Raw genomic sequence first — 57,535 nt, forward strand, 5'->3', positions numbered from 1 at the left:
GCATCCGTGCGGAGCTGGAAGCGGGCCGCGAGGATCTCCTTCTCGCGCGCGAGGCGGGTGACGCCGGGTCCGAGGCCGAGCTGACCGCCGAGTGGCAGGGACGTCTACGCCGATTTCTGCTCGCCCAGCCCGAGGCCGCCGACGCACTGCGCCGTGTCCTGGACGAACTGAACCCGTCGCCTTCGGGAGAGCCCGCCGCGCAGCAGATCCATTTGCGGGCCCAGGCGTCGGGCAGCGCACGCGTCTACCAGGCCGGACGCGATCAGCACATCACCGAACGATGAGCCCCTCGGAGTCGATGGAGGGGCGCGCCTCGGGCCAGGCCCGGATCTTCCAGACCGGTGGCAGCCAGTACATCGAGGAGCACATCCACCACTACGCCCCGGGCTCGGCCCCGCTGTTCGGGCGCCAGACGGTGGGCCCGGCCGCGCCGCAGCGCCTCGCTCCCGACTCCGTCCGCCTGCCGCTGGTCGGTCGCGCGCCCGGGATTCTGCGGGACCGCACCGAGGTCATGGGCCTTCTGCGGGCCGCCGTGGCCGGACCCGGCGGCGACATCCAGGTCCTGCACGGCATGGGTGGCTGCGGTAAAACAGCCGTCGCGCGCGCTCTGTTCACCGAGGCCGTACGGGATCACGGCCGAGTCGGTCTGTGGGTCAACGCCTCCGAGCACGTGTCCCTGCGCGCCGGCATGCTGGCCGTGGCGGGCGACCGGGGCGCCACCAGTGGCGAACTGGCTGCCGCGGCCAGCGGTCAGCGCGCCTCGGCCGACCTGGTCTGGCACTATCTGGACCACTCCGCGACGCAGTGGCTGCTGGTGTTGGACAACGCCGACGACCCAGCTGTGCTGGAAGAGGGTGCGTGGTTGCGCACGAGCCCGCTGGGGACGGTGCTGGTGACCAGCCGTCACGCGACCTCCGCGCTGTGGCGGAGCCCCGGGGTGAGCAGCCACCGGCTCGGCGTACTCCCTTTGCAGGACGCGGCGTTGGTCCTGCGGGATCTGGCCCCGGATGTGGCTGCGCCGGAGTCCGCGCGAAAGGTTGCGCAGCGCTTGGGCTGCCTGCCCCTTGCGTTGACCCTGGCCGGGTCCCATTTGGCGAACCAGCTACTGGAGTCGTGGTCGATGGACGAGTACGACCGGAGACTGAACGAGGAGTCGACAGCTTTGGTCGACCTGGGAGCGGCCGGCGGCGAACACTCTCGTCACCTGGTGGGTCGCACGTGGCAACTGTCCCTGGACGCCTTGGCGGAAGGCGGTCTGCCGGAGTCGACCAGTCTGCTGCGACTGCTCTCGTTCTGGGCGGCGGACCCCGTACCGCTGTCGCTCCTGATGCCTGCGGCACAGGGCGGCGTCAGCCTTGAGCACCTCGACCCGCCGCTTCCCGCCGCGAAGGTGGAACCGGCCCTGCGCGCGCTCCTGGACCACTCCCTGGTCGACCTGGTCGAAGCGGACGGGCACCGTTGCGTGAGCGCCCACGGCGTTCTGCTGGACAGCGTCGCGGCGCGTGTGTCCGCCGCGGAACGTGGCCGTCTGGCTGAAGCGGCGCGCCGGCTACTGCAGGCGGCGTTGCCGGGGGAAGGCGCCGCGGTGCCCGAACTTCGCTCCGTGTCCCGGGTACTGGCACCGCACGTGGCCGGTCTGTTGCAGCAGTCCCGCCGCCACGGGCTGGTGACCGATGAATCCGTGCGGCTCGCCGCGCGTGTCGCGCGGCTGGTGTACGAGGCAGGTGACTGGACCGCCGCGCTGGCGCTGGCATCCACCGCCGCCGAGGTGGCTACGGAGCACCTGGGAGCCGAACACCCCGCGGCCATCGAGGCGAGGTCGGGCCAGGGACCCATCCTGTTCAGGCTCGGCAGGTACGCCGAAGCCGCCGACCTCCTGCGGCCGGTCCACCAGGACGCGTCGCGCACGCTCGGTCCCCACGACACGCGCACGCTGGACGCGGCCTACGAACTGCAGCGGGTTCTGCACCGCCTGGGCGATCTGGCGCAGGCCCGCACGCTGTTGGAAGCGGTCCTGGACGGCCGTCGCCAAGTGCTGGGCGACGGCCACGTCGCCACCCTCAAGACCCGCTGCGAGATGCTGGAACTGCGCTTCTCGCAGAACGAGTTCGATACTTACGCGATCGCGGCCGGCCAACTGGTCGAGGACTGCGAACGGCACCTCGGCGCCTCGCACCTTGTGACCATCTGGGCGCGCGACGCACGTGCGCGAGGGGCTCTGCACTTCGGCCGGGGCGCCGAGGCCGAGGACCTCTTCCGCCAGGTGCTCGCCGGGCAGCGGGCCGGCTACGGAGACGACCATCCGCTGGTCCTCGGGGTACTCATCCAGCTCAGCCGCGCCCAGCACGCGCAGGGCAAGCGGCAGGAGGCCGCCGAGAGCGCGCGTGAGGTGGCCGAGCAGCGGGCCGGGCTCTTGGGGGAAGACCACCCCGAGACCGTCGCGGCGCGCGCCTGGTCCGCCGAGATCCAGGCGGCACCGCCTGCGACGGGGTGACTGCCCGGCGACACGAGCCGCGTCCGACGCAGCCGCGGGCCGATGGACCGGACGGCTCCGTGCACGACGCGTCGCCGTCGGAGAACCACCGCGGTCAGCGTGGCCGCTGACCGGATCGATGAATCAGGCGATAACTCTCCCCCGGCCCCCGCTGAGTTGATAGCACTGACGGTGCAAGGAGCCTCAGCACGGGAGTTGAACCATGGCAGCGGACAAACAACGGGAGCGACGGGTGGGCGAGTTGCCCCGGGAGGCCGGTGAACTGGTCGGTCGCCACTCGGAGTTGGCACAGGTCACGCAGGCGCTCGGGGCGCATCGGGTGGTGACGCTCGTAGGGGTCGGCGGTGTGGGCAAGACACGGTTGGCGCAGAGCGTCGCCGCCCAGCTGCAGCCGGGGCTCAGCGACGGAGCGTGGTGGGTCGCGCTGTCGGGCCTGCGCGACGGAGAGGTGCTGCCCCACGCCATCGCCGAGGCGCTGCCCATGGCGCACCAGACGGCCATGCCGGTGATCGATGCTCTGGCGCGCTATCTCGCCGAGCGCAACCTGCTCCTGGTCCTGGACACGTGCGAGCACCTCACGCAGGAACTACGGCCACTTGTGGAGCGGTTGGTCGGAGCCTCGCCGGGGCTGCGGATCCTGGCCACGAGCCGGCGTCCGCTGGGATTGGCGGCGGAAGAGGTCCTGACCGTGGAGCCGCTGCCGGTCCCCGGTCTGGTAAAGGGGCCGGGAACAGAGCCGAACGCCGACGCCTTGGTGCTGCTGGCCGAACGGGCGGCCGACGCGATGCCCGGGTTCACGGTCACCGAGGCCGGCCGGCCCGATCTGGAGCGTCTGTGCCGCCAGTTGGAAGGCCTGCCTCTGGCGATCGAGCTGGCGGCGGCCCGGTTGCGGGAAGTCTCGCCGGGCGAGCTGGCCGACCGGCTGTCGGACCGCGTGTCCGACCGGTTCTCGGTGCTCGACGAGGCCAAGGCCGAAGCCGAGGCCGCCATCGGGCACGCGGATCCCCTCTGGCACCGGGCGCTGCGCACCACGATCGGCTGGAGCCATCAACTGTGCACTCCGGCCGAGCGGCTGCTGTGGGCGCGACTGTCGGTGTTCGTGGGGAGCTTCGACGCGGAGGGCGCCCTGCAGGTCTGCGGCGACGACCGCCTGGATCGCGAGGAGATTCCTCAGCTGCTGGCCGGACTCACGGAGAAGTCGATCATCACGTGGGTGCCGACGGCCGCCGGTGAGCGCTACCGGATGCTGGACACGATCCGCGAGTACGGCGAGGACTGGCTGCGGAGTCTGGGTGAGGGGCGCGAGTTCCGCCGCCGCCACCGCACCTGGTATCTGCGGCTCGCCCGGGAGGGCGATGCGGCCTGGATGGGGCCTGACCAGTACATCTGGTACGAACGGATGCACGCGGAACTCGACAATCTCCGGCTCGCCCTGGAGTCCTGCCTCGGTTCTGCCGACAGCCGGATCGGCCTGGGAATGGCCGGAGACCTGTGGTTCCTCTGGTACGCGTGCGGACTTGCCCGGGAGGGCCGGCATTATCTCGACCGCGCCCTGGGAGCGTTCTTGGGACCCAGCCCGCTACGGCTGAAAGCTCTCTACGCCCAAGCTCTGGTGCTGACCGAGTTGGGCGACCTGCCCGCGCTGGAGGAGCGCTCCGCCGAGTGCACCGCCCTGGCGGCTCGGTTCGGTGAGGCCGAGGACAGCCTCGCGAAGTCCGCGGCCGTGGTGACGGCGGCGCTGCGCGGCGACGCGGTCACGGTGCTGAAGCTGACCGATGAACTGCACGCCCGGCACAGCCAGTCGCCCGAGGCCATGCTCAGTGTGCCCGGCCTGGGTTCCCTCTCCGTCGGCAGCCATGCGCGCATCGCCATGGGCATGGCCGAGGATGCCCTGGCCGGCCTGGACGAAATGCGGCGGGTGTGCGACGTCTCGGGTGAGACGTGGATGCGCGCGTGGGGCGATTCCATCCGCGCTCAGGCGGAGCTTGCCCTGGGCCGCATCGAGGCCGCTGAGCACTCCGCCCGGGCGTCGCTCACGGTCAAGCACCGGATGCACGACAGCTTCGGCTCCGGCATGTGCCTGGAGTCGATCGCCCAGTGCGCGATCGCCGACGGCCAGGCCGGGCGGGCGGCCCGGCTGCTCGGCCTGGCACACCAACTGTGGGACACCCTCGGGCGGCCCCAAGTCGGCATCCCCAGCTGGGTGGCAGCCCACGAGGACTGCGTCAGCCGCACGCGTACGGCGCTCGGCGAGCCGGCCTACGACCGTGCCTTTCAGGCCGGTTACCGGACCGACCTCGACGCCGGTATCGCCGAGGCCCTGAACGGCGTGGTGTCCGCGTGAGCGGCGTTCCGCACCCGGGGGTCCGGCGCTTGCCGGTCGCGCGTGCACGGTCCCGAACGGGAACTGTCTAGGCGTGGCAGAGGGCATCGTCCAGCAAGGCGGTCACGGCTGCCTTGGCCGGGCGGCCGGTGCCCCAGGCCACCGACAGGGTGACGGCACGCCCGCCGGGGGTGGCGAAGGTCCAGGTGGAACTGCCCAGCGCGTCGCCGTCGTGTCCGTATGCGGTCGCGCCGCAGGTCAGCGCCATGGTCTGTAGTCCGAGGCCCGTCTGCGAGGGGTCGGAGGGCGTCGCCATCTCCCGCAGCAGCCTCGGCGGCAGCAGTCGGCCGCCGAGCAGGGCGGTGGTGAAGGTGTTGAGGTCGGCGGCGCTGGAGATCAGCTCGCCGGCCGCGTTCATCACCGACGGGTTCATCTCGGTGATGTCGACCACCCCGCCCGCGCCGTCCGGGATGTAATGGTGCGCGTGGCTGCCTGGGATGCGCGGGTTCGTGCCCGGCAGCCACGTGTCCCGCATGTCGAGCGGCTGGAGTATCCGCCGCGAAATCTCATCGGCGTAGGAATGCCTGGTGACGCGCTCGACGAGCAGGCCGAGCACCAGGTAGTCGGTGCTGGAGTAGTGGTACGAGGTGCCCGGCGAGAAGACCGCGGGTTGCTCGGTGGCGCGGTGAACCAACTCGGTGGTGGTCCACGTCCGGTAGCGGATCGGCAGGAAGGCGGTCGGCGGCTTGAGCGGCAGCGTGTCGGTGACGTCGTACAGGCCGCTGGTGTGGTTCAGCAGTTCGCGTACCGTGATGCGGTCGCCGTCCGGCACCAGCCCGGGCAGCCACCGGTCGACCGTGTCGTCGAGCGCCAGCCGGCGCTCGTCGACCAGTTGGAGCACCGTGGTGGCCACGAACGTCTTGGTGACGCTGCCGGCCCGGAAGTGTCCCGTCGGGTCGACGGGTTTGCGCGTCCCCGCGACCGCGGTCCCGCTCGTCGCCCGTACGCTCCGTCCGGTTCGACCGGCGTCTCTCACCTCGACCAGCGCGCTCGTCGGGCCGCCCGCCACGACCGCGTCCAGGTCCTGCCGCAGCACCGACGCCTCTTTCTGGTGCGACCGGCCGCTCCCGGCCGCTGCCACGGCCGTCGCGGACGACACGGGCAACGCGACGACGAGGGCGGCGACAACCGCGGCCGCGCACCTCACCTTGTTGCGGTTCTTCATCAAGGGCTCCCTCTCATAGGTCCGTGCCAAGCAACCTATGAGCGCCGCCCGCCGCCGAACATGCGGCAAGTCCCCCTCCTGTCACGGGGGTTCACCCCACCCGTACGGGTCCTCCCGTACGGGAACGGCTCAAGGATCCAGGGAATTCTTGCGGTAGTCACCGGGAGGCATCCCCTGAATCCTTTTGAAGGCGACGCTGAAGGCGCTTTCGGATCCGTATCCCACGGAGCGGGCGATGGAGGCGAGTGTTCCGCCGCTTTCGCGCAGTTGCTGAGATGCGAGCTCGATGCGCCATCGCGTGAGGTACTCCAATGGCCCCTGGCCGACCGCGACTTGGAAACGGGCGGCCATCGTGGACCGGGACACCGATGCGGTGTCGGCGAGTTCGGCCACGGTCCATGAACGTGCCGGATCGCGGTGCAGGGAGGTCAGCGCCGTCGCGACGACGGGATCCGCGAGGCCGGCCAGCCACCCGGATACCGCATGCGGGGCGCGCTCCAGGTGCCTACGCAGTACATGGACGAGCATGACGACGGCGAGATGCTCCGCCACCAGAGTGGAGGCCATCGGACGGTGCGTCAGCTCCTGGTCGATGGCGGTCAGCGCCCACTGCACCGTCTGCGCGTGCGGGGTGTCGGCGGGCAGGTGGACAATCGGCGGAAGCCTGTCGAGCAACAGTTCCTGTGCGCGGGCACTGAAGGAGAACCCGCCGCCGATGAGGAACACGTCGTCGCCCTGGCCCGCTCTGGCGATGCCGCCGTCGGCTTCGGCGAACACGGCGCCGCCATCGACAGGAACGGCTTCCGGATCACTGCGCAGCGTGAAGGAGCGCGAGCGCGTCAAGAGGTAGCAGTCGCCCTCCGCCAGATCGATCGCCTCGTCGATCCCGTCGACCTCCAATTGGCAGGAGCCGCGCCGAACGGCGTTGAACTTCACGACGCGTGGGGCGTCGAATCGCACGGCCCAGCGGCCTCCCGCGGCCAGGCTCGCGGAGAGATGGCTGCGGGTCCGCAGCAGGTTCAGCACATCCTCAAGAGGATCCACACTCGCCTCCGATTGGATGATGGCTAAAGAAACATGGACTCTTAGTTATAGATCGTCCAGCCTGCACATCCTAGCGTGGACACATGACAACAAACCCCACGGCCGACAGGCACGCGCGAAACGACACCGCCCTCCTGAGCACTCCCTTCACCTCTCACGCCCGTGCGCGGGAAGTGATCGAAGGTGTGGATCTCGCCGGTCGGCGCGCCGTCGTCACCGGCGGCGCCTCGGGCCTCGGCGCCGAGACCGTCCGGGCACTGGCCGCCGCCGGCGCGGAGGTGACGATCGCGACGCGCCGCCCGCGATCGGCCGAGCGGCTCGTGCAGGAGCTGTCCATCACGGGCCGAGCGGGACGGGTGCGCGCGGAAGCTCTCGACCTGTCCGACCTGGCCTCCGTCGACGCCTTCGCCCGAGCGTGGCGCGGGCCTCTTGACCTCCTCATCGCGAACGCCGGGATCATGGCCCTTCCCACGCGCTCCCTCACCCCGCAGGGCTGGGAGATGCAGCTTGCCACCAACTATCTCGGCCACTTCGCTCTGGCCACCGGTCTGCACGCGGCTATGCGGGACGCAGGCTCTGCCCGCATCGTGGTCGTCAGTTCCGGCGCCCACTTGGGCGCGCCCCTCGACTTCGAAGATCCACATTTCGAGCGGCGCCCGTACGACCCCTGGGTGGCGTACGGGCAGTCGAAGTCCGCCGACGTCCTCTTCACGGTGGGTGCGCGCCGCTGGGCGGCGGACGGGATCACGGCCAACGCGCTCAACCCCGGTTACATCCTCACCGGTCTGCAGCGGCACCTCGACGCCGACACCATGCGCGCGTTCGGCGTGATGGACGACCAGGGCAACGTGAAACCGCTGCCGTATTACAAGACGCCGGAGCAGGGGGCCGCCACCTCCGTACTGCTGGCAGCCTCTCCCCTCTTGCGGGGAGTCACCGGTCGCTATTTCGAAGACAACCAGGAGGCCCGGACCGTCCAAGGCAGAGAGGACGAGCCCGGTGGCGTAGCCGCCCACGCACGTGACTCGCAGGCAGCGGACCGGCTCTGGGAGTACGGCACCGACGCCCTCCGCACTGCTAGGTAGGCCGAGCCTCGCGCCCTCGTGGATCTTCCTTGACGGGCACGGGACCCGTTACAGGGCACGGCACGGAACTCCGTGCCGTGCCTGTCTCACGGGCGGCGGCTCAGTCGGCAATCGATCCGAGCGCGATCATGGCCTTTCAGCGCAGGCCGGCGAAGAGATCGTTCTCGGGGACGGCCGCGCCGGTGGCGTCCTTGACACGCAGGAAGGTCTCCACGCCCATCCACTCGCCGAACCTCTCCTTGCCCATCTTGAGGAAGAAGATGTTCTCGCCCTGGCTGGCGTGCGCGGCCAGCGCGTCGAACTTCTGACCGCTGAACGCGGTGGTGTCCACCCACGTGGTGATCTCGTCGTCAGGGAGTCCGATCTCGGCCATCGCGGCGGCTTCGGCCGGGTCCGGCTCCGGCAGGTCCTCATTGAACTCGCGCATGGTCTCCCCGAACCGCTGCATCATCGAGCGGGGCATCGTCGTCCAGTACACCTTCGGTGTCAGCCCGGTCATCTCCAGCGCCGCCATCGTGATGCGGTGGGCCTGGATGTGGTCGGGATGGCCGTAGAAGCCGTTCTCGTCGTAAGTGACGACCACATCGGGCCGGTAGTGCCGCATGAGTTCCGCGAGCCGGGCGGCGCCTTCCTCAACGGGGGTCTGCCAGAAGGATCCGGGGGCGTCGTTGCTGGACCAGCCCATCATCCCGGAGTCGGCATAGTCCAGGGTCTCCAGGTCGCTGATCTTCAGGACGTCACAGCTCTCCTGAAGTTCTTGACGGCGCATCAAGGCGACGGCCGCCGGATCGTGCCCGGGATCTCCCGGCTTGACACCCCCCGGCCCGTCACCGCAACCGCCGTCGGTACAGGTCACGAGCACCGTACGGATGCCTTCCGCCGCATACTGCGCGAGGATCCCTCCGGTTCCGGTGGCCTCGTCGTCGGGGTGTGCGTGCACTGCCATGAGCGTCAAGGGACGGTCGGTCATGAAAAAGTCCTCCTGCAGAATTACGTATCGATACGAATGCGCGGTGGGCGCACCGCGATCCCGAGGGCCCCGCCCCTGGTGACCGGACGACCTCGCGGTCTCCGTGTCCCCCGTATGACGCCGGCGCCTCGGTGGATGCAACAGCACCGGCCGGACCGGCTGTTCCCGGCACGGGCACTCGGCCTTCCAGGCGTGCGGGTGGAACTCCCGTGTCGTTCCGCGGCCTCGCCGGCGGAGGCACTGCGGGAGACGGACGGACGTGGGCTCCCGGCGCACCTGGCAAGTGGGGTATGTCCTGGTCCTGCCCTGGTCCTGCCCTGGTCCTCAGTTCCGTGTCCAGGTACGGATCTGCGCAGCGGCGCTGCGGACGTCGAGGGCGTCGCGGTCGATGCGCTCGGCGAGGTCGGCGGCGGTCTTGGCGCTGACGTTGACGAACAGACCCGACGCGCTCAGATAGGCGGCGGCGACGACCGCCGCGAACAGCTTGTTACGCGCCTCCAGGGCGGGCACGCGCACCAGCTGGTGCATAAGGGCTGCCGCCCGGTGGTGCGGGTCGGTGTAGACGTAGACGTCCAGCACCTTGTCGGCGTGCCGGGCGACGGCGGCCTGAAGGCTGCCGAAGTCGGTCACTTCCGGGTCGTCCGGGAGGGTTCGGTGGGCCAGGTCGAGGAGCCAGGCCCGGTCGATGTGGACGATCACGCGGCGCGGCTGCCCCTCTGGGTGGGGGCGGCGCCGTGGCCGTCGGTCCCGAAGCGGTCGTCGAAGTGGTCGGCCCATTCGCCGACGAAGTGGTCGGCGGCGACGAGGAAGCGGTGGCGCAGGTCGTTGGCCTCGTCGGCGAGGAGCTGGCGGGCGTACTCGTTGACTTCCATGCCTGCGGCGGCCGCGCGTTCTTCGATACCGGTGTACACCGCTTCGTCGACCCGAACATTGATCTGCTTCTTCGACATGACGCCACTGTAGCGTCTCGTACGGGGTGCTACAGGGGTCCGTCGGGATGCGTCGGCGTTCGCTCGGCAAGCAGCCCGTACGCGTGCAGGATTTCTGGACCACGGGCGTGCGAGCAGACCGGTTTCCACCCGCGTGCTTACGCCTCCGGGGCCGGTTCTGGACCCGATTCGGGTACCGATGCGGTGCGCGCGGACAGGATGCCTTCGACGCCGTGCAGGAACGTCTCGGAGATCAGCGCCGGGTCGAAAAGGCAGCCTGCCGCCATGGCCCCGTCCCGGAGCATGACGAAGTGCCGTCCTGCCTCGTCTGCGGGCGTGCAGCAGGCCTGCGCCAGCAATTGCGTGACGGTCTCCAGGAACCATTGCCGATGCGCCAGCACGGCCTGGTGGACCGGGTGCGCCGGGTCGGGATACTCGGCTACCGCGTTCAGGAAGGCGCACCCGCGGAACCCGGAGTACTGGATGCTCCCGGCGATGGACCGGGCGACGGCGCGAACCGTGTCAGCCGCCGGCCCGCCCTCTGCCCGGGCGGCCGCGACCTGCGCCCGGATGCCGTGGTCGGCCTGCTGGAGGTAAGCAAGGATCAGTTCCTCCTTCCCCTTGAAGTGCCGGTACAGAGTGGCTCGGGTGACCTGCGCTTCCGCGATGATCCGGTCCACGCCCACGGAGTGGATGCCCTCCGTGTAGAAGATCCGGGTCGCTGTGTCGACAAGTCGGGACCGGGCCTGGGATGTACTCCCGCCTTCTGTACGCGCGCTCATGGCGCCACCGTATCAGCCCATGAGGGAGAACGTTCGGTCTTGACAGCGGGGTGGCGTCGCCCTTGAATGGAGCACGAGACCGAACGTTCTCCCTCATCGTGGCTCATGCAGGCTCGGTCAGTCACGAACGGTCAGCCACGACAGGACCGCCCAGAACACGGCGCCCGAACGCCACTCCGCTCGCACCAAGCCGCTTTCACCGAGAGGACCACTCATGGACACCACCGTCGCTGCCCCGGCCCCCACCGCAAGCGCCTCCACAGCGCTGCGTCACCTGTATCTCGTGCGCTTCGCGTTCGCCACCGTCTGGGCCGTCCTGCTGTTCACATCCGCCGACACCCTGGGCACCCTCAGCGCGACACTGCTGGTGATCTATCCCTTGTTCGACATGGCGTGCGCGATCGTCGACGCCAGGGCCGCCAAAGCGAACGGCGGACCGGTGCGCGGGCTCTACGCGAACATCGCGCTCAGCGCCCTCACCACTGCAGGCCTCGCCGCCGCAGCAGCCTCCGGCATCCCGGCCGTCCTGCGCGTCTGGGGCGCCTGGGCCATCACCGCAGGTCTCGTCCAGCTGATCGTCGGCGTCCTGCGACGCGGTATGGGAGGCCAGTGGCCGATGATCGCCAGCGGCGCCATCTCCACGCTCGCCGGAGCCTCCTTCGTCGCACAGGCCGGCAAGGACAACGCCTCACTGAGCACCCTGGCCGGTTACGCGTTCCTCGGCGGCGTCTTCTTCCTCGTCTCCGCCCTCCGCCTGAGCCGAGCCACCCAGCGTTGACCAGGTGGAGGGCCCGGTCTCGCTCGGCCGCGGGCACCGCGCTCTGATCAACCAGACGGTCAGGGTGGTCGACCGGATTCCGGTCGACCACCCTGACCGTCTGCCGACTTCTTGTGCCCGAGGGCACTCCACCACGGGCACAACGCTCCTTGCGGAAGCCGACCCCGTTTCGGCTCAGCTCAGAGGACCGGCTCGGCGCGGGGGTGGCACCTTCGGCAGCACCTGCCACAGGGGGCGCGAACCGGCCGCCCAAGCGCCCAGCGTCTGGCGGTCCACCAGCGCGATGGACAACTGCCGTGCGAGCGGCGGGCACTTCGACGAGAACCGCCCGTTGGTCACCAGCACCACCACGTCCGCCTTGTGCAGCGGGCGCGCCGTCCCGTTCAGCCGCTGCAGATCGGGGGTTCCCACCGCTGAGCCGGCGGCCCCGCTCCGCCGGTGCTTGCACTGGATCACCCAACGCCGCCCCAGCGGATCGGTCGCCAGGACATCGACGCCGTTGTCGCCCGCACCGCCGACCTGCTGCGCGTCCGCGCACCCGTCCCGGCGCATCAAGTCCCGTACCGCGTACTCGAAGTCGCGGTGATGCAGCCCGTCCAACTGCGACAGGGCGTAACGCAGCCCCTGCCGCTGGGCGTCCGCCCATCGGACCCGCTGCTGACGCTGACAGAGCACACCGCCGCCTGCCGCGACGGCCGCCACGATGAGCAGCAGCAGGACCCACCAGTGCGCTGCCAGCCAGTTGACCAGCGCGGCGAGCAGCCAGAACAGGGCCGCCACTCCTAGGAGCACGGTGACGAGCTGGGGCTGCTGCCGTTTGGTCGGACGTCGTCGGCGCCTCCGGGCGGGCACTCTCCTCGTCACGGTTCACCGCCGCGCGGCGAGAACCTGATCGGACAGGACAGCCGTGGATGCCGGGCGCGGCTGCTGCTCCGTCCCGACCCCCGCACCGATGCCCGCACGGAAGTACGTATCGATCCACACCGCAGACCTCCCCCTCCAGTACAGCTTCCCCGCCGAACTGACATGGTGGCAGTCAGCACTGACACCCGGTCAGGAAAGCCGCGGCTCCGGTGACCACGTAAGCGGAGTACGAGTACGGACAAGGGCAGATGGGAGTCGATGACGGACGGGCGTCACGCAGGCGGGTCGTGTCGTGGTCAAAGCCCTCACTCGGCGGCCGAGTCCTTCTTCCGCAGCTCCCACCGCCAGAGCGCGTCGGCTCGGTGGTCACCCCTGAATCGGTCGCCGAGAGGTCCCACCCGCTCGTACGCCTCGGCAGTACGCGGATCGTCGCGCAGAGCGAGGCCGTAAGCAGCTTCCAGGCGCAGGAGTTGGTCATCCGCATCGAGTAGCCCTGCCAGTGCGTCGGCGGTGGCGGGCGTACGGTCCCAGGACTCGGCCAGCACCGCCACAGCCTCATGGCGCGGGGCGGCATCCGGCTCCTCGATCAGCGGGAGCAGCGCACGAGTGATCTCTGGGAGGAGGTCGTCGTCCCGTTTGCTCGCCGTGCATGCCTGGAGTCGCACCTGGGCGTCCGGGTCGTGCATGAGGGAGCGCAGAGCGGCCCTCGCCTCATGGGTGCGGGCAACGCCGTCCGCGGTCAGGGCGTAGGGCACCTCGCGGCGTACGCGCGGGTCGGGATGGCAGGCGTGCAGGAGGCCGATGGCTTCCTGGCCCGTGTGGTCGCGGTGGGTGTAGGCGTCGAGCAGCTTCGCGAGCATGCCGCCGTCCGTTTCCTCGGCTGCCCAGGCGGCCAGGAATTCGCTCTCCTTCTGCTCGAACTCGGGGCTGGTATCGCAGAGGAGCCCCCGCTTCCATAGAAAATCCGCCACGAACCGGCGATGCGCCGGATCAGGGTTGTGGCGATGAGCCACCACCGCCGACCATGTCTCGGCGCTGCGGCGCTGCACGAGGGTGAAGCAGGCCGTCTGCCAGTCCACATGGTCCGCGTCGTGCCGGCCAACAGCACGGGCCATCAGTTCCTCGACGGGGGTCAGGATGCGGAACGCCCATTCCATCGACGTCAAAATGGCGCCGTGCCCTGCTCGTACGCTCGGACCGTTATCGAAGGAGACCTGCTCGACCCAGTCGACCCAGTCGTATGCACCGTCAAGGGTTCGGACCGTCGTGGCCGGACCGTGCGCGCCCGTCCTGCGCCGCAGTTCCTCGACCGCGCCCGTCTCGTACCAGGTCCGGGCCAAGGCAAGCAGCCGTTCGCGTGCGGGCTTTGAAAGTCGCAGGCGGGGTTCCCTGCCCAGCACCGCCGTGAAGGTCGTCGGGGAGCCGCCGTCTACGGCGCGCCACAGCGGTGTCGTCCCGTCCGGCAGCATCCGGTCCGGGTCCGCGCCGCCTTCTACCAGCGCCTCGGCCACCCTCGCGTCGTACGCCGCCACGGCCTCGCAAAGTACCGGCAGCCCGTCCGCGTCCACCACGTCCGGATCCGCGCCCTGATCCAACAGGTCCCGGACCGCGTCAGCGTCCCCCGCCCGCACCGCCGACCTGAGCCGGCTGTCGAGTTCTGCGCCGCCCATGCCTCTCCCCCGGTCAGTCCCCGTCAGTTCCAGATCAACCGGCCGTCGCACACGCGCCCCGCAGCGCCCCGCGCAGGGGAGTTGATCTCCGCCATCAGGTCGGCCGTCACATGGAACAGGGCGGACATCGACATGTGAACGCCGAACGACGGAGCGTCTCCGTCTCCGAACGAACCGATCCGACCCGTGCGCGCGTCGAGGAACTTGCCGTAGCAGGCATCGCTGTCCGAGAAGAGAGGAATCCATTGCTCGTGCCAGAAGGGGAAGCCCGGGTCATCGGACGGATCGTCGCGCTCGATCTCCATCTTGAAGTGATGGACACCCTCCAGGGCCGCAAGCCCCAGCATGCCTCCGCGGCCCGGCACGATCCCCTCGACCAAAACGTCAGGGTCCTCGCTCATTCCGCTCAGCAGGAACCACGCGTTCAACTCCTGCGGGAACACGATGCCCATGCGTTCCCGGGCCGCGTCGATCTCTCCCGGAGCGGTGGGAGGAAGCACCGACGCCGCAGTCACCGGCGCGTTCGCCTCCAGCCGGCTCACCACACGCTGCCACGCCTGCCTCAATTCCCCCGCGGTCACCTGTCTGCTCCCTCACATCTCACCGGCTTACGGCTCACCGTGAGGCCCGGGCGCATGCCTGGGCGCCCGAGCCGCTGCTGCATAGCCTTACAGCACCAAGTAGGGGGGGGCGGCATGTATTTCCGGTTCACCGAGGCTGAGTTCATCACGCTTGGCATCACGGTCGGCTTCGTCTCGTTTTCTCGCGGGCTGCGGCCGACGGGCCCCCATCCGGGCGTTGAGGGGGGGACCCGAGACCGGACGAAGCCTCGTCGGCACCGGCCGTAGTTGCGGCAGTAGCCGTCACTGCTCGGAAGAGCAGTCGGAATCAGGGTTGCGCGCGATGGCGATCACGTTGTCGAGCCGGTCGCGCACAGCGAGCAGGTCGGTGATCCGCTGGTCGACGCGGACGCGCTCGGCCACCAACTGGTCCAGGAGAGCCGGGGGCACTTCACCGGAGTCCACGCACGGCAGCACCTCGCGGACTCTTCTGCTCGGGAGGCCCGCGGCGTACAGCCGCTGGATCAGCCAGACGCGGCGGACGGCGGTGTCGGGATAGTGCCGCTGACCGCCGGGGCTTCGGTCGGCCTGGAGCAGATCTTGTTCCTCGTAGTAGCGCAGCGCCCGGACGCTCACTCCCGCTTTTTCGGCGACCTCACCGATGCGCACCTGTCCTCCCTCGTCCGGGCGGCCTGCCCGACTTGCAGCTGACGTCAATGTCAGGTTCTAGCGTAGGGGGTGTCGGCGCTCGCCGGACATTCACAGCACTCACCTCACGAGCGGCCGGTTCAGGCCGCGTCTGAAAGGCAGAACGTTATGCGCGCAGTCCATTACCACGAGTACGGCGGTGTGGAGACCCTCGTGGTCGAGCAGGTGCCGGAGCCGCACCCCGGGCCAGGCGAGATCCGTGTCCGCGTCGCGGCGGCCGGCGTCAATCCCGTCGACTGGAAGGTGCGCGCCGGTACGGTGCGCGAGCTGCTTCCCCTGGACCTGCCCGCGATTCCCGGGCGTGACGCCGTCGGCGTGGTCGACGAGATCGGTGAGGGCGTGCAGGGGGTGCGCGTCGGCGACCGTGTCTTCGGGCTGGGCGGCGTCACCGGTGCGACAGCGGAGCTGGCCGTGCTCTCGGCCTGGGCCCCCGCGCCCTCCACATGGACCGACGAGGAGGCCGCCGGTGCCGGTCTGGCATCCGTGACCGCGATGGGCGGGCTGAAGGCGCTCGGTCCCCTGCGGGGGCGCACCCTTCTCGTCGAGGGCGCCGCCGGAGGCGTGGGCAGTGCCGCGGTCGAGATCGCGGTGGCTCGAGGCGCCACCGTGATCGGGACGGCCAGTGAGCGCAACCACGAGTTCGTCACCTCGCTCGGAGCCGTTCCCACCACCTACGGCACCGGTCTCGCGGAGCGTCTCGCCACCCTGGCTCCGAACGGTGTCGACATCGCGCTCGACACCGCGGCCTCCGGGTCCCTGGCCGACCTCGTCGCGATCGTGGGCGACCCTGCGCGCGTGTCGACGATCGCCGACCACACCAACGCGCAACACCTGAATGTGCGTGTGGTCAACGCGGAGAACGACTCCACGCTCCTCGCCGAAGCAGGCGAACTCGGCCTGCAAGGCCGCTACACACCGCGCATCGAGCGGGCCTACCCCCTCGAACAGATCGCGGCAGCGCACGCGTACGCCGAGCGCGGACACACGCAGGGGAAGATCGTGATCCGCATCTGAGCTTGTCCCACCGTTCGGGGCACCTAGGACATCGTTTCATCAGTAGGCGTCGAAGGACTTCGTCAGGTCTGCCGACCTCGTTGCGGCCGGCAGGCCTAGCATGACGGCTGCAACTTGGCAGCCTCCGCGCCGCACTCGCAGTCACGGACGCTCTTCCCCAGACTCTCCGCGAATGCGAATGCGAATGCGAATGCGAATGCGAACGCAGCCACGTCGGTCCCGGCCCCCACACCCCCGTCACCCGGAGGCGCACCGCCGAGATCGACACCCCGACACGGAACGCCAGGAAGTCTTCGACAAGGCTCTCGAAGACTTCCTGGCTACCTTGTGACGGCGCCAGCGCTCTCAGCCTCAACCTTGGGTGACCCTCAGGTCGTCGAAGTGTGAGGCGGTGTAGGAGTCGAGGCCCAGACCCACCTGGCCGTGGGTGTTGGTGCTGTCGGTGACCCGGGCGACCACGGTGTTGTCCACGCGGGCGGTGACCGTGTCGCCCTTGAAGCCGAGTGAGAGCCTGTGCCAGGTGTCCGCACCGGGGCCGGACAGGCTGCCGCTTGCCAGGACACGGGTCGACTTGTCGGGCCCGATGACCTTCAGCGACCACGTACCGTCGGCCGACAGGTCGAGGTAGTAGCCCTGCCATACGTTGTTGCGCCCGGAGCCGACATTGTTGAGCTGGTTCACGACGCGGCCGAGGAGCGATGCCGTCCCGGCGCCTTCGGTGTCGTCGATGAAGGTCTTGGCGGACACGGTGTAGTCGGTCCACCTGCTGTCGCCGACCAGGGTGAGCGGACTCGCGACCCTCGACCACTTGGTGGGCGGGGTCGTGATGGTCTGGCGCAGACACATGCCGGCGGCCCGAGGCGCGGCCGGGCAGCGGGCGGCCTGGAACGCGCCCTCCATGTCGGAGAGGTACCGGGGCGTGGCGCCCGCCCGGTAGCGGTCGAAGTCGTCACGGTAAGGGAGCGCCATCGTCCGGGAGGCCGGCGCCTTCGCGGCCGCCCGGCTCTTGCCGCCGGGCATGGTGGTCAGCGTGGTGACGGTGCCCGGCTCCAGGGTCACCTGGTGGCGGCCCGCCGCGTCCGGTCGGACGTCGGCGCCGCGCACGAACCAGTCGGCGGGGTCGGTCGACTCCAGCGTGGTCGACCAGCGGTGCAGCGCGCCGCGCGGAAGCCCGCCGGCGGGAGTGATGCCGACCGTCTGCGGCCCGGTCGCGCCGGTGGTCTCGAACACCGTCGTGTACTGGGGTTTCCGCCCCGGCGACCGCAGGGTCACGTAGGTGCCGCCGCCGTCGAGGTAGCCGCTCGCGGAGTCGACGTACCGCCAGCCGGGGCGGGTGAACTGCGCGGTCTGGGCGAGCGTCCACAAGGTCGGGCCCAGGTCGTAGTGGCCGGTCCACGGCTCGTTGGCCTGGAGCAGCCCGCTGCCCTGCATCTGCACGGTCGGGTACCAGGCGTACACGGCGGGCCAGTTGATGAAGGCGGTGATGCGGGAGTCCACGTATTCGTGGTTCATCTCCGCGGCGAGCCGGGTGGCTCCCGTGAGGTAGTTGTTCCAGCCGGACTCGCTCGCGAAAAGTGGTTTGTCCAGGTCGAGGGCGTCCTGTGAGCTGGAGCAGTGGACGGCCGAGCACGGATAGTGGATGCCGACGACGTCGGTGGCGGCGTCGAAGGCGGGGTCGTCCTTCATGTCGGTGGCCACGTCCCACCCGGCGCTGTCTGCCGCCACCACCTTGACGTCGCCGTAGCCGTGGGTGACCAGGGCCTTCTTGAGCTTGCCGTACCAGACGGCGTCCCAGCCCTTCTCGTTCCAGCCGCCGAGGTAGTCGATGTCCAGTCCGTGCCGGTCGGCGCAGCCCAGCCACTTTGTCAGGTAGGCAACGTTGTCGTCGGACCAGAAGCCGCCCTCGAACCAGCCGGGCGCGCCCCATTCGAGGCCGTAGAAGCGGATCTGCGGATTGCGCTTCTGCGCCTCTTCCATCAGCCACCACTCGTAGCCGCGGTCGCAGTTCACCTCGGTCCGGGTGCGCATGTGGCTGGGTTCGGCGCCGTTGCTGGAGTTGGTGTCGGCGCCGATCTCCACTTTCAGGATCTGCAGCGAGGCGCCGACCCCGGGCTTGAAGAGGTAGTCGAGGATCTGGGTGCGCTGCGGCTCGGGGTAGTCGACGAGCAGCCGTGAGGTGCCGCCGCCACCGCTGATGGCGCCGACCCCGTCGAAGACGCGGCCGGTGCCGGCGCCGTCCACGGTGATCTCCTGGCCGGCGGTCGCCGTGCCGGCGTGCGCGGCGGACGGTGCGACGGCGGCGAGGCAGGACATGAGCAGGGCGCACAGGGCCCGTATCCACCGTTGGTCTCGTCTACGGGTCCGGGCGTACGGCCCGTTCGTGCGGCTCTGCATACGACTCTCCCTACGGCTCTTCTTGGTGGGGCGGTTGCGGTGGGCGGGTGTCACAGCTCTACGCGGCTGCGGCCGGCGGGCACTTTCCGGCTTCGGGAGCGGCCGTCCGGGGCGAGCACCTCGACGCGGGCCGGTCCGTCGGCCGTGACGTCGAAGGTGGCTCCCGGGCCGCGGAGCACGAAGTCGCGGACCGCGACTCGGGCGCCGGTGGCCCGGAAGACGGTCCGGCCGTCACGGACCAGGGTGGTGCGGTGCGGACCGGCCGAGACGGCGTACGTGTGACCCCGTAGGACAACGTTGTCGACGGTGTTGGTGCCGGGCAGCGCGAGGGAACCGAACATCAGCGCCGACGGGTCGCCGTCCCAGGGGTTGTCGGAGAGGAGCTCGTGCAGCCCCTGCACGGCCATCGCGTTCGACCAGGAGTAGGTGCGCCAGGCGGTGTCGACGGCGGAGGCCATGACCGACTGCCCGGGGTCGGGGTCGAAGGACTCGGGGAACCAGCCCTCCTTGTCCCAGGCTTCGAGGTACATCGCGGTGGAGCGGGCGGCGAACCGCCCCGCGGCGTCGTCGAACCCGTACCGCTTGACGCCGTCGTACACGGTGAAGTTCATGGGCGGCCAGGCGGCTCCGAGCCACTGCTCGGGCGAGGAGTTCTCGCCGTACCGCTCGAAGTACTTGAAGTGCTCGGAGTCGGGGTGCACGGGGCCGCCGCTGCAGTACGCCGGGTCGTTGCGGGCGACGCTGGGGATGACGTGGTCGCCCCAGAACTCCTCCGGGTTCAGCAGGTGTTCCTCCACCAGCACCCGGGCGCGTTCCCGTGTGGCGAGGCCGGCGAAGAGCGGGTAGAAGACGGTGGGCGTGACGGTCTCGTTCCAGGTGCCGTCGAGGTATCGGCTCAGGTACAGGCCCTTGCCGGGGTGCCACAGCCGGTCGTTGAGCAGCCGCTTGAGCGTCGCGTGCCGCGCGGCGAAGCGCTCCGCGTCGCGGCGGTGGCCCAGTACCCGGGCCATCTTCGCGAGCGTCTCGGCGAGCAGCGCGTAGTACGAGTTGAGCGCCACGTCGGTGAGGTCGGTGTTGTCCCGCGCGTCGCCGCTTCCGCCCTGCTTGGCGATGCGGTGGTAGGCGGCGTAGACCGGGCTGTCGTCCAGTCCGAGGTGGTTGCCACGGCCGCCGATGCGGTCCCCGAAGTAGGGGCTCTCCAGCAGGCCGTCCTTGTCGGTGTCCCACTCAGGCAGCAGGTCGTGGAAGGTGACGAGCGCGGGGTACGCCTTCTCCAGCACGGTGCGGTCACCGAGCTTGGTGTACAGCCGCCAGACGGCGTACGCGTGCATGGGCCCGGAGTTCTGCTGGTCGTAGCGCGGTCCGCGCAGCGGGACCTGGTTCGGCGGGGCGGGTGCGTCGAAGACGTCCGTCTCGTGCTGGACGGCGAGCGGGTGGCTGACGAGGGCGGCCTCGACGCAGTCGAAGGCCGAGTCCCAGCCGGTGAACAGCCCGCCTCCGCCGCCCCATCCCCACATGACGTAGTTGCGCCGGTTGTCCTTGTCGTAGTTGGTGTTGAGGGACAGCGCGTCGCGTACGGCGTCCGCGGCCCGCCCGACCGGACCGGACCCCGTGAGGTGGTGGCCGCGCACCCGCGCCTCGGCGGCGGCGAGGGCGCGCTCGATGTCGTGCGCCTCGGGTGTCCCGACCGGCTGCGGTTTCGACCCGACGCGGGCGGTGAACGTGATCGTCTGTCCCTTGCCGAGCCGGTGGACGAGCCCGGCGACCGCGTCGCCCGGTGCCCCGGTGCCGCCGGTCACGGCCGCCGTCAGGTCGGCGACGGAGGCGTAGCAGCGGGCGTCGGCGGCGGATTCGGTGGGTTCGGTGGGCGAGAGCCGGAAGTGGCCGGTCCGTCCGGCGTCGAGCAGCCCGGGCGCACTGGCGGTCACGTCCCGGCCGTCCAGGGAGACGGCCGCCTTCTCGCCCCAGGGAGTGCCGACCTCCAGGACGACGGTCGTGTCGTCGTCGAGGGCGGTGACGGCGCCGACAAGGCCGGTGCCGTCGGCGGTACGGGCGTAGCGGACCCGTATGGTGCGCTTCTGCTCCTGCGTCTGCGCGTACTTCTGCTGGAGCTGCGGGAGTTTCGCGGTGGCGTCGGTGACCGCGCTCGGCGACCACTGGTCCGGGTGGGCGATCACCTCGCGCAGCGCCTGGAGGTGGGCGGGCATGACCGTGCGGTCGTCGGTGCTGACGCGCACCTCCTTGTAGCCGCCGTCGGGTGTCATGGGCCCGATGCGCCAGAGGTAATTGGTCATCTTCTCCCGGATGAGCTTGCCCTGGGCGGTGAGGAGGCCGACGCGGAGCGCGAACCGGGCCTCGCCTTCGCCGACGAACAGGGCGCCGGTCCAGTCCTGCTCGCGCACACCGGGCATGGCGAACGGCCGCTTCAGCGTGGGATACGGGAGGGTTGTCGTCGTCTCCTGCTCGGACGCCGCGGCCGCGACGGGTGCGGAGACAGCCGTTCCGGTGAGGGCGAGTGCCGCCGAGCCGGTGAGGCCGGTCGCGCCGACGCCGGCGAGGAAGGTGCGTCTGTGCAGAGGGTGGTCCGTCACGTAGTGGGCCCTTCTTCACGGAGCGATGGGATCGTCGTGCGGGCTCGATGACCGTGCGCATGCGCGTCGTCCGAACTTCACTTCCTCGCATCCACCCCATTCGCCGTTCGACATGTCGAACGGCAATCGGTATATCGGTCATGCGGCCAGATGCGAGTATGGACGACCCGGACGGACTGTCAAGGCTTGTGGATCAAACCCGTTCGCTTCGCCGGAGACGTCGGCCGAGGCCCGTCCCTCGGTTTCGGCTCGGAGCAGTTATGTCAGGCAGGTGCTCATCTGCCGTGAACGCGGCTGTGGCTGACGGGGCGCCACAAGGCGCGGCGCCTGCGCCGGGCGGGTCTGCGGCGGGTCCCAGCCCTGGCGTGGGTGCGGGCGGCTCCGAGCGGATTCCGGCCGAATCGGCGGCGTCATCGCCGGGTGCCGTTCAGGCCGGCGCGAGACTCCGGGCGGCCGAGTCCGGGCCGCCCGTCAGACCGCGGAGGGCTACGGCCGGCCGGCCGAATCGGCGGTCGCCTCTTGCGATCGCAGCATCTGCGCCATGGCCTCCAGGCTCTGCGCCGCGGCCGCGCCACCACCGCACGTCAACGAGGCGACAAGGCCACCGAGCAGGCCGGCCCGGTCGGCCACGATCCGGACCTGGCCGACTTCGACGATGAGGCCCAACAGGTTCAGCCGCAGTCCTTGCGGGATGTCGAGCACGACACAATCCGGAGCAGGCGTTGTCATTCTGGAGCTCCTTCTGGAAGAGCCGGGGTGCCCCTCCCGTACCCCTCGCGGACAGTCCGTACCCGTCTGCGCGACCGCGCCTGATGCCGGCTTCACCAAAGGCGTCGCCACTCTGACGCCCCGTCAGTCCGGTTGAGGCGGTCCTTGCTGCTCGAAGCGGGAGAGCCGGCGAATCCGAACGCCACACGGCAGGCCCGCATACGCCGAACACGTGACTGGTGGGCGCCCGTTGGGCCTGCCAGTCCATCGGCCGCCCTACGTATCCCGCACCCCCGAGGCGCCGCATCGCACCCGGCACCCTGCTGCCCGTGCAACCAACCGGCGTCAGCTCAGGCGACCTTGGCCTCAGCCGAAGCAGTTGAGCGAGATTCGGCCATATTCAGCGATGGAAGAACCAACTCCCTTTCTGTACACGTGTGTTCAGGGAGCAGGAAGGTACGTTGTTCTTGACGTCATGCGGGTCACCACGTGCGATGCGGCGGAGCGCGCGGCCCGCCAAAGGGACGGGGTCCGATGCTTTCGTGGGCCGAGAGTGCGCTGTACGGCGCAGGCGGCGGGCTGGTCGTCGAGGCCGTGGTCACGTTCGGGCGGCTGCATACGTGGCAGCAGGCGCGGCATGCGGCGAGGGTGGCCACCGAACCGTTGCCACAGCTCGGCACATACATTGATCCGCCCGCGGACTCGCTTGCCGCGCTCTTCCGTATCGTGCTGGGCGGCGTGGCCGCCTGGCTGCTCCACGACGAGCTGGCAGGGGTGTTCGCGGCCGTCGCGGTGGGAGCTTCGGCACCTGCCGTCCTCGCCCAGATGGGGAACGCCGCCACCGTCGCAGAGGCGCTCCAGACAGGTGCTGCTCCCGCCACCCCCGCCCCTCCCCCCGTTCCGACACAACCCGGGCCACCGGGACTCGACCAGGCTCGCGGGGAGACCTCCCCGTGAGCCGCGCATCGCTCGCCCGGCGCTCCTGGGTCTCCTTCACCGGCGGACACCGCACCGGTCCCCCGCCGACAATGGAACGCGGACGTGCCGGATACTCCTTGTGGGAGCGCGTCTGGGCATCGTTCATCGGCGTCGTCCTTCCCTCACGTCCCGCCCGTGTTCCCGTCTCCGCCCCGCGACAGGCGCCCGCGCACCGGCCGCAGGCAAACCCTGCCGCACCGGGCTGGTTCACGCTGCCGTCGCTTCCCGTGGCCGGCGCGCTGGCCGCCTCCGGGAGCGACGCGGTGGTTCTGGAAGCCGCCTCTCCCGACGGCCGGGCGACCTTCCTGCTGCGCCGCCCCGTGAGCGTCACGTCCGCGTACAGGCTCGAGCTGGTGGTGCGCGGCGCCGACGACGAGGGCCGGCCGCTGCTGGCCACCGTCACCTACGTGCAGCCGGATGGACACCAGCGCACTCTCCTCGTGCCCGTGGTGCCAGGCCGGTTCGGGCCGGCGGCCTCGTACGTCCGTCTCCGTGGTTTCGGACCGGGCTCGACGTGGGCCGCCACCGGCCCGTCCCCTGTGCCTGGACTGGTCGACTGGGCGCCTGTCACCGTCGCGGAATCCGTCGGCGCGGCGCTCAACGAGACGACCCGGGACGCCTGGCGCCGCGTAGGGGAATGCGTCAGTGAAGGAGTGCGCGACATCATCGACGGTGCGCTGCGATGACGCCCGAGGCTGCGGCATCCGGTGCCGGGCGGCACCGCGCCGCGCTCGACGCCGCCCTCCAGGAGCAGAGCCCTCAGGGCGCGGTGCACGAGCTGCTCGGCGAGCGGCAGTTGTGGTGGAAGTGCTGCAGCGAGGCGGTCCGTACGGACCCCTCCTGGCTGCGTTCTGGACGCGCCGGGGACGTGGCTGCCTGGATCGCCGCGACGGTCCCGGACCGGGCGTCCGACTCCATGACGCCCGCCCTCCCTGCATACCTGCTGGCCCTCGCCCTGAGTGCACCGGAGGGCGGGGCGGCGGAGCATGACGAAGCGCTGGCGCGCGTGCGGAACGCGTGGGCGGGCAGCGGCCTGCTGTCCGCTGTCGCCGCGCCCGGTCCCGCGCAGCCGTCCGGCCGGGGCCTCGACGGACTTCCGGCAGATGTCGTCGAGCGGCTCAACGCCGTCCTGGAACGCGTGCCGCAGCTGCCGGGCAGCGAGGATGAGCGGTCGCCCGCACCGAACGGCACGCTGACGGTCGACGCGCTGCTGATGGCAGGTTGCGAGCCGCGCAGACGGCCGCTGGTACAGGTGCCAGTGGTGTTCGGCGAGACGGACCGGCCCGACGACGAGGAACCCGGCGCCACCGGCGTGTTGGAGCTCCGGGAGTTCCCTGCCGGGCCCCCTGGCCTGTACCCCGATCCACGCTTCATGACCGGACTGCGCAGCTCCGACGGCCAGTTCGCCACCGCCCTCGGCCGGGCGTGGGCCACAGCCGGGCCCGGCAGAGGCTCGCGCTGTGTGCTGTGGCGCCTCCTCTTCACGGACCGCCCCACTCCTCCCGCGCGAATCGAAGGTCCCTCCCTCGGCGCCGCCTTCGCTCTGGGCCTGCGGGAACTCTTGCGGTATCCCCGGACCCGACGTCCCAGCGTGGCCTGGCTGCGCGGCGTCTTTTACGGTCTGCGCCCACGCACCGCGGTGACCGGGGCGCTGGGCAACGGTGAGCGGCTCACCGGTGTCAGCGGCATGGAGAGCAAGCTTCTGGCCGCACGCCGCAAAGGGCTGCGCCTGGTCGCCCCTGCCGAGAACCGGACCGGCGCCGCCCACGCCCCCGAGCCCGCGGACGTGAAGTTCGCCGAGACGCTTCGTCAGGCCGACCGCTACGCCCGGCGCTTCCGCACCGCCCGGCTGCTCACCGCGCTGGCTCTGGTCGCCGCGGCGTTGACGTCCGGGGTGGTGGCGGAACACCGGGCGTCCGAGGCAAGGACCCGGCTGACCACCGCACACCGGCTGGCCGATGTGTCGGAGAACCTGTTGCATAGCGATGTCGGACTCGCCGGGCTGTTCGCCGAGCGCGCGTACCGGCAGCACGCCGACCCGCTGACCCGACGGGCCCTGTTCCGCGCAGTCACCGCGAGCCCTCATCTGGCCGCAAGCGTGCGGGCCACCGGGACGATCTCCTCGGTGGCGGCCTCCGGCGACGGGGAGCGCGCCTTCGCCGGCAGTCGGGGCGGGGACGTCGACCTGTGGTCTCTGGACGGCGGGCGGTTCGCCGGCCATCACCTGCGACTGGGCCGCCTGTCCGGCCCGGTGGAGACGGTCACGTCCGACTCCGACGGTGAGATCGTCGCGGCGACCGACCGCCGCACGGCCAAGGTTTGGGCCTACGGAAAGACCTCCGCCGCGCCCCGTCTGCCCACCGGGCAGCGGCCCACAGCGCTCGCGGTCTCCCCGTCGGGACGCTTCGTCGCGGTCACCACGACGACATCTGAGTTCGAGGTGCCCTGCACGCTCTCGGTCCTGGACCGGGACTCGGGGCGGACGAGACACCTGGAACTCGACGACATGACGTCGGATCCGTCCGCCCTCGCCTTCGACGGGGATGCGGAGCTGGTGGTCATCGAATACGCCTACGGCACGTGGAACCGGATCTCCATGAAGCGGCTCGCCCGGACCGCCGGCAGCGGAGTCGGCTTCGGCGTCCACAACTCGGCCGCCGCGCTCGCCCCGGACGGCAGCCACTTCACCTACAGCAACAAGGGGTCGCCGCTGCCGATCTGGCCGTCCGAGGGCAAGCCCGACATCGACAAGCCGAAACTGACCGCGGAGACAGAACCCGGCTCACCGGCGGCCCTGGCCGTCAGCCGCGGCGGTACCCACGTGGCCACGGCGATCGGTTCCACCCTCCGTGTGAGCCGGACGCACGCGCCGGGCGGGAAGGCCGCCGGACCACTCGCCCTTCCCGGCGCGGGGCCGGTCGCGCAGGGCGCCCTCGCCTTCGTCGGCTCCGGCGGCAACCGGCTCGTCTCCGCGTCCCGCGACGTCCTCACCCTGTGGGACCTGGAGCAGCACACCCGCATCGCACGAGCCGCCGAGGTCGCGATCCCGGGCTCCTGCCTCGGCTGTTCGGCTCCGCGGGTGTCCGTGTCACCGGACGGACGCGACGCCGCGGTCCTCGACAGCGAGGGAACCAGGCTGTCCACCCTGCGACTCGGCCTCCCCGGCGCGCAACAGCGGCAGATGCCCACCGTGGTACGGCTCCCCGGCTTCGCGGAGCTGCTGTGGCGGCCGGACAGCGAGCGTCTGATCGTGGTGGCGCCGGACGGCAGCGCGCAGATCCTCGCCCGGGGACGGGTGTGGCGGCCCGTCGCCTCCTGGCCCGCCGTACCGAACCCGCTCAGACTCTCCGACCCGCCCGCGCTGCTGCGCTACCTGCCCGGGAACCGGACGGTGGCCGAGGTGCACTCCTCCGGCACGGTCCGCTTCAGGGACGCGAAGTCCGGCAAGGTACTACGGGAAGTGCCGGGCCCGAGATCCATGGCACCGACCGCGAGTTCCCGCGCCGTACTCAGCAGAAGCTACGTGGCGCTGGACGCACGGGGCTCGCACGCGGCGATGCTCGACTGGCCGTCCCTCGATGACAGCGACCCGCTCATCCGCGTCATCGACACCGAGTCGGGCCGTATCCGCACGATCCGTGCGGCCGGCGCCCGGGGCATCACCTATGCCGACGACCGCCTGTTCGTCCAACGCGCCAACGGCGCCCTGGAGTTGTGGGCCGCGTCCGGCGACCGGCGTCTCGGCACGGTCGAGGGCGCGCCCGATCCCGCCGTCGGCCCGGTCACCGGCGGGGAACTCGTCGCCGGGACCACATCCGACGACCACACCGTCCGCCTCCTCGACCTGGACTCGGAAAGCGCCCTCGGGACGCTCCCGCTGCCCGAGGGCAACAAGGCGTCGTCGACGGGCCTCGCCCTCGCGGCGGACGGCACGAAGCTCATCACCGCGACCGAGGCCGACTACTCGGAGACCGACGACCCCGAACCCGACGGCCCGGCCACCGACGACATGGGTCAACTCATCGAATGGAGGCTCGATCCCCGTGTCTGGATCCGCACCGTCTGCTCGTCGGCCGGCAGGGAACTCCGGCCGCAGGACTGGGAGCAGCACATGGGCACGAAGGCGCCCCCGACGCTGCGCTGCGGGAAGTGAGGCGCGAAAGTTCGCCGCGGCGCTCGCGCTGATGACGGCGCTCACGTCGGCCGGGTGCGGGCCGGACACCGGCGACGGCACGGACGCCCGCAGCCCCGGTCCCTCCCCCTCTGCCCCTACGGTGATCCGCCTGCCGGGCAACGCCTCCCCCAGCGACATGATCCTCACCGACGAAGGGACGCTGTGGGTCGCCGAGGCGGACCTCGCCGCGATCGCGGAGATCGACCCGTCGGGGAAGGTCACCCAGCACCCCCTGCCCCGCGGCGCCGGGTACCCGCCCTCCCCTGACGACCTCCAGGAGTCGCCGGACGGCGGGATCTGGTACACCGCAGGCGACCAGATCGGACGCCTCGGCCCGTCCGGCGAATTCACCTGGTGGAGCGAGGGAGCCGACGCTCCCGGCAACGGCCCGGGTGCCGGCGACAACGGCCCCGGCTTCCCCGACGCCCTGGCCCTCGGCCCCGACGACACCATCTGGTTCGACAACTCCGAGCGCGGCTCGAAGGTGTTCAGCCGCGCCGACGCGAAGCGGGGGCTGGAACGCATCACGCGGCTGCCAACCCAGTTCGACGTCGCGGGTATGGCCCTCGGACCGGACGGTGCGGTGTGGTTCTCCCAGCAGCAGGAGTACGACGCGGAGCAGCGCGAGGGCATCGGCCGGCTCACCGCCGAGGGGGACTACAGGAAGTGGCCGCTGCCCGAGAACTCGGCCCCGCGCACCATCGTCGCCGGGCCCGACCACGCCCTCTGGTTCACCGACCGGCGCGGCATCGGACGTATCGACACCGACGGCGGCCTCTCCCACTTCCCGGTACGCGCCTCGAAGTACCCGAGCGACATCGTCCTCGGGCCCGACAAGGCCCTCTGGTTCACGACGGACCGCCGCGTCGGACGCCTCACCACGACGGGGCGTATCACCCTCTGGCCCGTACGGGGTGCGAAGGAGCTGGTCGGCATCGCGCCCATCCCGCACGGCGGCTTCTGGCTGGCGGACCGCGAGACCGACACAGTCCGCCGTTTCACACGGCCCCGCTGAATAACCCCTCCACGGCGGCCTCAACGGCTGTCACCCGCGCTGCCGCGCGCCTGGTCTGTGGGGCGCGCTGCGATCACGGCGGTGACCCGGGTTCGGACGTGTGTGTACGGCGGGGTTGGAGCGGCGCAACAGTTCGACGGCCTCGGGCGGCAGAGACGGCTCGGACATACAAGCTCCTCAGGTCCTCGGACGGACGGTTTGGGTTCGGTTCGGGTGCGGGTCGTCCGAGCCGGTGTATCAGACGGCGGCGACATGGGCTCCTCGGATGTGCCCGGCAGAACCAAGGCACGCCCGGCATCACGGCGGGAACGTGGCACGTCCCCACAGTCGTTCACGTCGGGAAGCGTCGGGAGTTCCCGGCCGTCTGGTCGCCGCCACACGTCGAGGTTCTTCTGTCGGGGTCAGTCCTGCGGAGTGAGCAGGACGACCGGAATTTCGCGGTCGGTCTTCTGTGCGTACTCGGCGTACAACGGGAAGATGCCTACCATCCGGGGCCACAGGAGCTCGCGTTCGGCCGGGGACGCGACCCTGGCGCGAGCGGTGAACCGACGGCCGCCGACCTGCACTCCGACACTCGGGTCCGCCTGAAGGTTTTTGAACCACGCCGGGTCCGCGTCGGCACCCCCTTTGGAAGCGACGACGACGAAGTCCTCGCCTGCGGTGCCGTAGATCAGGCACGTGCGGCGCGCGATGCCGGTCCTGCGTCCGGTCGTGGCGAGCACGAGCGTGTAGACGCCGTTCGACTCGTGTCCCTCGGTGCCGCCCGAGGCCAGATACGTACGGGTCTGTTCGGCGACCCAGTCCCATTGCGAGTCGGTGGCGCGGTCGAGGTCATCGGCGACAGCCATGACGGAAGGTCCCTTCTGGAACGGAAGTTCGGAATGGAGGTCTGGAACGGAAGTCTGATACGGAACGTGCTGACTGTCGATCTGCTTCGGTCGAGTGCCTACGGGTGCCTATGAGTACCTACGAGTACCTCGATCAGCCCGAGCCGTCGGGGTCGCTCGTACCCCTGGGACGGAGCCGGGACACTGTTCTCGACACAAGTACGCGTGCGATGTCGCTCAAGGCAGCCGCCATGGGGCTCGAAGTCCATACATTGAGCCGCTTCCGTCGGAGTGAAGAACTCGCTGAGCCCCCGCCCCTCGTGCCTCGACCCGTCCTGGTTCCGTTGAGACGAACAAGATCAAAGGGGCAGAAACATGCCCATGAGGCGCACCCAAACAATCCTGGGCGCTGCCGCGCTCCTCATGCTGACCGTTCCGGCGAACGCGCACGCCGCCGCGGTCGCCTGCGGCGGTGGTGTGTCGACCGGCCGGGTGGCCGTCAACGGCTGCATCAGCGCCCAGCCTCGTAGGCGACGTTCACCGCCCTCGGCGCCGTGTTGCGCGCCTTGATATACGCCGTGACCTCGTACTTCCGGGTCGTTCACGGAGGTCACTGGGTGAGGTTGGACAGCGGTCGCACCTACGTCCCGGCGGGTGAAACCCTCGGGCCGACGGAGGTAGGAAGCTCGACCCGGGTGTGCGGGCCCGTGAAGGTCGAGATCCGCCTCCACGCCCGGGCCGACGGTGCGGCATGGAGCGGCTGGTCCACCGCCGGCACGGCGCAGTGCCCGACCTGAGCGGCTGAACCTGCGGTCGCTTGGAGAGCAGTGCATCTGCGCTCCGACAATGCAGGGAACCTATCTGGGAAGTGTCTACGCACTATTCGCAGGAGGCGATGGCCGTGTCACCGGAGTCCGAGGGCGCCTTGTACCCAGTTCTTCGTCACGCCGTCCCGGGCGGAACGGCCATCACTCCAGCTCTTGCGCGAGAGAAAGCCGAACGGATGTACCTTCGGGCGCGAGCGGCGGCAGAGCGCGCCAAAGTTATGCGTGACCGTGCGGAGACATCCTGCCTGGATGCGCGGCGCATGCGCGTGAACACCCAGCGCGGGCTGGAGACCGCCCGCGCTCAGCTGCGCACAAAACAAGGCGCTCCCTAGCGCGCCGGTCCCGCGGGACGCCCCGGAAACCGGACGGGCTGGAGGGATCCGGTTGCTCGCGTAGGAAGGCGAGTTCTTCGGACCATGTCCCCGGCGTCGGGCTGTCGGGCCTGAGTCCTGATCGTCGGTCCATTGCTCGAAGGCGTACGTTCGTCGCAGCCCCGGCATGACATGTGTCATCCCCAAACGGAGATGTGCGGCCCTGCCCTGTCGCCTGCCCGCTCCGTAGACTCCACAACATGTTCAAATCACGCAAAGCCGGACGCGACGACGCCTGGGAAGGCACCGTCGTCGACAAGTCGCGGGGCATGCTCGATGGCTCGAACATGTACCACTTCGTCAAGTTCCGCCGTGCAGACGGCGAAACCGTGCAGGTCCGCATCGGCCGTCGGCTCTGGAAGTCGATCGCGGTCGGTGACCGGATCGTCAAACAGTCCGGGTCCGATCCGGCCAAAGGGTAGCCCTCCAGGCGCGAGCGAGCCCGAAAGGGCGGGGCGGGGCCGGCGCGGTGGCTTTCGCTCCGTCTCCAGCCCGTATCCTGCTCAGGCGTATACGCGCACGGAGTTCGTCGAGGTGAGGCTCGTCCACAGGCCCGTGCCGCAGTTATTGATGCCGAGGTTCCACGCCACGCTTCCCGTGCCGTTGTACCCCGTGAGTCCCTGCACCCCCGCCCCGCCCGTCTGGCAGTTCTTCACCGTGTAGTCGCCGACGAGGTTGGCCACGTTGTACGTGCCGTAGCGGTAAAAGGTGTACACCATGGGGTGGTTGGAGCTGCCGTCGAAGATGTCGCCCTTGTAGATGCAGACGTAGCCTGAACTGCACGCGGCCGTCTGCACCTTCGAGGCGGCCAGGGGCGCGGTAGTCGCCGCGAGCGGTGCCGCGGACGCGGCGAGGGTCACGGGCATGGCCAGCCCGAGAGCGGCGAAGAGTACGGTCAGGCCACGGCGCCCGGGGGCCGAGCGACGAGATCGAAGAGGAATCCGGTTGATGTTCACGCGCTCTCTCCCGTTTGTCGCAGCAAGGAAGCGACCCGTTCCGCAGCAGGACGGGCCCTCACGCATCCGGACGTCACCGGCACTGCGGAACGTGCGGCTTCCACTGGGACGGTGACCCGGTGGTCACGTACCAGTCGTTGATGTATCCGCTGTCGCTGTCGAGGTCCAGCGCGAACCAGTAGCGGTCGCCGTGACCGTCCGCGTCACCGTCGCCCGTGGTCCAGCAGGCCAGCATCATGGTGTCGCCATTGGCGTAGCGGTGCCCGGTCGTGCCCGAACCGTAGGACGGCCCGTTGTGGGATGCCAGGTAGGACCCGGCCGAGATGCCGGTCACCGACGCACACCACACCGTGTGGCCGTCGTGGTCGCAGGCCCAGCCGGCTGCGGACGCCGGCGAGGCGGTGGCGCACACCGCGGCTGCGGTCAGCGCGAACGTGCCTGCTGCCACGGCGGCGCGGCGGCACCACCGTCCGGTGGTACGGATGCGGCTCGTCATGGTGTTCTCCCCGTTTTTCCCTGTGGTCGTACGGCCCGGTCCCGCGCGGAGTCCGTTCGCACTTTGCGTGTGCCCGCGGGTCCGTTCCGGCCGAGGCCGGTAGCCGTACATGACAATAGAGGAGCGAACAAAAGGCCGCCAAGAGCTGTTTGAGCAGGGGCAGTTGGTGGTAAAGGGGCCGCACGTTCCTGATGTTCGACGACACCTCCCGGGCATTCTGGGCCGGGCCGCAGCACGTGGCCATCCCACACCCTTCACTGACGGGTGTGTCGCCGGCGTGTCTCCAGGTTCTACGCATTCACCGGTCAGCCCACCAGACAGCAGTCCCCGCACTTCCCGCCACCCGGGATTCGGTAGTACAGGCAGCAACTACGCCGCCGGAACGTCAGATCCGGGCCGGTGATCCAGCCGCTGCCACGCAGCCTTCCTGTTTCCAGCAAGTCCGTGGTGAGGTCGGTGAGTTCCGCGCGCAGGTCCGGCCGACGCCTGAGCAGCATCGCCGCCGACCCGACGAGCGCGGACGCGGTGTTCCCGGCCAGCAGTCCCGGTGCGATCTTGACGGTGAGTTGGCTTTCCAGTTTCTCCAGTGGGCCGTTGACCTCCGCGTACACGGCCTCCGCAAGGGACGGCAAGCGGCCGGTGAGCCTGCCCTTCGGATCTGCCAGGCGGAGAGCCGGGCCGCCTTCGACCCATTCCGCCGTGCTCATCTCGGGCACGATCCCGTGCAGGAGCGTGCAGGCCAACACCGGTGACCACAGCCGGGCGGCGAGTCCCAGGTGCGCGACGGAGACGCCGACGCGGGTTTCGTCCGTGGCGCAGCGATCATTGACCGCCCGCGCGAGAACGGTGAATTCCGAGAAGGTGAGCCGCCCCCTCCCGGCTCTCCGAGCATCAGGCCTCTCCGCCGCGTCCAGAACGAAGAACCCGTCGAGCCCCGCAACATCGCGAAGCGCCTCGGCGACGTCGCCGACCGAGAGTTCGCGCGGCACCTCACACACGACAAATCCCTTCCGTGCTCTGCTGGTTCACTCGGCTGGTCCACACGGCCGGAGCAGAGGCTCACGGAGTCTTGAGGCGGCCTGGCGGCTTGAAGAGGTAAAGGTCCAGGATCTCCGGGTGGGGCGCGACTCCAGGTCCGCCGGCGCTTATCCAGTCGGCAATGTCCTCGGTGGCGTCACGATCATTGACAAGGCCGAGCCATACCGGTCGGGCACCCGCCGCCCGGCCGGCCCTTGAGGGCTGTACGACGATGACGTTGGCCTGGTCACAGACGTCCAGGCACTCGGAGACACGCACCGGAGCCACCGCCCGCAACCGCGCGGTCTGCGCCGCGTGATCCCCACTCACCTTGACACTGCCGCAACAACAGTCGCGGCACACCACCACCCTGCACGGAACCTCGCGGTCCCGCCCAGCCTCCATGTCGCGGGCCGGCCTCTCGGGCATGCCGCACTCCTCCCTCTCGCCGGGGAAGTCCGCCCCGGGGTCCATCGAGGAGGCGACAGCGTGAGTCTCCTGGCTCTCGGGTCAGTGCTCGTCCCGGCCTTCCCACCCGCCTGGGCAGTGGCATGTCGGGATCCGCTCGCCGATCACAGTGGCGGTACCGCACCGGATTCACACCGGATTCCTCGAACCGCCGTCGCCTATGTCGTCCGCAATCATGCCATCCGGCCCGCTACCCGGTCTCGTACGGTCTCGCTGATCTGCGCGAACCGGTTGGCGCACAGGTCCGGCCGAGGCTCTGCCCCGGCCATCGCGGGAGCCGCACGACGGTGCCGGAGTCCGGCCGCGTCCAGACCCTCGACTACGCGCCCCGCACCCCGCCCCGCTCGGTCCCGGCCTGCCCGACAGACCGGCCACGCCCGCTCACGGCAACTCCCCCGCCCGCTTCGCCCGGGTCCACTCCAGCAGCCTGTCCACGGGCCAGGTCGTGACCACGCGCTCGGCGGGCACAGCGCACTCCTCTGCCCGCGCGCAGCCGATCACCTGCCAGTCCAACTGGCCCGGCGCGTGCGCGTCGGTGTCCACCGAGAACAGGGCCCCCGCCGCCACGGCACGGCGCAGCAGACGGCGCGGCGGGTCGAGGCGCTCCGGGCGGCTGTTGATCTCCACCGCGGTGCCCGCGGCCGCGCACGCCTCGAACACCGCGTCGGCGTCGAACCGCGACTCGGGCCGGCCTCGCCCGGTCACCAGCCGGCCGGTGCAGTGCCCCAGGACGTCGGCCCGCGGATTGCTGACCGCGGCGACCATCCGCCGGGTCATCGCATCGGCGTCCATACGCAGTTTGGAGTGCACCGAGACGACCACGACATCGAGCTGGTCGAGCAGGTCGGGTTCCTGGTCCAGGGAGCCGTCGTCGAGGATGTCGCACTCGATGCCGGTGAGCAGCCGAAACGGTGCCCAGCGGGCGTTCAGGTCGGCCACCGCCGCGAGTTGCTCCCGCAGCCTCTCGGGGGACAGCCCGCGGGCCACCGTCAGCCGTGGGGAGTGGTCTGTCAGGACGGCCCACTCATGCCCGACCTCTTGGGCCGCCCGGCCCATCTCCTCGATCGGGCTGCCGCCGTCCGACCAGTCGGAATGCAGGTGGCAGTCACCGCGTAGCAGCGCCCGCAGTCCGGTGCCCGCCTCGCCCGCCACGAGCGGCGTGGTGCGCGCCTCTGTCTCGAGGCGTTCCAGATACGTGGGTACGTCGCCCGCCCAGGCCTCACGGATCACCGCGGCGGTCTTGGGGCCGATCCCCTTGAGCGCTTCCAGGGAACCGTTGGTCACACGCTCGGTGATCTCGGACCCTGTCAGTCCGGTGAGCACCGCGGCGGCCGTCCGAAAAGCACGCACCCGGTAGGTCGGCGCGCCATCGCGCTCCAGCAGGAACGCGATCCGCTCCAACGCCCGCACCGGCTCCCTCGCCGGCTCACTGCGCGCCATGCTCGCCGTCATCGGGCTGCTCCAACAGGTCACGGGTCGGTCGATCGGCTCAGGTCGGCTCAGCTCGACGAGCGAAACGCACCGGCCCGTCCCTTACAGGATGAACGGAGCGGCCACGTTCAGCACCCGGACCGGGGAAGGACATGCGACGCCCGCACCATCGGGCTCGTGTCCCGGAGGGGTATCCGGCGCCGAGGCTGCCATCGGCTCGACGGTGACTGTCACGGACGTCGGGTGTCCGGGCACCGGGTCAGCCTTGAGAGGTCCACAGAGGGCGGGTGCCGAATCCGGCTGCGTCCAGGGCCAGTTCGGCGTACATCGCGTTGGCCCAGGAGAACCACGGGCGGGTGAAGCGGCCGGGGTCGTCCTTGTGGAAGGACTCGTGCATGGCTCCGGTCCCTGCGGTGGTGTCGGTCAGCGTGCGCAGTGCGGTGAGCCGTTCCTCGACGTCATTGCTGGTGAGGGCCTGTACGGCGATGGCGATCGGCCAGACGTGTTCCGCGGGGGTGTGCGGGCTGCCGACTCCTGCGGCCGCGGAACCGCTGTAGAAGGTCGGGTTGGACGGGGAGAGGACGAAGCTCCGAGTCGCCAGGTACTGCGGGTCGGTGGTGGAAATGTTCGCGACCAGAGGCAGCGAGAGCAGGCTGGGCATGTTGGCGTCGTCCATGAGGAGCGCGTTGCCGCGCCCGTCCACTTCGTAGGCGTAGATCGAGCCGAAACCGGGGTGCTGGACCGTTCCGTGCTGCGAAGCCGCTACGCGTAGTTCCGCCGCCAGTTCCGTGGCGTCCTGGGCCAGCGCCGCGTCCCGGAGGTGGCGGGCCAGCTCGGCGGCGCCGTCCAGGGCGGCGGCCGCACACAGGTTCGCGGGCACGTTGTACCCGTAGGTGCAGGCGTCGTCGCTCGGCCTGAAGCCGCTCCAGGTCATCCCGGTCCGGGCGACAGGTGTTCCACGTCCCGCGTTGGGCAGTGTGTCGCTCTCGGGGCCGGTGAGCCGGAGGAAGCGGTAGTCCGAGGAACGTTCGTGGTCCTGCTCTGTGCGCCATGTCGAGATGGCCGTGCGGGCCGTGTCCGCTGCCCGGGCGAGGTGGTCGGTCCGTCCCGTGGCCCGCCAGAAGCGGTGGGCCAGCAGGAGGGGGAAGGCGAGGGAGTCGACCTCATACTTCGCTTCCCACACCCATGGGTCCTCGCACAGGTCGTCCGGATCGTGTGCCCGGCCGGAGGGCTCGGCGTTGAAGGCGTTGGCGTACGGATTCTGTCCGATCTGCTGGAACTGGCGCCGCAGCACGGCGAGCACGAGGTCCTGCAGTGCTGTGTCGTGCCGCATCAGGGCCAGGTAGGGCATCAACTGTGTCGTCGAGTCACGCAGCCACATGGCGGGAATGTCGCCCGTCACCACGAACGCGGTGCCGTCGGGCATCGGGCGGATGGTGCGGGCCAGGGTGTCGTCCAGACAGCGCACGAGCGTCTGCCCGAAGCGTGCGTCGCCGAGCCGGTCCAGGTTCTGGACCGCCTGTTCGACGATCGGGTTCGCCTCAACGCTGGTGGGAAACTGCATCGTCAGCCTTTCTTCAGCCGGCCGGCCGGGCGCGACAGCGTGGCCGAGGATACGGGTCCGGATGGTGACGCGGCGCGGGGCGGGTGGATCGCCACGCTCAAGGCCGAGGCGGCCGTGCCCTGGCACGGGCCCGGCCCAGGTATGTGCCGTCGGCACCTCGTCCCCTACTCTCGTGCTCGAAGACGCCCTGTGATGCCTTGCGATGCGATGTCCTTCCGCATCCGCTTCAGGGGGTAAGGGAGGCAGTGGTGTTCGGACGGGGCACGCGGTTGCTCGCGGCCGCCATGACCGCGGTCTGCGTCGTGCTCATCGGCCCCAGCGCACCGCGCGGCGAGCCCATCGCCCAGCCCCTGCCGGCCGACGCCGCCGAGGGCGTCGTACCGAACCGTGTCCTGACGTGGAACATCTGCAATCCCTGCGGCCGCAGCGGGTACGACTTGGGCCGGGCCGCGGAGATCGCCACGTATGCGCCCCAGGTCTTCGGGCTGCAAGAGGCCTGCGTACGTGACGTCGAGAAGATCCGGGACTACCTGAAGAACTTCTACGGGCTGGTCTACCGCGTCGAGTACGGGACGGTCCTCCGGAACTGGAGCCGCTGCGGGGGATTGCCGTGGAGCCCGGGAGCTTACGGTCAGGCGCTCCTCTCGGCGGCACCGATGACAGACCGCGTGAACGTGGAGTACCCGGACGGCGGATCCGAAGACCGCGGGTACATGGCAGTCACCACCGAAGTGGACGGCCGGCCCGTCCGCGTCTTCAACACCCACCTCGCCGAACGCCGGCAACCCACCGTCCGGGCGGACCAGATCCGCGTACTCGCCGCGGAAGTCGCCCGGCACGACCGGGCGATCGTTCTCGGCGATCTCAACGCGGTGCCGGATGCCCCCGAACTCAACAGAATCTGGGAAGTGGCCACGGACACAGCCCCCGGGTGCCGCCCATCGCCCGCCGGCGGCACCTGCGAGCCGACCACCGACTGGCAGAGCAAGTTCGACTACGTCTTCCTGCGAGGCATCACCCCACTCGCACACCACGTGCACCCGAGCCCGTACTCCGACCACCACCTCCTGCACACCGACCTGGACCCGACCTAGCCTCGTGCCACCGCTCCTGGGCCGTCTCTCCCAGACATGTGTCCCGTCTACGGTGGTCGGCGCGGGTGGCCTCTCAACGGCCGACGGAGCGAGGGGGCCACGTTGCCGGTGCTCATGAACCTCCATACGCGGCAAACGGCGATCAACGCTCATCGCACATCGGACGAAGGCTCCCGTGGAGAGCGCGGCGCCGGGACACTCCCGTACATGAGTGATGCATCGCTGTGGGTCGGGCCGGCAGGCACCCTGGGCGGAGCGCTGATCACTGCGGCCGGTGGTATCGCCGTGGCGAACCGACAACGTCGGAGTACGCGGGAGGCGCCAAGAGCCCCTCGATGGATAGGCACATCACGGCAAGGCCCGCGCGAGAACCCCGCGCGGGCCTCGAGGTGCCCCGCGGTCACCGCCGTGTGGTGTTCGTCGTTTCGCGGCTCCCGCTTTTCGCCAGGCCGCGGCTGATCAGGTAGCCGATGGTCAACAGCGTGACGAACAGCCATGCCCTGTCGGCGGGGAACCGATCCACCCCGTCAGAGCCGTCGCCGACCACCAGGGAAGCGACCAGTACCGCTACCACCGACGCGACGTAGGCGAACATTTCCGAGGTCTTGAACGAGAGTTTCGTCTCGGACTGGGTTTGACGTGCTGTGTAGGTGTCCCGGGCTTGGCCCGTCTCCGTTTCCGGATACCGGGGGGACGAAGCTGCGGTCATCTTGCCTCTGCCTCCTGAATGGGGGATGCCTCATGACGTACAGGCAGCCGAGCGCGTACCCGAGGCGTCGGCACCAGAACGCGCTGCCGCATATGCTTGTTCGCCGCCCCCCACTCCTCGGCCAGGCACCCAAGAGGCGGCAGAGCAGCGTGTGCTCGGGAGTACCGCACCAGGTGACCGGTGTCGTCGCGGAGTACCCATGAGGGCAGTCGCCACCGCGCGACTCCGGCCGGAACTATGCGACCTCGGGTCCTGACGATCTACGCCCGCGCCATGAGCCTCCGGCGGTCCGTACCGCGGCGCCTCGTCTCCTCCCACCGCAACAGGCGCCACGTGGTGCACCAACGGACCTCGGTCGGCGCGGTGTTGACCGCCTCAGACCAGGCACAGCCTCGCGGAGTCAGCGATGGGAATGGCCACGTCCCGCACCACCTCCCGCACGAGCGCCAGGGCAGTCTCGTCGTCCGCGCAGACCGGCACGGCCAGCGGCCTCCCGTCGAAGGCGGGTGGGTCCATGCGCCACACGCCCTCGTGGCAGAGATTGAACGCCTTGGCCACATGGGCGCGAGGTGCCGCCGCGGCCAGCCGCTGCGCGGCGGAGGTGCCTCCTTCGGTGAGCAACCGGAAAGCCGGCCCGACCGGGTCGGAGCAGTCGAGCGGCACCTTCCCGTCGGGGCCGCGCGCAGTTCCCGTGCCACCTCCGCACCCGCCCCATAGGGCACCGCAGCCAGCACCACCTGCCCGGACTCGGCCGCCGAACGCAGACCGGCAGCCGTCGCACCGCGTCCTATGCGCTCCGCGAGCCGCTTCGCCGCGTGGACGTTCCGTCCTCCGATGGTCACTTCATGCCCGGCCCGCACCCAGTGGGTGGCGAGCGCATCTGCCATGTTGCCCGTTCCCAGTACGCCGATTCTCATCACGCGTTCCCCTCGCTGCCCGGTTCGACCGTTCGCACCGACGCCAGGGGGCGCGTCGGGCACCATTCGGTACGTGACGACCCCGGGGAACGCCGGTCGACTCCGGGATACCGACAAAGCGATGATCCGTCGCAGCATTCTGCTGCTCCTGGAGCATGTGTCCGACGCTCTTGGATCATGTCGAGGGTCGTCGTCTCTCCTCCCGGCATCCCCCTGCGCAGTCCACTGGATGCGGCGACGTCAACACATGGGCACACATGGAGGGTCTTTGGCGCGTTTCCGATACCAACTCGCCCTCCAGTGACGAAACCTGCGCACGCACCATGGACAACAGGGCGCCGTCCTCGCTAAGTTCGCCGACCGTTGACAACGATGTCGGGCTTTCGAGGAGCGGTGGTCATCGATGGTGTCACGACGGAATCTTTTGCAGGCGGGTGGCGCCGTGCTCGCCGCCGGGAGCCTCGGCCTCTCCCTGCCGGGTCGGGCGGATGCCGCGAGGCCCGGTGAGACGGCCCGCCTGCTGCCGTCCTTCGGCCGCCCCACCCGGCTCGACGTCGCCGATGTCAGCGCCCTGGACGGCCACGACCAACTCCTCCTGACAACGCTTCAAGGAGTGGTGAACCGGCGCGACCCGCGCCTGTACTTCAACTTCGACACCAGCAAGATCGACCTGCGTTGGCTCCCCGGCACCGGCGCACGCGTCACCCATCACACCGATGCCCTCGACCTCGTGGGCAAGTACCGCGACGAGGTGCGCGGCGCCGTCCTGATCGACCCCGACGTCCCGGACTCGGTGAACATCGCCACCACGCTCGCCGGGCTGAAGAACGCCGTCGCCGCCACCGCCGAGCAGGCCCGCGAGCACCACCTGCGGACGGTGACCGATCTGCGGGGCCGCTTCGACCCGGACGACGTTCTGGCCACCTACCGCTGGCAGCTCGACCAGCTCTTCCCGCACTGCGGGCACGCCCTGCTGGCCGGGCTGCCGCCCACCCGCACGGTGCGCGTCGAGGGCGTGCGGTGGCGTGAGGTCGCCCGGGAGGCCGAGCGGATCCGTGACACCTCCAACCGCGAGGTGCGCACCCTGGACCTCAGTCCGGAAGCCGCCGCGGCCAACGATGTGTACCTCCGCTTCCAGGACTCTTTCGGCGACGACGGGTGGGGCGCGTCCGTCGCGTCCGTGACGGTGAGGGCCGACGGCAAGGAGATCGCCTCCTTCACACCCGGTACGGCCGATGAGAAGCCGTACCTGTTCGACGGCCTCAATTCCTCCGTCGGCGGCCAGTCCAACCGGTTCAGCGACGGCAGCGGCTACTTCGTCTACCGCTTCACCGCTCCCGACGGCACCCGGCAGCTCACGGTCGACGTCGACCTGTGGAACCAGTACCTGGTCACCGCCACCACGACTGCGCCGACCCGCGTCGAGCCGTTCCCCTACTTCCGCGACTACGTCACGGCGAACAGGGCCATGGTGCTCTGGCTGCCCCCGGCGGGCGAGACCGGCAAGCTGCTCGACGAGGTCTTCAGCGGCATGCGGCCCACCACCCCGTACACCGGCTGGTTCTCCAACGACGTGGCCGGTGAGTGGGGCGGCGTCGACCGGGCGTCGCAGCACGGGATCGAGGTCGTCCCGGCCGACTTCTACATGAACGCCACCGTGCACGCCGGGGCCCCCGCGAAGATCTCCAGCACGGTCCGCCCACGGCCCGAGGCCGACCTGCGCAACCGCGTCTACGTCACACTCACCGTCGGTGAGGGCGACAACGTCCAGTACTGCCAGCGGCGGATGCGCGACATCTGGGACGACCCCAAGCGCGGCAGCGTGCCCGTCAACTGGACGGTCAGCCCGCTGCTCGCCGACATCGGTCCGGCGCTCCTCGCCCACTACCAGCAGACCGCCACGGCCAACGACCTGCTCATCTCCGGTCCGTCCGGGGCCGGATACACATATCCGGGTTCATGGCCGGAGAAGGACCTGGACGCGTACACCGAGCTCAGCGGACGCTTCCTGCGCCGCACCGGCCTGGACCTCGTCTACGCCTACAACCCGCGCAACGCCGACAATGACGGGTGGATCCCGTTCGACGAGCGGGTCGTGGCGTCGTACCGGAAGAACACACCGCTGCGCGGGATCATCCAGTCGTGGGAGACCGGCGACCTGGAAATCCGGCCGGCCGGCATCCCGGTGATCGGCAATTTCTACCCGCAGGGCAAGGGCGCGGAGTTCCGCGACGGGCTGCTGAAGCACATCGAGGGGCGCGACGAGTCCAAGCCGATGTTCATCGCGGCCGCCATCAACGCCTGGAACTGGACCCCGAGCGACATCGCGGACCTCGCCGAACTGCTGGACGCCCCGTTCGAGATGGTCCGGGGCGACACGTTCTTCGAGCTGCTGAACCGGGCCCAGGAGTGACGTGGCTCCGCGCATGCCAGGTGAACAGGGCCACGTCACTCCAGGTCCGTGGTTACGAGGAGGGAACCGCGCCGGTGGCGTAGTAGGGCTTGCAGACCGTTCCGTCGTAGTCCGTGGCGATCTCCAGCAGGCTCTGGCCGTTCGCCGAAGGCAGCAGCGCCGAGCTGTAGTTGGGGCAGTAGTTGACGGTCGTCGAGGACACCGCGACGGGGGCGGGGATCTCCCGCCAGGCGCCCGCCCCGCCGGCGTCGTTGACCCATACGGTGCGGCCGCTGCCCGCGGCCACGGAGTCGTCCGCGTTGTGCATGACCTGGCCCACCAGGTAGAGGCGGCCCGTGGCGGAGCCGCTCAGTGGCGCCCAGGCGACGGTGGGGGCGTGCTTGAAGTACTTGCCGTCAGCGGTCTCCGGACGGAACCCCAGGTGGGCGGGGTCCCCCCAGTTCCAGCCGTCCGCCGAGGTGCGATAGTGCACGACACAGACGTACTGGCCTGCCGCGGCGCAGATCTCGTACGTCATGAAGTACGTCCCGTTGGCCAGGCGCCGTACGACGGCCATGCCCGGCCGGTCCGACGCCAGATTGCTGGCGATGGTGGCGTGATGCCCGGACCAGCCGATCCCGTCCGTGGTCCGGGCGGCCATGAGCTTCTGGCTGTGCGCGGAATCGGTCTCGTCGGAGTAGTGGGCTACAAGTTCACCTGCGGCGTCGATGGAGAACTCCGGTTCCCACAGCCCCTTGTCGTTGCTCGCGGTCGCCACGGTGGAGAGGTAGCTCCATGTGCGCCCGATATCCGTGCTCTTGAAGACGCGCAGGGCCATACGGCGTCCTGCCTCGTCCTGGCCGACCGAGGCCGCCCACAGCAGCGTGCCCGCCGGGAGAGCACCGATCTGTCGCGGGAGTTCGAACAGGGTGGAGCAGCACAGTCCTTGGCCCCCCGCGGCCTCGGGGTCGGCGACCGTGCCGACCTGGCGGAAGGTGCTGCCGCCGTCCGTGCTCTCGTGGATCGCGCCCAGGCCGTTGTTCCCGGAGAAGGAGACGACGGAGGCCAGGACACGGCCGTTGGCCGACCCGTTGTGTTCGAGGCGTATGACGCGTGGATACAGGCCGGTGTCGTTGCGTAGTGGGGTACCGGTTGCCGCGTGGGCGGTGCCGGACTGCACGCCACCCAACAGAGAGAAGAGCAGCCCGAGGACCACCACCGCGAACAGGGCCGCTCTGCGCGGGGGGATCGGTCGTAGTTGCTGCGTAGGGGACTGCGGGTGCATGAAGCCTCCTCAGAAACCGGCGCGGCCACCTGACGCCACGCCGTCCGGGCGGATGCGATGCGGTCCATCTGAGAGCGCGGTGGGGGGACGGCTGCCATCGTTTGTGGGGACGCGAGGGATCAGTGACACGGATGGGGCGTACGAAACGATTTACATCGTTGTACTCAAGGGGTGAGAGGGCGTCAAGTGTGCGCGCGCTCATGCGCGTTCCGGTGGAGGGCGAGAGGTGGGCGGGCGATGCCGGTCACGCCGGCCCGCGTCGGGCAGGATCACAGATGCCGTGGCCGCTCCCGCGCGGTGGGCGGCCCCGCGCACTCGTGACGGTCAGCGCCCCACCCCCAACGAGGGCCTGTGCACGGCGAGTTGGGAGACACCAGTACCTACACGGCCGCGCAGGACGGGCGCGGCCGCCTACCGGCCCGTCACCGGGGCGGGCCGCTCGCACGTACTGGTCACCGGGAGGGAGCGGCCCTGGTCCGCGGCGTCCATGAGGGTGAGCATGATGTCCAGTACGTGCGCGGCGAGTTCACCGGACGCGCGGTGCGGACGTCCGGCCGCCAAGGCCTCGGCCAGGTCGGCGAGACCCACTCCCCGGCCCGCGTCCGGGAAACCGGCCGACACGGGCAGCGTCTCCCAGCCCGCGCCGCGGTTGATCTCCACGGCGCCGTCGAAGCCGTTCGGATCGGGTACGGACAACGACGCGTCGGTGCCGTGCACCTCGATGCGCGGCAGGCGCGCGGCAAGGACGTCGAAGCTCATGACCAGGGTGGACAGGGCTCCGTGCGCGTGCTCGAGAATGCCGGTGACATGGGTGTCGATCTCGACCGGAAAGGTGTGTCCGGCGCGTGGGCCGCTGCCGACGGTGCGCTCCGCGCGCGGCCGGGAGGAGGCTCCGGTCACCTTGGTCACGGGGCCGAGCAGATGGACCAGGGCCGAGAGGTAGTAGGGGCCCATGTCGAGGAGCGGGCCGCCGCCGGGCCGGTAGTAGAACTCCGGGTCCGGGTGCCACGTCTCGTGGCCCGCGGTCGTCATGAAGGCCGTCGCCGCGACCGGCCGGCCGAGCAGTCCGTCGTCGACCGCCTTTCGCGCGGTCTGCGTACCGGTGCCGAGGACGGTGTCGGGGGCGCAGCCGACCCGGAGTCCCGCCGCACGCGCGGCCGCCAGCACGGCTTCGGCCTCCTTGCGATTCGCCGCCAGTGGCTTCTCTCCGTATACGTGTTTGCCCGCGCCGAGCGCCGAGACAGCCACGTCCGCGTGCGCGGCCGGGATCGTGAGGTTGAGGACGGCGTCCACGTCGTCCCGGGCCACGAGGTCGGACACGGTCGACGCGACGGCCACCTCTCCCCCGGCCTGCCCCGCGACGGCCCGCGCCCGGTTCCCGTCGAGGTCGGTCACGGCGGTCAGTCGTACGGACTTCAGCCGGTCCAGAGTCGACAGGTAGGCGCCGCTGATCCTGCCCGCCCCCACGATGCCGATGTTCAAGGGCTTCAGCGGCTCGCCCACAGGAGGCCCCTTTCGGTCAACGTCCGGACCTCGGGCACGTCGAAGTCGTCGGGCTTGTGCCCGATGGTCGACACGAAGACCCGTCCCGCACCCCAGATCCTGGTCCACACGGCGGGCATGACCGCGGGCCGGTCGTGCGGCTCGTCGGCCGGGAAGGTGGTGGTGGCCAGGACGTCGATGTGCGGGTCGGTGAGGACCCAGTACTGCTCGCTGTGCACCGCGAAGTCGTCGAGGCCCTCGATGATCGGGTGGGCGGCGTGCTCGGGCGACAACTGGTAGCTGTGGTCGTGGAAGCCCGGCGGGTGCATCACGAACTTGCCGCCGGTCAGCAGGTGGTAGCCGTGGTCGTGGAAGCAGTCGACGATGCCACCGTGCCAGCCGGCCAGGCCGGTGCCCGCGCGCACCGCGGCCGCGAGGTTGTCGCCCTGTTCCCGGGTGATCGTGCCCATCGTCCAGCACTGCACGATGAGGTCGGTGGCCGCGAGCCGCTCGACGTCCTCGTACACCGCGAGGTCCTCGGAGGTCTCGACGGCGAACCCCTGATCCTTGAGGAAGGGCACGAATCCGTCGCTGATCGCCACGGGCTGGTGCCCGTCCCAACCCCCACGGACGATGAGTGCCCGCCGGTTACCACTATGCAAGGTCATCACGCGCTCCCATCGGCGCCGCGCGGAGACACGCGACGGTCGGCGGTCAGAGGGAAGTGGGTCAACAGGCCTTTTTTGAGCGGGTGTTGCGCTAGCCATACGGGCTGCGGAGCTGGGACGTTGCGAACCTACGAACCAGCAACTCTATTTGTCAACACCGTGGATTAATTCCGGTGGACGCCCGTTTCCAGGAATCCTTCGCACGATCGGGCTCGCGGTCTGGAGCGGGCGGCGGTGAACCGCTGCGGGTGTTCCCTTGCCCCTTTCCTGTCAGCGATGGGGTCAGCGATGAAGGGGTGCGCGGTTGAGCAGGCTCTTGGACGCCTTCGAGACCTCCGTCTCCCCGAACTACCGCCTGTTCGGGGTCGTTGACATCAGCGTGGACACGTGTACCCCGAATGCGGACTTCACGACGTGGTTGCTCTCGGCTCCCGGCATGGTCTATCCGCAAGTCCCGTCCCAGGTAATCCAGGCCATCGTGCGATTGGAAAGCTGGTCCACCGAGCCCGCGCCAGTCCCTGGCCCGTGGGCAGGTCAGGCGTAGGTGGAGGTGGAACTTCCCTCGGCCGATCTCGGTATTGAGGTCATCACCGACGGGATGCGGAAGATCCCACTGATCCTGCCGTCACCCGGGGAGTACAGAATGCGCTGGCACTGGGTGTTCAACCGTGACAACGGCCCATTCACCTCGCCACTTCGGGGGTCTTCAACTCCCTTGGAAACACCACCTGGCCATGAAGAGGAACTCGATGGCAAGGATCAGTACTGCCTCGTTCAGATCTGGCGGATCCCCCGGGCGTGACGTACTGCCGACACCCACAAAGGGACGTCCATGCCCGGCACTCGCAAACACGGCGCCTACGGAAGGCTCCACTGGACCTGGCTGAGCACCGTTTCGACCGAGCAATGTTCACCTGGCAGTGCAGCTGAAGCAGAACCGATGATGAGGTGGTCCCACGCTCGTACGCGCCTGGGGGCATGCCACCTCGCCACCGCCGGCCGGCACCTCCTTCTCCTCCTTGGGCGCTCTCACACCCGGCTGCGCGGACCAGCGTCCACCCCATGTGAATGCAAAACGTTTCGGCTCTCGCCAAAATGATTGACGCTCCCAGAGACCCCGACAAATGATTTCTCTTCAGGCAGGCTCGAAGCGCGCAAGTCTGCTGAACGGCGCGCCACGGATCGGCGCGAACACTCACACCTGACCGGCACCATGGCACGGTGCGTCACATGAACGTGGGGAGAAGCTTGTGACCGAGTGGATATTGGCATTCGACGCAGATTGCCGGTTCTGCGAAGAAGTGGTGGACCGGGTTCGCGTGTCCGTCGACGGCACGTTGGCCACCGCGGGCCTCACCGAGCCCCGTATACGCGGCCTGCGCGCGCGTGCCCTGGGGGAAGGGGCCGAGTGGGCCCCGACCCTGTTGGCGGTCGACGGCGACCAGGTGCGGGCCTGGACCGGAACCGCGCTGTCCCTCCGCCTGGCGCGGCTGTTGGGGCCGTCGGACTCTCTGCGGGTGGTGCGTGCGCTCCGCGACCTCGATGTGCTGCGGTCCCCGAGCCGTCGAGGAATCCTCAAGGCCGTGCCGGGACTGGCCCTCGGAACGTTTCTGGTCACCGGCGGCCTGGCGACCTCACCCGCGCAGGCGGTGACCCGCTCCAAGGGCAGTAAGGCGTCGCGATGGGTGAAGGCCAACCCCGGCCGACTCCCCTCCGGCTACTCCGAGTTCGCCTCCTACCCCGCGGACTACCGGCGCGCCATTTACGGCGCGCTGTCCCCGTCGGACCGGAGCGAACTGTGGGTGGCGCACTTCGCGAACCACCGGAAGACACACCCCGCTCTGTCGGCCGAGCAGTCCGCCGTCCTGGACGACGCGACGCGGCTGGCTCCGCAGATCATCGCGGGACGCCGGCAGGGGGCAGCCGTCGACGGGTTGGAGACCGCGGCCGTGGCGGCGTTCGGCGCGAGCGAGGCGCGGGCGATTCTCAGGACATTGGGTCCTGCCGACACGCAAGGCGCGGCGTCTCGGAGGGATCAGGGCATCCAGGCCGTGGACTGCAATTCCCAGTGCGCGGGGACCGGTAGCTGCGACACGGTCTGCTACGACTCGTGCAACTGGAGCGATTACGGCTGCGGTCCCCTGTGGCTGGGACCGTGCAGCGGATTCTGCTCCTGACGCCGGCCCTGTCCGGGACCGGCGCCCGGCCGACGCGAGAACAGGGCCCACGGCCTGCCCCTCCCCTTTCGCCCCTCCCCGATCGCCTATCGCCGCGGCCGTACGGCTAGTACTCCAGCTGTAGGTCGTGATCTCCATGTGGTGGGCGCTGTTCGGCGTCACCAGCGGGCGACGAGCGTCTCCTCTTTTCCCCGGTTGCGGTACAGCCAGGTGCTCCCCGGCGCGACGGTCCCCGTCAGATAGCCGACGATGGGCTCCCGCTGTGTTGCGCTGTCCAGTTCGCCGAGCAGCTTCAAGGCATCGGGCAGGGGGAAGAAGGCGGCCTGTTCGATGTCGTCGTCCTGCGGCGTGAGGTCCCCCGCCCACTCGTCGATCTCGAAGGCGGCGGCCAATGCCGAGGGGTGCTGCTCGGAGTCGATGTGCATGAGGAATGCGGTCCGCACCGGGTCGCCCACCAGCAGCCCGGTCTCCTCCTGCAGTTCGCGCCGGAGAGCTTCGTGCATGAGCTCGCCGTCCTCGACCCCGCCACCGGGCAGCGACCAGAGCATCTCGCCGTCGGCGCCGAGACTCTCCCGCACGAGCAGGATCTCGTTGCCTTGGCGGATGATGCCGATGACCAGCTGCACCCGGGGTCTGGGGGTCTTCGAATCTTCTGCTGTCATGCCGCAGACCGTATGTGATGCCAGTTCGCCGGCCGCCGGGGCCGCCGCGGAGTGGGGTGCGACCACCGTTGATCATCGTGAGTTGTGTGGACTGGCGAAGAGACGGTGGCCGCAGGTCACTGCATAGATCCCGGTCGATGGCGGGCGGCGTTCAATGTGGCCGCGGGCCGTATCGCGGGCTGGTTCGCCCGGGTCGAGCCCCGGCTGCGGGCCGGCCGGTTGGCGCTGGGCCTGCTGTCAGACCTACCGCGCAAGAACTGCTGGACGATGGCGGAGTGGGCTGGGGAGAAGACTCCGCACGGCATGCGACATCTGCTGTCCCGGGCGTCCTGGGTTGCCGATGCCGTGCGGGACGATGTGCGCGAGTACGTCGTCGAACACCTTCGTGACGAGGCCGCGGTACTGATCGTGGACGAGACCGGCGACGTAAAGAAGTGCACCCGCACCGTCGGGGTCCAGCGCCAATGCGCCGGCACCGCGGGCCGGATCGAGAATTCCCAGGTTGCCGTCTACCTCGTCTACGCAGGCGAGCGCGGGCACGCGGCGGTGGACCGGGAGTTGTGCATCCCGCGCTCGTGGACCTCGGATCCGGACCGCTGCCAGGCGGCGGGGCTGCGCGAACACACCGTCTCTGCGACCAGGCCGGAACTGGCCCGCTTGACGATCGAGCGGTTTCTGGACGCCGGGCACCGCATCGAAAGGGTGACCGGCGACGAGGTCTACGGCGGCAACCCCACGCTGAGGACAGCCCGGGAAGAACGCGGCCTGGGCTATGTCCTCGCGGTGGCCTGCTCGGCCGTAGTGACCACCGGCGCGGGAAGGTTCCGCCCCGATACGTTGGCCGCGAAGCTGCCCAGGCGCGCTTGGCAGAAGCTGTCGGCCGGACGCGACGCGAAGGGCCACCGCTACTACGCCTGGGCCGTCATCGACCTCACCGCCCCAGTGCCGGGCTACCGTCAGCTCCTGATCCGACGCAACCGCACCACCGGCGAACCCGCCTACTACCGCTGTCACTCCGCCCAACCGGTCCCGCAAAGCACCCTGGTCAGGACAGCTGGCTCCAGATGACGGGTGGAGGAGACCTTCCAGACCGAGAAGGGCCTGGCCGGGCTCGACGAACACCCGGCCCGCCGCTACCCGTCCTGGATCCGCTGGGTCACACTCGCCATGCCGGCCCATCCCTTCCTCGCCGTCGTCCGGGCAGACGAACACACCTGCCGTCCCAGCCCTGACCACCTGGCCCCGCTGACCTGCAACGAGATCCAGCACCTCTTCCTCGCCGTCGCCATCCGGCCACTGAGCGATCTCGCGCACCGGCTCGGCCGGTCCGACGGGCGACGCCGACACCGGGCACGATCACAGGCCAGCCACTACCGGCGCCAAGCCGCGGCCCGGACATGAAGATCACGATCTACAGGTGGAGTACCAGATAGCGGTCGAATGCCTCGCGCGCGTCGGGGACGAACGCCTCATGCCGGACCAGATCGATGAGTTCCGGCTCCGTGAGCCAGTCGTGCCAGGCGATTTCGTCGGGGTCGGGCTTGATGGGTTCGGTCACGACGGTTTCGTGCAAGCCGAGCCAGTACGGACTGATCGCCCCCTCGCACTTGAACTTGAATACGAATCCGGGCCGAGCCCGGACGCCCAGTTCCTCTGCCAACTCCCGTGCGGCAGCCTCCTCATAGGATTCGCCGACCGCCACGGCGCCTCCGAGCAACCAGTTGAACCGGCCCGGGAAACGTGCTGCGTCGTCGGGGCGCCGGTGTACGAGGGTCCACCCCTGCGTATCGCGGCACACGACGGTTGCGATGCGGTGCAGCCACCCCTGACGCATGGCGTCGCTCCTGCTCACGACGGCCACGATCTCGTCGTGGTCGTCGACCCGCTCAATACGCTCACCCATACCCATGGGCACCACGATGCCAGCCGCTGCCGTATCGCGGGTCAGCGGTCCGCGTGCCACGGTGGCGGCGCAGCCGGGTCAACTACCCATCCCTGTACCGCTGGTGGGGCCAGGCGGGCCCCGTGACGATAACGTTGCCAACAAACATGACCCACGTCACAGCCCCTGATCAATTCGCCTGCTGTGGTGGCCCCATGCGTACTCTTCGAAGATCCCTGATCGTCATCGTGCTGCTCGCTGCCGTGCTCGTCGGTGTCGACCGGCTCGCTCTTCATCTCGCCGAAGGCAAGGCGGTGGACAAGCTGCGGGCCTCCACCGGGTTCGCGGACTCCACCGAGGTGTCCATCAAGGGCTTCCCCTTCCTCACCCAGGCCGTCGCGGGCGACCTCGACGAACTCGATGCCTCCGTGGACCACTTCGAGTCGGCCATGCCCGGCGGCTCGACCGGGCGGGTGGAGAACCTCGAACTGAAACTGCTCGGGGTCGAGTTCACGAACGGATACTCCAGCGCCACGGCCCGGACCGCGACGGGCACCGCACTGGTCCCGTACTCCGAGTTGATGCACGCCGCCCCTACACAGGACGACGGCATCCACATGACCGGGCTGTCCGACGGCGGCAAGGGCCGCGTCAAGGTGGGGTTCGAGACTCCCGACGGCTCCAAGTACGCCGTCTACAGCACTGTTTCCGTACAAGGCGATGTCCTGCGTCTGCGCGCACAGGGTCTGCCCTCCGCCATCGCGGGCGTGCCACGTGACCAGATCCGGACGGCGACCGACATCCAGCAGAGCATCACCCGGCTCCCCGGCGGCATCCGGCTCACGGCCGCCGAGCCGAGCGCCGAGGGCCTGCACCTCACGGTGACCGGCTCCCACGTTCCCCTCACCGGCTGATTCCGCGCATCTCCCACCCGATGCTCCGGACCGCGCGAACACCGGCAGCGTCAGGTCCTCCGAGGGGATCGCCCGCGGATCAGCGTCCTGGAGCACTGGACGGTGACAGGGTGCGGCTACAGCGCCCGCCCAGGTGCCGGGCGAGGAACCGCTCGGCCGCACGGTACATGTCGATGTTGTTCTCGGCGTTCACGAAGCCGTGTCCTTCGTCCTCCTTGACCATGTACTCGACGTCGACGCCACGGGCGCGCAGGGCGGCGACGATCTGGTCGGACTCGGCCTGGACGACCCGAGCGTCGTTGCCGCCCTGGACGACCATCAGCGGGGTGCGGATGTCGTCGACGCGGCTGAGAGGCGAGCGTGCCCACAGCTCCGCTTCCTGCTCCGGGTTCGCGGGGTCCCCGGCGTAGAGGTACCAGTTGTTGATCAGGTGGGGCCGGACGAACTCCGGCACGGTACGCAGGAAGGTGACCAGGTTGGAGGGGCCGCAGAAGTCGACCGCGGCGGTGAAGACGTCGGGGGTGAAGGTGACGCCGACCAGCGCGGCGTAACCGCCGTAGGAACCGCCGAAGATCGCTACGCGGTCCGGGTCCGCGTACCCCTGGTCGACGGCCCAGTCGACGGCGTCGATGAGGTCGTCGTGCATCTTCCCGGCCAGTTCCCCGATGCCGGCCTTGAGGAACTTCTTGCCGTAGCCGGACGAACCGCGGTAGTTGACCTGCAGCACCGCGTAGCCACGGTTGGCGAAGAACTGTGCGCTGGGGTCGAAGCCCCAGCCGTCGCGGTGCCAAGGGCCGCCGTGGACGAGGAGGATCAACGGCAGCCCGGCCGGTTCGGTCCCGAGCGGCAGGGTCAGGTATGCGGGCAGTCGCAGGCCGTCGCGTGCCGGGACTGTGACCGGCGTCATCGGGGCGAGGGTGTCGGGGTCCCGGTCCGGGTAGGGCCGAAACAGGAGTCGGCTCCGCGCGGTGGCGTGGTCGTAGAAGTAGGTGACGCCGGGGTCGCGGTCGTGGGTGAAGCTGACGACCCAGCGCTGCCCGCTGTGGTCGGACGACAGGTGGGACAGGTCGCCGTCCGAGAGCTTCGTCAGGTTCTCCAGTACGTCGGCGAAGTGCGGGGTGAGGGGGTGGATGACCTGCCGCTCACCGAGATGGCGCACCCCGATCAGGTCGCCGGTGCGCCGGTCGAGGACGAGCGGTGAGGGCAGCGTGGGAAAGACGGTGGAACGCGGGTCCAGATCGAGGATCGGATCGCTGTCCACTTCGGTCTCCGCCCCGGTGGCCAGGTCGAGCCGCACCAGCCGGGTCCGGTCGCTTCCGCGGTTGGAGCCGATCCACGCGCCGGTGCCGTCCGGGGTGAGCTGGAACGGCTGGATGTCCAACGGGTAGTCGGAGCCGTCGAACGTGGCGACCGGGTGTCGTACTCCCGTGACCGGGTCCCACGTGGACAGCGCGATGTCGCCGTCGTCGGTCAGGGTGTGGGTGTACAGCTTGCCGTCGGGGGTGTACAGCAGGCCCGCGACCTGGCCCGGATTCTGGGCCAGTATCGTCAACTCGCCGGTAGGGATGTCGAGTTCATAGAGGTCGAACTCCACCGGGCTCCTGTGGTTCAGCCGGAGAAGCGCCTTGCCCGGCCGGGAGGGAGTTGTCTCGAAACCCACCGCCCTGGCTCCCGGGAAGGGGGTGAGATCGATCGCCCCGGCTTCCGGGTTCTCCAGGTCGACCCGGTAGATGTGCCAGTTCTCGTCGCCGTCGCCGTCCTGCTCGTACAGCAGCCACCGCGGATCGCTCGTCCAGTGGTAGACGTGGACGCTGCGACGGGTGTCCGCGGTGACGCACCGTGCCTCTTCACCCGTGTCGAGGTTCTCCACCCAGACGTTGAGCCGCTCACGCCACGGCGCGAGGTAGGCGACCCTGGTGCCATCGGGTGAGATCGACGCGTTGGCGCGGGCCGGGGAGGCGAAGAAGTCCTCGACTGCGAACTGCGGGGCCTTGGGCGTGTCGGCGAGCATGCGGGGTCTCCTCTTCGAGTGCGCTTTCGTTGGGCTGCCGGCCTGCGGAGCGCGGGGCTCGTCAGGCGACGGGATCGCCTACGGCGCCACCGGTGGCCTGGCGGATCGCCCGGCCGTAGCGGAGGGCGAGCGTCGGCACGTCCCTCAACTCCCCCAGGTCGGCGCCGACGAGGAGGGCGGTTCCGATGTACTCGTCAAGGACCCGGATCACCGAGGCCGCCGCCGCGGCGTGCAGGCGCACCTCCAGGTCCTCGCGCGGACGGCCCAGGCGGTCGCCGACGATCGCGCACAGCTCTTGTTCCGTCTGATCGCAGGCCATCAACCACGCTGTGCGCAGGGCCGGTTCGGAGTCCGCGAGCCGGATCATCTTCATCGCGAGCATCTCGTCCGCGAGATCGACCGGCGGCTTCTCGCGGCCGAGCCCGGCCAGTTCGGCGGCCAGATGTTCCTCGAGCGAAAGCTGCCGCGGCCAGCTCCGCAGCACTGTCATCAGCGTGACGACGCCCTGCATGACGATCGGCTCGGCACAGCTCTCCTTGCTGCGGAAGTGGCGCCAGATCGTACGCGTGGACAGGCCCACGGCCTCCGCGATCTGGTCCCCGCTGGTGGCGGCCAGCCCCTGATCCCAGAACAGTCGCGCCGCCTCACGTGAGATCTCCAGGCGCAGGCGCGCACGCCGTGCGTCGCTCATCCCTCCCCCGCCACGCTTCTCCGCCGTCATGGCCGTCCACCCTTCTCTCCACTATGTCCCTGGACGACAGTGTGTCACTAAGCGACAGATCGCGCCAGCGTCCGAGTGAGCTCGGCGTCGAGAACCGGGGCCAGGGCCCGCGCGTAGGCCTCCGCCATGTGGCCGTCGTCGCGGTAGACGAGGGTGTCGCCCACCAGCACCGGACACACGCCGGGCGCGCACAGCCAGCGGACCGGGTCGATGACCGTGGCGCCGCTCGACGCCGCCGCGGCCCGCACCGCGGCGGCCCTGCGCGGGTCCTTCGCCGCACGGCCGGGGGTGGCTGTGCACCGTCCCAGATCCAGCGGATGCGTCCCCGCGCAGTCCACCGCGTCCGACGCGGGCCAGGGCGTGTCGAGGAGCGCCGCGACCCGGGCTCCGCTCGCACGGATCGCCCGGTACGTCCGCTCGAAACCCGCCGTCCACTGCCGTACCGCGCCCCCGGTGTCCGGGTGCGCGGGGGTGCCCGCCTCGGACGAGGAGGCGATCACCAGGTCGGGCCGCAGGTCCGCGATCCGCGCCAGGACCTTCGTACGCCAGGTGTCGCACGTGGCGTACGGCTTGCCGCCGCTGACGATGGTGACGTCGGCGACCTTGCACGAGGCCTTCGTCAGGGAGACGAGTCGCCAGTGGCGCTCCCGCGCGAGGCGTTCGATGGCCGGGAACCACTGGGCCGCGTGCGAGTCGCCGAAGAGCACCACCGTGGTGGCCGACGTGGGGTCGCCGTACACGCAGGGCGGCACGTCGACCGAGTTCAGTCCTACGTGACAGCCGTCCCGGTACACCGCCGATCGGCCCGCCTTGATCTCGGCGAGGCCGGGCGAGAGGTTGCCGGGCACGACGTCGTTGGGCGCGGCGAGCAGCCGGGACAGGCGCGCCTGCGGATCGGGGGCCCGGTCGAGGGCCGCGGCCAGACCCGGCGCCGGGCGGCCGGAGTCGATCGCGGGCGGGAAGAGCGCCGCGACGAGGGCCAGGGTCACGGCCCCCGCGGTCAGGCCGGCTCCCAGCCCCAGCGCCCCGCGAGGGCGGTCCCGGAAGACCGCGCCGAAGCGTACGGGGTTCTCCACGAGCCGCAGTGTCAGCCAGGCCAGAAGCAGCGCGAACGCGCATACGGCCAGCCGGGAGTGCGCGCCGGCGGTCGGCCGGTCCAGGGCGACGGGCAGGATCACGAGCAGCGGCCAGTGCCACAGGTACCAGCCGTAGGACAGGCCGCCGATGCCGGTCAACGCCCGCTGCCGCAACAGGAGTTCACCGCCGAACCGGCTGGGGACGCAGCCGCCCGCCAGCACGAGCACCGCGCCCGCGACGGGCACGAGGGCCGCGTACCCGGGGAACGGGGTGGCGTCGTCGAACGTGAGGGCCGACCCGACGACGGCCGCCAGGCCCACCCAGGAGAGCGCCCCGGCGAGCGGCGCCGGCATCCTCCGCAGGCGGTGGGCGCAGAGGGCGAGGAGCGCCCCGGCGGCCGGCTCCCACGCCCGCGTGTGCGAGCCGAAGTAGGCCCAGGAAGGGGACATCGGCGTCGTGCGGACGCTCAGGAAGAACGAGAGCGCGAGAATGGCGGCTGCGATCCCGGTCGGCACCGCGACGGTTCGCCAGGCCGTTCGTCCTGGTCGTTCGCGCCGCCTCGCGACCAGATGGGCGGCCGTCAGCACCAGCGGCCAGACCACGTAGAACTGCTCCTCGACAGCCAGGGACCAGAAGTGCTGGAACGGCGAGGGCGGGTCGGTCGCCTGCAGATAGTCGGTGCCTGACACGGCGAGCCGGAGGTTGACCGCGTACAGGCCGCTGGCGATCGCGTCGCCCGCATACGTCGTGAAGCGCACCTTCGAGAGGAAGAGGTACGCCCCGGCGAGCGTCGCGACCGCGACCAAGGTGGAGGCGGGCAGCAGGCGCAGGGCCCGCCGGGCGTAGAACCGGGTCAGGGAGACGCGGCCCGTGCGGTCCAGTTCGCGGGCGAGCAGGGACGTGATGAGGAAGCCGGATATGACGAAGAAGACGTCGACGCCCAGATAGCCGCCGCTGAACTGTCGCACCCCGGCGTGCGACAGCACGACGAGCGTGACGGCCACGGCCCGCAGCCCTTGAATGTCGGCGCGTCGGGGGGCGTCCACGCCCGGCGGTCGCCCCACCGCTCTCGGCCTCAGCCTCGGCAAGCGTCGTCGGGGTAGCAGCAGTGCTTGGGTCACGGCGTCTTCGTCTTCCTCACGGATACACGGGGGCATTCGTGGGACGGGAGTGACAGCCGGACAGTTGCGCCCCGGCGAGGGAGTTCCACGGGTCTCCGACCCCGCGCGACCTGGGACTCATCCAGTGTTCGACCGTGGTTCACCCGGGTCCCGCGGCTCGGCGATGTGCCGCGGCTCACCCGCGAAGGCAGGGCCGGTCCGGAACATCTGTGTAGGGCTCATCGTTCATGTGAGTGTGGCTGCGGAGGGGACAGTGTCCCCGGGCCTCACCCATGGCCCATGGGGACGATCGTCCGGCTGAAGCCCCATGGAGCCTTTCGCCGCGAGGCGACCGCCCTCCGCCTGCCACGCCTTTACGGCCCTGGCTGGTCTCCCCCGTCCAGCCAGGGCTCTTTTCCACCTCGCGACGTAGACACCCTCACGGATCACCTCGGGCAACGGAGCCATAACCGGACTCCCCCTGTGGGAGTACCATGCAGGCACCAAGGGCCCTTCGTATTCCGGCACCCGCGCGGGTCTCGTCCTCGGTGAGTCACGGCATCGGGGCCGACGGTCATGTCGCTCCGAAGACGGGTTCGCATCATGACTGCGACCATCACGCCCACCCACACCACCACCCCCACTCCCCCGTATCCCGCCGCCCGGATCTCACTGAAGTCTCCGACGGGCCAGGGCCTGCTCGATGGCGCCTGGTGGCCCCGTTCGCGCGATCTGTCCGCCGAACTCCCCGCTCTGGCGGACGCACTTGATCCCCTGTGGGGTCGCATCACCCGCGTCGCCGTCAATCCGATGCTCTGGCCCGTCGTCCCGCGCAAGGTGACCGTGCACGAGCGTGTGCTCAAGGTCGGCTGGTTCACCCCTGAACTGGACCCGCACAAGCTGCTGTTGTTGTCCTACGGGTCCGGCCGCCGGGATCTCCTGGTGATCCCGCCCGAGACGACGGCCGCGAACGCCGCCCGGCTCATGGCTGCCGCCTGCGACCCGGACGGGCCCCCGCTGACCGCCACTGATCTCGTCGCCGCCGAGATCGGCAGCCGCCATGACGCTGCCTTGGGCGGCCGGGCACAGGGCGCGCAGGAGCCGGGAACGACCGCGGACGGCTCGACGGCCGCCCACGTCGTCCCGACGGCGACGGGACGGTGAGGACCATGGACACCGCACTCGTCACATCCGCCGCCCTGGTCCTCATCGCCATCGTCACGTACGTGATCCACCGCCGTGACGCGCAGCACGCGCACGGGGCCACTTTGCGCACCGGCGGCCGCGCGCACGCCGAGCCGGACGTCGGCGGTGAGGCACCCACGCCGGCCCCGCCCGCCGATCGCGCCGCCGCTGTCACCGCAGCACGCACAAGGGGGCCCGCCGAGCCGGGCCATTTCGAAGGGAGTTCGGATGGCCGAGGTGTATCTGCGCCGGCTCACCCGGTGGCAGGCCGAACAGCAACGGGAGGCAGTCGCTGACGTGTACGTCATGGCGTATCACGGCGCCGCCGGTGCCGAGTACCGGGACCGGACGAAATTTCTGCGCCGCTTCGAGCAGGACGTGCGGCACGACGGTTTCGACATGGTCGTCGCCGACGCCCCCGGTCTCGCCGGCTGCGCCTACGGACACCGCCTGGAGCGCGACGGCGCGTGGTGGGCCGACTTCCCCGTCGAAGTGACGCCACAGACGGAGGAACTCACCGCGTCCGGGCGGGTGTTCGCCCTCACCGAGCTGATGGTGCTGCCCGAGCACCGCCGCCGCGGTGTCGCGACCCGCCTCGCGGACCTGCTGCTCTCCCGCCTCGCCCAGGACCTGGTGGTGGCCGGTGTCGACCGGGACAGGGCCTCGGCCGGGGTTCCGGAACTGCTCCGCTCCTGGGGCTGGAAGGAACTGCCCACCGTGCGGCCGACCGTGAAAACGTCGGGACGCCAGGTGTGGGCCCGCAGCCCGGTACGGTGAGCGGGCGGGCGCAGATTTCGTGTGCTGGGCATGTCCTCGCACACGATGCCCCGGGGGAAGACATGAAGTGCGCGACAACTGCGGTCCTGTGCGCGGTGATCGCGACGATCTCGCTGGCCGTGTGCACACACGACGCCGGGTCCTCGGAGGCCGGGGGCTCCCACGAGATCAGAGTCAGAGGGGGACAGGCCCAGGCCGTACCGTCCCCGGAGGGGGGCC

At 70.0% G+C, this 57,535-nt stretch carries 47 protein-coding genes, 2 pseudogenes and 1 riboswitch (2 of these 50 cut by a window edge); of the genes and pseudogenes, 19 read left to right on the plus strand and 30 right to left on the minus strand.

Annotation, left to right across the window (positions count from 1 at the left end; translation table 11 throughout):
• The 3 genes from AB0J02_RS23040 to AB0J02_RS23050 form a co-directional block, all read left to right on the plus strand.
• On the plus strand, nt 1-284 hold the 3' portion of the coding sequence (locus tag AB0J02_RS23040) for a hypothetical protein (protein ID WP_363195604.1). It extends 136 nt beyond the left edge of the window; only the last 284 of its 420 coding nucleotides appear in the window; its start codon lies off the left edge, out of view; its stop codon occupies nt 282-284.
• The gene (locus tag AB0J02_RS23045; RefSeq protein ID WP_363195605.1) at nt 281-2,494 is read left to right on the plus strand and encodes a tetratricopeptide repeat protein; all 2,214 of its coding nucleotides are present in this window, start codon (nt 281-283) and stop codon (nt 2,492-2,494) included. The genes AB0J02_RS23040 and AB0J02_RS23045 overlap by 4 nt, the downstream gene beginning before the upstream one ends.
• 202 nt (nt 2,495-2,696) lie before the next feature.
• A complete protein-coding gene (locus AB0J02_RS23050; RefSeq protein WP_363195606.1) occupies nt 2,697-4,838 on the plus strand; it encodes an NB-ARC domain-containing protein in 2,142 nt (713 codons plus the stop codon).
• A gap of 67 nt (nt 4,839-4,905) precedes the next feature.
• On the opposite strand, the gene AB0J02_RS23055 is transcribed toward AB0J02_RS23050, so the two are convergent.
• Complete coding sequence (locus tag AB0J02_RS23055; RefSeq protein WP_363195607.1) at nt 4,906-6,042, minus strand: serine hydrolase domain-containing protein; 1,137 nt, start codon at nt 6,040-6,042, stop codon at nt 4,906-4,908.
• A 129-nt stretch (nt 6,043-6,171) separates the two neighbouring features.
• Nucleotides 6,172-7,086: an AraC family transcriptional regulator gene (locus tag AB0J02_RS23060; RefSeq protein ID WP_363195608.1), complete on the minus strand. Its 915-nt coding sequence runs from the start codon at nt 7,084-7,086 to the stop codon at nt 6,172-6,174.
• 83 nt (nt 7,087-7,169) lie between these two features.
• Between AB0J02_RS23060 and AB0J02_RS23065 the strand changes: the two genes are divergently transcribed.
• Nucleotides 7,170-8,171: an SDR family NAD(P)-dependent oxidoreductase gene (locus tag AB0J02_RS23065; protein WP_363195609.1), complete on the plus strand. Its 1,002-nt coding sequence runs from the start codon at nt 7,170-7,172 to the stop codon at nt 8,169-8,171.
• Between the two features lie 136 nt (nt 8,172-8,307).
• Here AB0J02_RS23065 and AB0J02_RS23070 read toward each other — a convergent pair whose 3' ends face one another.
• The 4 genes from AB0J02_RS23070 to AB0J02_RS23085 form a co-directional block, all read right to left on the minus strand.
• The gene (locus tag AB0J02_RS23070; RefSeq protein WP_363195610.1) at nt 8,308-9,141 is read right to left on the minus strand and encodes a PIG-L family deacetylase; all 834 of its coding nucleotides are present in this window, start codon (nt 9,139-9,141) and stop codon (nt 8,308-8,310) included.
• Between the two features lie 324 nt (nt 9,142-9,465).
• A complete protein-coding gene (locus AB0J02_RS23075) occupies nt 9,466-9,840 on the minus strand; it encodes a fic family toxin-antitoxin system, toxin component (protein WP_363195611.1) in 375 nt (124 codons plus the stop codon).
• A complete protein-coding gene (locus tag AB0J02_RS23080) occupies nt 9,837-10,091 on the minus strand; it encodes a hypothetical protein (RefSeq protein WP_363195612.1) in 255 nt (84 codons plus the stop codon). The genes AB0J02_RS23075 and AB0J02_RS23080 overlap by 4 nt, the downstream gene beginning before the upstream one ends.
• Before the next feature lie 137 nt (nt 10,092-10,228).
• Nucleotides 10,229-10,852 carry a TetR/AcrR family transcriptional regulator gene (locus tag AB0J02_RS23085; protein WP_363195613.1) on the minus strand — a complete coding sequence of 208 codons (624 nt, stop codon included), beginning with the start codon at nt 10,850-10,852 and terminating at the stop codon, nt 10,229-10,231.
• A 214-nt stretch (nt 10,853-11,066) separates the two neighbouring features.
• Between AB0J02_RS23085 and AB0J02_RS23090 the strand changes: the two genes are divergently transcribed.
• On the plus strand, nt 11,067-11,630 hold the full coding sequence (locus tag AB0J02_RS23090) for a hypothetical protein (protein WP_363195614.1): 564 nt from the start codon (nt 11,067-11,069) through the stop codon (nt 11,628-11,630).
• A 174-nt stretch (nt 11,631-11,804) separates the two neighbouring features.
• On the opposite strand, the gene AB0J02_RS23095 is transcribed toward AB0J02_RS23090, so the two are convergent.
• The 4 genes from AB0J02_RS23095 to AB0J02_RS23110 all read right to left on the minus strand — a co-directional run bounded on the left by AB0J02_RS23095 (nt 11,805) and on the right by AB0J02_RS23110 (nt 15,393).
• Nucleotides 11,805-12,482: a restriction endonuclease gene (locus AB0J02_RS23095; protein ID WP_363195615.1), complete on the minus strand. Its 678-nt coding sequence runs from the start codon at nt 12,480-12,482 to the stop codon at nt 11,805-11,807.
• Between the two features lie 317 nt (nt 12,483-12,799).
• The gene (locus tag AB0J02_RS23100; protein WP_363195616.1) at nt 12,800-14,164 is read right to left on the minus strand and encodes an ankyrin repeat domain-containing protein; all 1,365 of its coding nucleotides are present in this window, start codon (nt 14,162-14,164) and stop codon (nt 12,800-12,802) included.
• A 23-nt stretch (nt 14,165-14,187) separates the two neighbouring features.
• Nucleotides 14,188-14,745, minus strand: a complete 558-nt coding sequence (locus AB0J02_RS23105) for a hypothetical protein (protein WP_363195617.1) — start codon at nt 14,743-14,745, stop codon at nt 14,188-14,190.
• Between the two features lie 282 nt (nt 14,746-15,027).
• Nucleotides 15,028-15,393, minus strand: coding sequence for a MerR family transcriptional regulator (locus AB0J02_RS23110; protein WP_363195618.1), 366 nt, complete (start codon nt 15,391-15,393; stop codon nt 15,028-15,030).
• 147 nt (nt 15,394-15,540) lie between these two features.
• On the opposite strand from AB0J02_RS23110, the gene AB0J02_RS23115 reads away from it, so the two are divergent.
• Nucleotides 15,541-16,446 carry an NADP-dependent oxidoreductase gene (locus AB0J02_RS23115; protein WP_363195619.1) on the plus strand — a complete coding sequence of 302 codons (906 nt, stop codon included), beginning with the start codon at nt 15,541-15,543 and terminating at the stop codon, nt 16,444-16,446.
• Nucleotides 16,447-16,797: 351 nt separating this feature from the next.
• Here AB0J02_RS23115 and AB0J02_RS23120 read toward each other — a convergent pair whose 3' ends face one another.
• The 3 genes from AB0J02_RS23120 to AB0J02_RS23130 all read right to left on the minus strand — a co-directional run bounded on the left by AB0J02_RS23120 (nt 16,798) and on the right by AB0J02_RS23130 (nt 22,160).
• Nucleotides 16,798-18,759 carry a galactosylceramidase gene (locus AB0J02_RS23120; RefSeq protein ID WP_363195620.1) on the minus strand — a complete coding sequence of 654 codons (1,962 nt, stop codon included), beginning with the start codon at nt 18,757-18,759 and terminating at the stop codon, nt 16,798-16,800.
• 131 nt (nt 18,760-18,890) lie between these two features.
• Nucleotides 18,891-21,431 (minus strand): trehalase family glycosidase, encoded by a 2,541-nt coding sequence (locus AB0J02_RS23125; protein ID WP_363195621.1) that lies wholly within the window; start codon nt 21,429-21,431, stop codon nt 18,891-18,893.
• A 486-nt stretch (nt 21,432-21,917) separates the two neighbouring features.
• The gene (locus tag AB0J02_RS23130) at nt 21,918-22,160 is read right to left on the minus strand and encodes a hypothetical protein (RefSeq protein ID WP_363195622.1); all 243 of its coding nucleotides are present in this window, start codon (nt 22,158-22,160) and stop codon (nt 21,918-21,920) included.
• Nucleotides 22,161-22,673: 513 nt separating this feature from the next.
• Here AB0J02_RS23130 and AB0J02_RS23135 point away from each other — a divergent pair.
• Genes AB0J02_RS23135 through AB0J02_RS23150 form a run of 4 tightly spaced genes read left to right on the plus strand, consistent with a single transcriptional unit; the run spans nt 22,674 to nt 28,306 of the window.
• Nucleotides 22,674-23,096, plus strand: a complete 423-nt coding sequence (locus AB0J02_RS23135; RefSeq protein WP_363195623.1) for a hypothetical protein — start codon at nt 22,674-22,676, stop codon at nt 23,094-23,096.
• Nucleotides 23,093-23,803: a hypothetical protein gene (locus AB0J02_RS23140; RefSeq protein ID WP_363195624.1), complete on the plus strand. Its 711-nt coding sequence runs from the start codon at nt 23,093-23,095 to the stop codon at nt 23,801-23,803. The genes AB0J02_RS23135 and AB0J02_RS23140 overlap by 4 nt, the downstream gene beginning before the upstream one ends.
• A complete protein-coding gene (locus tag AB0J02_RS23145) occupies nt 23,800-27,270 on the plus strand; it encodes a hypothetical protein (RefSeq protein WP_363195625.1) in 3,471 nt (1,156 codons plus the stop codon). Before AB0J02_RS23140 ends, AB0J02_RS23145 begins: the two co-directional genes overlap by 4 nt.
• 31 nt (nt 27,271-27,301) lie before the next feature.
• Nucleotides 27,302-28,306, plus strand: coding sequence for a hydrolase (locus tag AB0J02_RS23150; protein WP_363195626.1), 1,005 nt, complete (start codon nt 27,302-27,304; stop codon nt 28,304-28,306).
• A gap of 401 nt (nt 28,307-28,707) precedes the next feature.
• On the opposite strand, the gene AB0J02_RS23155 is transcribed toward AB0J02_RS23150, so the two are convergent.
• Nucleotides 28,708-29,154, minus strand: a complete 447-nt coding sequence (locus AB0J02_RS23155) for a nitroreductase family deazaflavin-dependent oxidoreductase (RefSeq protein WP_363195627.1) — start codon at nt 29,152-29,154, stop codon at nt 28,708-28,710.
• Nucleotides 29,155-30,531: 1,377 nt separating this feature from the next.
• On the opposite strand from AB0J02_RS23155, the gene AB0J02_RS23160 reads away from it, so the two are divergent.
• Nucleotides 30,532-30,753 (plus strand): hypothetical protein, encoded by a 222-nt coding sequence (locus tag AB0J02_RS23160; protein WP_363195628.1) that lies wholly within the window; start codon nt 30,532-30,534, stop codon nt 30,751-30,753.
• A gap of 81 nt (nt 30,754-30,834) precedes the next feature.
• Here the strand turns inward: AB0J02_RS23160 and AB0J02_RS23165 are convergent, their stop codons facing one another.
• The 6 genes from AB0J02_RS23165 to AB0J02_RS23190 form a co-directional block, all read right to left on the minus strand.
• Nucleotides 30,835-31,197 (minus strand): hypothetical protein, encoded by a 363-nt coding sequence (locus tag AB0J02_RS23165; RefSeq protein WP_363195629.1) that lies wholly within the window; start codon nt 31,195-31,197, stop codon nt 30,835-30,837.
• A gap of 163 nt (nt 31,198-31,360) precedes the next feature.
• Nucleotides 31,361-31,783 (minus strand): hypothetical protein, encoded by a 423-nt coding sequence (locus AB0J02_RS23170; RefSeq protein WP_363195630.1) that lies wholly within the window; start codon nt 31,781-31,783, stop codon nt 31,361-31,363.
• 305 nt (nt 31,784-32,088) lie between these two features.
• Nucleotides 32,089-32,781 carry a (2Fe-2S)-binding protein gene (locus AB0J02_RS23175; RefSeq protein WP_363195631.1) on the minus strand — a complete coding sequence of 231 codons (693 nt, stop codon included), beginning with the start codon at nt 32,779-32,781 and terminating at the stop codon, nt 32,089-32,091.
• Between the two features lie 61 nt (nt 32,782-32,842).
• On the minus strand, nt 32,843-33,229 hold the full coding sequence (locus AB0J02_RS23180) for a (2Fe-2S) ferredoxin domain-containing protein (protein ID WP_363195632.1): 387 nt from the start codon (nt 33,227-33,229) through the stop codon (nt 32,843-32,845).
• Nucleotides 33,230-33,291: 62 nt separating this feature from the next.
• Nucleotides 33,292-33,413, minus strand: a riboswitch (cobalamin riboswitch).
• Between the two features lie 236 nt (nt 33,414-33,649).
• Nucleotides 33,650-34,720: a PHP domain-containing protein gene (locus AB0J02_RS23185; protein ID WP_363195633.1), complete on the minus strand. Its 1,071-nt coding sequence runs from the start codon at nt 34,718-34,720 to the stop codon at nt 33,650-33,652.
• A 238-nt stretch (nt 34,721-34,958) separates the two neighbouring features.
• Nucleotides 34,959-36,263: a glycoside hydrolase family 125 protein gene (locus AB0J02_RS23190; RefSeq protein WP_363195634.1), complete on the minus strand. Its 1,305-nt coding sequence runs from the start codon at nt 36,261-36,263 to the stop codon at nt 34,959-34,961.
• 284 nt (nt 36,264-36,547) lie between these two features.
• On the opposite strand from AB0J02_RS23190, the gene AB0J02_RS23195 reads away from it, so the two are divergent.
• Entirely contained in the window at nt 36,548-37,357 is an 810-nt protein-coding gene (locus AB0J02_RS23195; RefSeq protein ID WP_363195667.1) for an endonuclease/exonuclease/phosphatase family protein, read from the plus strand.
• Between the two features lie 400 nt (nt 37,358-37,757).
• On the opposite strand, the gene AB0J02_RS23200 is transcribed toward AB0J02_RS23195, so the two are convergent.
• Complete coding sequence (locus AB0J02_RS23200) at nt 37,758-38,066, minus strand: hypothetical protein (protein WP_363195635.1); 309 nt, start codon at nt 38,064-38,066, stop codon at nt 37,758-37,760.
• A 417-nt stretch (nt 38,067-38,483) separates the two neighbouring features.
• Nucleotides 38,484-38,983, minus strand: a pseudogene (locus AB0J02_RS23205) (NAD(P)-binding domain-containing protein); the annotation flags it as partial.
• 403 nt (nt 38,984-39,386) lie between these two features.
• On the opposite strand from AB0J02_RS23205, the gene AB0J02_RS23210 reads away from it, so the two are divergent.
• The gene (locus AB0J02_RS23210; RefSeq protein ID WP_363195636.1) at nt 39,387-41,396 is read left to right on the plus strand and encodes a GxGYxYP domain-containing protein; all 2,010 of its coding nucleotides are present in this window, start codon (nt 39,387-39,389) and stop codon (nt 41,394-41,396) included.
• Nucleotides 41,397-41,448: 52 nt separating this feature from the next.
• Here AB0J02_RS23210 and AB0J02_RS23215 read toward each other — a convergent pair whose 3' ends face one another.
• The 3 genes from AB0J02_RS23215 to AB0J02_RS23225 form a co-directional block, all read right to left on the minus strand.
• Nucleotides 41,449-42,660, minus strand: coding sequence for a sialidase family protein (locus tag AB0J02_RS23215; RefSeq protein ID WP_363195637.1), 1,212 nt, complete (start codon nt 42,658-42,660; stop codon nt 41,449-41,451).
• A gap of 411 nt (nt 42,661-43,071) precedes the next feature.
• A complete protein-coding gene (locus AB0J02_RS23220; RefSeq protein WP_363195638.1) occupies nt 43,072-44,163 on the minus strand; it encodes a Gfo/Idh/MocA family oxidoreductase in 1,092 nt (363 codons plus the stop codon).
• On the minus strand, nt 44,148-44,810 hold the full coding sequence (locus tag AB0J02_RS23225; RefSeq protein WP_363195639.1) for a ThuA domain-containing protein: 663 nt from the start codon (nt 44,808-44,810) through the stop codon (nt 44,148-44,150). Before AB0J02_RS23225 ends, AB0J02_RS23220 begins: the two co-directional genes overlap by 16 nt.
• Nucleotides 44,811-46,114: 1,304 nt before the next feature.
• On the opposite strand from AB0J02_RS23225, the gene AB0J02_RS23230 reads away from it, so the two are divergent.
• On the plus strand, nt 46,115-46,987 hold the full coding sequence (locus AB0J02_RS23230) for a bacteriocin fulvocin C-related protein (protein WP_363195640.1): 873 nt from the start codon (nt 46,115-46,117) through the stop codon (nt 46,985-46,987).
• Nucleotides 46,988-47,145: 158 nt separating this feature from the next.
• Here AB0J02_RS23230 and AB0J02_RS23235 read toward each other — a convergent pair whose 3' ends face one another.
• On the minus strand, nt 47,146-47,649 hold the full coding sequence (locus tag AB0J02_RS23235; RefSeq protein ID WP_363195641.1) for an NUDIX hydrolase: 504 nt from the start codon (nt 47,647-47,649) through the stop codon (nt 47,146-47,148).
• Between the two features lie 156 nt (nt 47,650-47,805).
• On the opposite strand from AB0J02_RS23235, the pseudogene AB0J02_RS23240 reads away from it, so the two are divergent.
• Nucleotides 47,806-49,050: pseudogene (locus AB0J02_RS23240) on the plus strand (IS701 family transposase).
• 10 nt (nt 49,051-49,060) lie between these two features.
• On the opposite strand, the gene AB0J02_RS23245 reads toward AB0J02_RS23240, so the two are convergent.
• Entirely contained in the window at nt 49,061-49,552 is a 492-nt protein-coding gene (locus AB0J02_RS23245; protein WP_363195668.1) for an NUDIX domain-containing protein, read from the minus strand.
• Nucleotides 49,553-49,746: 194 nt separating this feature from the next.
• Here AB0J02_RS23245 and AB0J02_RS23250 point away from each other — a divergent pair, with 194 nt between their 5' ends.
• On the plus strand, nt 49,747-50,445 hold the full coding sequence (locus tag AB0J02_RS23250) for a DUF2993 domain-containing protein (protein WP_363195642.1): 699 nt from the start codon (nt 49,747-49,749) through the stop codon (nt 50,443-50,445).
• Nucleotides 50,446-50,524: 79 nt separating this feature from the next.
• On the opposite strand, the gene AB0J02_RS23255 is transcribed toward AB0J02_RS23250, so the two are convergent.
• The 3 genes from AB0J02_RS23255 to AB0J02_RS23265 form a co-directional block, all read right to left on the minus strand.
• Nucleotides 50,525-52,456, minus strand: a complete 1,932-nt coding sequence (locus AB0J02_RS23255) for a S9 family peptidase (protein WP_363195643.1) — start codon at nt 52,454-52,456, stop codon at nt 50,525-50,527.
• A 61-nt stretch (nt 52,457-52,517) separates the two neighbouring features.
• Entirely contained in the window at nt 52,518-53,147 is a 630-nt protein-coding gene (locus AB0J02_RS23260; protein ID WP_363195644.1) for a TetR family transcriptional regulator, read from the minus strand.
• Nucleotides 53,148-53,224: 77 nt separating this feature from the next.
• Entirely contained in the window at nt 53,225-55,300 is a 2,076-nt protein-coding gene (locus AB0J02_RS23265; protein WP_363195645.1) for an acyltransferase family protein, read from the minus strand.
• Between the two features lie 657 nt (nt 55,301-55,957).
• Between AB0J02_RS23265 and AB0J02_RS23270 the strand changes: the two genes are divergently transcribed.
• The 3 genes from AB0J02_RS23270 to AB0J02_RS23280 form a co-directional block, all read left to right on the plus strand.
• Entirely contained in the window at nt 55,958-56,518 is a 561-nt protein-coding gene (locus tag AB0J02_RS23270) for a DUF5994 family protein (RefSeq protein WP_363195646.1), read from the plus strand.
• Between the two features lie 249 nt (nt 56,519-56,767).
• Nucleotides 56,768-57,316: a GNAT family N-acetyltransferase gene (locus AB0J02_RS23275; protein WP_363195647.1), complete on the plus strand. Its 549-nt coding sequence runs from the start codon at nt 56,768-56,770 to the stop codon at nt 57,314-57,316.
• 62 nt (nt 57,317-57,378) lie between these two features.
• Nucleotides 57,379-57,535 carry the 5' end (the start) of a hypothetical protein gene (locus AB0J02_RS23280; RefSeq protein WP_363195648.1) on the plus strand. The gene runs 269 nt beyond the window's last position, so only the first 157 of its 426 coding nucleotides appear in the window; it begins with the start codon at nt 57,379-57,381; the stop codon falls past the right edge of the window.

The organism is Streptomyces sp. NPDC050264 (assembly GCF_040655895.1).
Classification (GTDB): domain Bacteria; phylum Actinomycetota; class Actinomycetes; order Streptomycetales; family Streptomycetaceae; genus Streptomyces.

Coding starts and splice junctions, on each gene's coding strand:
- AB0J02_RS23150 (WP_363195626.1), top strand. CDS start 27,302: ATGACGGCGCTCACGTCGGCCGGGTGCGGGCCGGACACCGGCGACGGC.
- AB0J02_RS23260 (WP_363195644.1), bottom strand. CDS start 53,147: ATGAGCGACGCACGGCGTGCGCGCCTGCGCCTGGAGATCTCACGTGAG.
- AB0J02_RS23195 (WP_363195667.1), top strand. CDS start 36,548: ATGACCGCGGTCTGCGTCGTGCTCATCGGCCCCAGCGCACCGCGCGGC.
- AB0J02_RS23215 (WP_363195637.1), bottom strand. CDS start 42,660: ATGCACCCGCAGTCCCCTACGCAGCAACTACGACCGATCCCCCCGCGC.
- AB0J02_RS23245 (WP_363195668.1), bottom strand. CDS start 49,552: ATGGGTGAGCGTATTGAGCGGGTCGACGACCACGACGAGATCGTGGCC.
- AB0J02_RS23270 (WP_363195646.1), top strand. CDS start 55,958: ATGACTGCGACCATCACGCCCACCCACACCACCACCCCCACTCCCCCG.
- AB0J02_RS23190 (WP_363195634.1), bottom strand. CDS start 36,263: ATGCAGTTTCCCACCAGCGTTGAGGCGAACCCGATCGTCGAACAGGCG.
- AB0J02_RS23065 (WP_363195609.1), top strand. CDS start 7,170: ATGACAACAAACCCCACGGCCGACAGGCACGCGCGAAACGACACCGCC.
- AB0J02_RS23275 (WP_363195647.1), top strand. CDS start 56,768: ATGGCCGAGGTGTATCTGCGCCGGCTCACCCGGTGGCAGGCCGAACAG.
- AB0J02_RS23100 (WP_363195616.1), bottom strand. CDS start 14,164: ATGGGCGGCGCAGAACTCGACAGCCGGCTCAGGTCGGCGGTGCGGGCG.
- AB0J02_RS23045 (WP_363195605.1), top strand. CDS start 281: ATGAGCCCCTCGGAGTCGATGGAGGGGCGCGCCTCGGGCCAGGCCCGG.
- AB0J02_RS23170 (WP_363195630.1), bottom strand. CDS start 31,783: ATGACGAGCCGCATCCGTACCACCGGACGGTGGTGCCGCCGCGCCGCC.
- AB0J02_RS23145 (WP_363195625.1), top strand. CDS start 23,800: ATGACGCCCGAGGCTGCGGCATCCGGTGCCGGGCGGCACCGCGCCGCG.
- AB0J02_RS23180 (WP_363195632.1), bottom strand. CDS start 33,229: ATGCCCGAGAGGCCGGCCCGCGACATGGAGGCTGGGCGGGACCGCGAG.
- AB0J02_RS23250 (WP_363195642.1), top strand. CDS start 49,747: ATGCGTACTCTTCGAAGATCCCTGATCGTCATCGTGCTGCTCGCTGCC.
- AB0J02_RS23050 (WP_363195606.1), top strand. CDS start 2,697: ATGGCAGCGGACAAACAACGGGAGCGACGGGTGGGCGAGTTGCCCCGG.
- AB0J02_RS23120 (WP_363195620.1), bottom strand. CDS start 18,759: ATGTCCTGCCTCGCCGCCGTCGCACCGTCCGCCGCGCACGCCGGCACG.
- AB0J02_RS23235 (WP_363195641.1), bottom strand. CDS start 47,649: ATGACAGCAGAAGATTCGAAGACCCCCAGACCCCGGGTGCAGCTGGTC.
- AB0J02_RS23085 (WP_363195613.1), bottom strand. CDS start 10,852: ATGAGCGCGCGTACAGAAGGCGGGAGTACATCCCAGGCCCGGTCCCGA.
- AB0J02_RS23165 (WP_363195629.1), bottom strand. CDS start 31,197: ATGCCCGTGACCCTCGCCGCGTCCGCGGCACCGCTCGCGGCGACTACC.
- AB0J02_RS23055 (WP_363195607.1), bottom strand. CDS start 6,042: ATGAAGAACCGCAACAAGGTGAGGTGCGCGGCCGCGGTTGTCGCCGCC.
- AB0J02_RS23225 (WP_363195639.1), bottom strand. CDS start 44,810: ATGACCTTGCATAGTGGTAACCGGCGGGCACTCATCGTCCGTGGGGGT.
- AB0J02_RS23200 (WP_363195635.1), bottom strand. CDS start 38,066: ATGACCGCAGCTTCGTCCCCCCGGTATCCGGAAACGGAGACGGGCCAA.
- AB0J02_RS23160 (WP_363195628.1), top strand. CDS start 30,532: ATGTTCAAATCACGCAAAGCCGGACGCGACGACGCCTGGGAAGGCACC.
- AB0J02_RS23185 (WP_363195633.1), bottom strand. CDS start 34,720: ATGACGGCGAGCATGGCGCGCAGTGAGCCGGCGAGGGAGCCGGTGCGG.
- AB0J02_RS23070 (WP_363195610.1), bottom strand. CDS start 9,141: ATGACCGACCGTCCCTTGACGCTCATGGCAGTGCACGCACACCCCGAC.
- AB0J02_RS23255 (WP_363195643.1), bottom strand. CDS start 52,456: ATGCTCGCCGACACGCCCAAGGCCCCGCAGTTCGCAGTCGAGGACTTC.
- AB0J02_RS23090 (WP_363195614.1), top strand. CDS start 11,067: ATGGACACCACCGTCGCTGCCCCGGCCCCCACCGCAAGCGCCTCCACA.
- AB0J02_RS23155 (WP_363195627.1), bottom strand. CDS start 29,154: ATGGCTGTCGCCGATGACCTCGACCGCGCCACCGACTCGCAATGGGAC.
- AB0J02_RS23135 (WP_363195623.1), top strand. CDS start 22,674: ATGCTTTCGTGGGCCGAGAGTGCGCTGTACGGCGCAGGCGGCGGGCTG.
- AB0J02_RS23115 (WP_363195619.1), top strand. CDS start 15,541: ATGCGCGCAGTCCATTACCACGAGTACGGCGGTGTGGAGACCCTCGTG.
- AB0J02_RS23130 (WP_363195622.1), bottom strand. CDS start 22,160: ATGACAACGCCTGCTCCGGATTGTGTCGTGCTCGACATCCCGCAAGGA.
- AB0J02_RS23080 (WP_363195612.1), bottom strand. CDS start 10,091: ATGTCGAAGAAGCAGATCAATGTTCGGGTCGACGAAGCGGTGTACACC.
- AB0J02_RS23210 (WP_363195636.1), top strand. CDS start 39,387: ATGGTGTCACGACGGAATCTTTTGCAGGCGGGTGGCGCCGTGCTCGCC.